Origin of the sequence: Micromonospora sp. NPDC051196 (assembly GCF_040682415.1) — a bacterium.
Lineage (GTDB): Bacteria > Actinomycetota > Actinomycetes > Mycobacteriales > Micromonosporaceae > Micromonospora.
In genome coordinates this window covers 172,657-229,352 of sequence record NZ_JBFBAY010000008.1, presented here as the reverse complement: position 1 = coordinate 229,352, position 56,696 = coordinate 172,657, and the positions used below count along the sequence as shown (strand labels likewise).

The 56,696-nt window shown below is 71.0% G+C and carries 51 protein-coding genes, 1 tRNA gene and 1 pseudogene; 19 read left to right on the top strand and 34 right to left on the bottom strand.

Features of this window, described 5'->3' with window-relative positions:
* Positions 1 to 214: 214 nt before the first annotated feature.
* Complete coding sequence (locus tag AB0M35_RS17945) at positions 215 to 1,450, bottom strand: helix-turn-helix transcriptional regulator (RefSeq protein WP_363746554.1); 1,236 nt, start codon at positions 1,448 to 1,450, stop codon at positions 215 to 217.
* A gap of 161 nt (positions 1,451 to 1,611) precedes the next feature.
* On the opposite strand from AB0M35_RS17945, the gene AB0M35_RS17940 reads away from it, so the two are divergent.
* Positions 1,612 to 2,016: a winged helix-turn-helix domain-containing protein gene (locus tag AB0M35_RS17940; protein WP_363746553.1), complete on the top strand. Its 405-nt coding sequence runs from the start codon at positions 1,612 to 1,614 to the stop codon at positions 2,014 to 2,016.
* A gap of 145 nt (positions 2,017 to 2,161) precedes the next feature.
* On the opposite strand, the gene AB0M35_RS17935 is transcribed toward AB0M35_RS17940, so the two are convergent.
* The 3 genes from AB0M35_RS17935 to AB0M35_RS17925 all read right to left on the bottom strand — a co-directional run bounded on the left by AB0M35_RS17935 (position 2,162) and on the right by AB0M35_RS17925 (position 3,925).
* Positions 2,162 to 2,494 (bottom strand): hypothetical protein, encoded by a 333-nt coding sequence (locus AB0M35_RS17935; RefSeq protein WP_363746551.1) that lies wholly within the window; start codon positions 2,492 to 2,494, stop codon positions 2,162 to 2,164.
* A gap of 211 nt (positions 2,495 to 2,705) precedes the next feature.
* Positions 2,706 to 3,719: a tyrosine-type recombinase/integrase gene (locus AB0M35_RS17930; protein ID WP_363746549.1), complete on the bottom strand. Its 1,014-nt coding sequence runs from the start codon at positions 3,717 to 3,719 to the stop codon at positions 2,706 to 2,708.
* Between the two features lie 132 nt (positions 3,720 to 3,851).
* Positions 3,852 to 3,925, bottom strand: a tRNA-Thr gene (locus AB0M35_RS17925).
* A gap of 322 nt (positions 3,926 to 4,247) precedes the next feature.
* Between AB0M35_RS17925 and ugpC the strand changes: the two genes are divergently transcribed.
* Positions 4,248 to 5,339 (top strand): sn-glycerol-3-phosphate ABC transporter ATP-binding protein UgpC, encoded by a 1,092-nt coding sequence (gene ugpC / locus AB0M35_RS17920; RefSeq protein ID WP_363746547.1) that lies wholly within the window; start codon positions 4,248 to 4,250, stop codon positions 5,337 to 5,339.
* Between the two features lie 117 nt (positions 5,340 to 5,456).
* On the opposite strand, the gene rlmB is transcribed toward ugpC, so the two are convergent.
* Positions 5,457 to 6,578 (bottom strand): 23S rRNA (guanosine(2251)-2'-O)-methyltransferase RlmB, encoded by a 1,122-nt coding sequence (gene rlmB, locus AB0M35_RS17915; protein ID WP_363746545.1) that lies wholly within the window; start codon positions 6,576 to 6,578, stop codon positions 5,457 to 5,459.
* Entirely contained in the window at positions 6,578 to 7,993 is a 1,416-nt protein-coding gene (cysS, locus tag AB0M35_RS17910) for a cysteine--tRNA ligase (RefSeq protein WP_363746543.1), read from the bottom strand. The genes rlmB and cysS overlap by 1 nt, the downstream gene beginning before the upstream one ends.
* 192 nt (positions 7,994 to 8,185) lie before the next feature.
* On the opposite strand from cysS, the gene AB0M35_RS17905 reads away from it, so the two are divergent.
* On the top strand, positions 8,186 to 8,854 hold the full coding sequence (locus AB0M35_RS17905) for a helix-turn-helix domain-containing protein (RefSeq protein WP_363746726.1): 669 nt from the start codon (positions 8,186 to 8,188) through the stop codon (positions 8,852 to 8,854).
* A gap of 301 nt (positions 8,855 to 9,155) precedes the next feature.
* Positions 9,156 to 10,433 (top strand): hypothetical protein, encoded by a 1,278-nt coding sequence (locus tag AB0M35_RS17900; protein ID WP_363746541.1) that lies wholly within the window; start codon positions 9,156 to 9,158, stop codon positions 10,431 to 10,433.
* A 170-nt stretch (positions 10,434 to 10,603) separates the two neighbouring features.
* Here the strand turns inward: AB0M35_RS17900 and AB0M35_RS17895 are convergent, their stop codons facing one another.
* Positions 10,604 to 12,280, bottom strand: coding sequence for a S8 family serine peptidase (locus AB0M35_RS17895; RefSeq protein WP_363746540.1), 1,677 nt, complete (start codon positions 12,278 to 12,280; stop codon positions 10,604 to 10,606).
* Positions 12,281 to 12,403: 123 nt separating this feature from the next.
* A complete protein-coding gene (locus AB0M35_RS17890; protein ID WP_363746539.1) occupies positions 12,404 to 13,363 on the bottom strand; it encodes an EamA family transporter in 960 nt (319 codons plus the stop codon).
* 84 nt (positions 13,364 to 13,447) lie between these two features.
* Here AB0M35_RS17890 and AB0M35_RS17885 point away from each other — a divergent pair, with 84 nt between their 5' ends.
* Complete coding sequence (locus tag AB0M35_RS17885; RefSeq protein WP_363746537.1) at positions 13,448 to 13,993, top strand: CGNR zinc finger domain-containing protein; 546 nt, start codon at positions 13,448 to 13,450, stop codon at positions 13,991 to 13,993.
* Between the two features lie 84 nt (positions 13,994 to 14,077).
* On the opposite strand, the gene AB0M35_RS17880 is transcribed toward AB0M35_RS17885, so the two are convergent.
* From AB0M35_RS17880 to AB0M35_RS17870, 3 genes are read right to left on the bottom strand one after another with little or no spacing between them, the layout of a single operon-like run.
* The gene (locus tag AB0M35_RS17880; protein ID WP_363746535.1) at positions 14,078 to 14,473 is read right to left on the bottom strand and encodes a TIGR03618 family F420-dependent PPOX class oxidoreductase; all 396 of its coding nucleotides are present in this window, start codon (positions 14,471 to 14,473) and stop codon (positions 14,078 to 14,080) included.
* 1 nt (position 14,474) lies between these two features.
* On the bottom strand, positions 14,475 to 14,657 hold the full coding sequence (locus tag AB0M35_RS17875; RefSeq protein WP_363746534.1) for a DUF397 domain-containing protein: 183 nt from the start codon (positions 14,655 to 14,657) through the stop codon (positions 14,475 to 14,477).
* Positions 14,648 to 15,460 (bottom strand): helix-turn-helix transcriptional regulator, encoded by an 813-nt coding sequence (locus tag AB0M35_RS17870; RefSeq protein ID WP_363746532.1) that lies wholly within the window; start codon positions 15,458 to 15,460, stop codon positions 14,648 to 14,650. The genes AB0M35_RS17875 and AB0M35_RS17870 overlap by 10 nt, the downstream gene beginning before the upstream one ends.
* Before the next feature lie 677 nt (positions 15,461 to 16,137).
* Between AB0M35_RS17870 and AB0M35_RS17865 the strand changes: the two genes are divergently transcribed.
* The gene (locus tag AB0M35_RS17865) at positions 16,138 to 16,401 is read left to right on the top strand and encodes a hypothetical protein (protein ID WP_363746530.1); all 264 of its coding nucleotides are present in this window, start codon (positions 16,138 to 16,140) and stop codon (positions 16,399 to 16,401) included.
* Between the two features lie 100 nt (positions 16,402 to 16,501).
* On the opposite strand, the gene AB0M35_RS17860 is transcribed toward AB0M35_RS17865, so the two are convergent.
* Complete coding sequence (locus AB0M35_RS17860; protein ID WP_363746528.1) at positions 16,502 to 17,911, bottom strand: class II fumarate hydratase; 1,410 nt, start codon at positions 17,909 to 17,911, stop codon at positions 16,502 to 16,504.
* Between the two features lie 164 nt (positions 17,912 to 18,075).
* Between AB0M35_RS17860 and AB0M35_RS17855 the strand changes: the two genes are divergently transcribed.
* Positions 18,076 to 20,496, top strand: coding sequence for a hypothetical protein (locus tag AB0M35_RS17855; RefSeq protein ID WP_363746526.1), 2,421 nt, complete (start codon positions 18,076 to 18,078; stop codon positions 20,494 to 20,496).
* A 59-nt stretch (positions 20,497 to 20,555) separates the two neighbouring features.
* Here AB0M35_RS17855 and AB0M35_RS17850 read toward each other — a convergent pair whose 3' ends face one another.
* The 3 genes from AB0M35_RS17850 to AB0M35_RS17840 form a co-directional block, all read right to left on the bottom strand.
* Positions 20,556 to 22,217 (bottom strand): fumarate hydratase, encoded by a 1,662-nt coding sequence (locus AB0M35_RS17850; RefSeq protein WP_363746524.1) that lies wholly within the window; start codon positions 22,215 to 22,217, stop codon positions 20,556 to 20,558.
* Between the two features lie 168 nt (positions 22,218 to 22,385).
* Positions 22,386 to 23,852, bottom strand: coding sequence for a PQQ-binding-like beta-propeller repeat protein (locus AB0M35_RS17845; protein WP_363746522.1), 1,467 nt, complete (start codon positions 23,850 to 23,852; stop codon positions 22,386 to 22,388).
* A 103-nt stretch (positions 23,853 to 23,955) separates the two neighbouring features.
* Positions 23,956 to 25,287 (bottom strand): MFS transporter, encoded by a 1,332-nt coding sequence (locus AB0M35_RS17840; RefSeq protein ID WP_363746520.1) that lies wholly within the window; start codon positions 25,285 to 25,287, stop codon positions 23,956 to 23,958.
* A gap of 66 nt (positions 25,288 to 25,353) precedes the next feature.
* Between AB0M35_RS17840 and AB0M35_RS17835 the strand changes: the two genes are divergently transcribed.
* Positions 25,354 to 26,340, top strand: a complete 987-nt coding sequence (locus AB0M35_RS17835; RefSeq protein WP_363746518.1) for a winged helix-turn-helix domain-containing protein — start codon at positions 25,354 to 25,356, stop codon at positions 26,338 to 26,340.
* 70 nt (positions 26,341 to 26,410) lie between these two features.
* Here AB0M35_RS17835 and AB0M35_RS17830 read toward each other — a convergent pair whose 3' ends face one another.
* Entirely contained in the window at positions 26,411 to 26,914 is a 504-nt protein-coding gene (locus AB0M35_RS17830; RefSeq protein WP_363746516.1) for an Lrp/AsnC family transcriptional regulator, read from the bottom strand.
* Between the two features lie 138 nt (positions 26,915 to 27,052).
* Between AB0M35_RS17830 and hppD the strand changes: the two genes are divergently transcribed.
* From hppD to hisC, 4 genes are all read left to right on the top strand, one after another.
* Entirely contained in the window at positions 27,053 to 28,258 is a 1,206-nt protein-coding gene (hppD, locus tag AB0M35_RS17825) for a 4-hydroxyphenylpyruvate dioxygenase (RefSeq protein ID WP_363746514.1), read from the top strand.
* A 281-nt stretch (positions 28,259 to 28,539) separates the two neighbouring features.
* Positions 28,540 to 29,064 (top strand): RDD family protein, encoded by a 525-nt coding sequence (locus AB0M35_RS17820; protein ID WP_363746512.1) that lies wholly within the window; start codon positions 28,540 to 28,542, stop codon positions 29,062 to 29,064.
* A gap of 22 nt (positions 29,065 to 29,086) precedes the next feature.
* Positions 29,087 to 29,980, top strand: a complete 894-nt coding sequence (locus AB0M35_RS17815; protein ID WP_363746510.1) for an RDD family protein — start codon at positions 29,087 to 29,089, stop codon at positions 29,978 to 29,980.
* On the top strand, positions 29,977 to 31,077 hold the full coding sequence (gene hisC, locus AB0M35_RS17810) for a histidinol-phosphate transaminase (protein ID WP_363746508.1): 1,101 nt from the start codon (positions 29,977 to 29,979) through the stop codon (positions 31,075 to 31,077). The genes AB0M35_RS17815 and hisC overlap by 4 nt, the downstream gene beginning before the upstream one ends.
* Before the next feature lie 169 nt (positions 31,078 to 31,246).
* On the opposite strand, the gene AB0M35_RS17805 is transcribed toward hisC, so the two are convergent.
* The 5 genes from AB0M35_RS17805 to AB0M35_RS17785 form a co-directional block, all read right to left on the bottom strand.
* On the bottom strand, positions 31,247 to 32,491 hold the full coding sequence (locus tag AB0M35_RS17805; protein ID WP_363746506.1) for a PQQ-binding-like beta-propeller repeat protein: 1,245 nt from the start codon (positions 32,489 to 32,491) through the stop codon (positions 31,247 to 31,249).
* A 69-nt stretch (positions 32,492 to 32,560) separates the two neighbouring features.
* Positions 32,561 to 33,025: an SRPBCC family protein gene (locus AB0M35_RS17800; RefSeq protein WP_363746505.1), complete on the bottom strand. Its 465-nt coding sequence runs from the start codon at positions 33,023 to 33,025 to the stop codon at positions 32,561 to 32,563.
* Positions 33,026 to 33,110: 85 nt separating this feature from the next.
* Positions 33,111 to 33,320 (bottom strand): DUF397 domain-containing protein, encoded by a 210-nt coding sequence (locus AB0M35_RS17795; protein WP_363746503.1) that lies wholly within the window; start codon positions 33,318 to 33,320, stop codon positions 33,111 to 33,113.
* A 172-nt stretch (positions 33,321 to 33,492) separates the two neighbouring features.
* On the bottom strand, positions 33,493 to 34,701 hold the full coding sequence (fahA, locus tag AB0M35_RS17790) for a fumarylacetoacetase (protein ID WP_363746502.1): 1,209 nt from the start codon (positions 34,699 to 34,701) through the stop codon (positions 33,493 to 33,495).
* On the bottom strand, positions 34,698 to 35,564 hold the full coding sequence (locus AB0M35_RS17785; protein WP_363746501.1) for a hypothetical protein: 867 nt from the start codon (positions 35,562 to 35,564) through the stop codon (positions 34,698 to 34,700). Before AB0M35_RS17785 ends, fahA begins: the two co-directional genes overlap by 4 nt.
* An 81-nt stretch (positions 35,565 to 35,645) precedes the next feature.
* Here AB0M35_RS17785 and AB0M35_RS17780 point away from each other — a divergent pair, with 81 nt between their 5' ends.
* Positions 35,646 to 36,839 (top strand): homogentisate 1,2-dioxygenase domain-containing protein, encoded by a 1,194-nt coding sequence (locus AB0M35_RS17780; protein ID WP_363746499.1) that lies wholly within the window; start codon positions 35,646 to 35,648, stop codon positions 36,837 to 36,839.
* A 941-nt stretch (positions 36,840 to 37,780) separates the two neighbouring features.
* Here AB0M35_RS17780 and AB0M35_RS17775 read toward each other — a convergent pair.
* From AB0M35_RS17775 to AB0M35_RS17760, 4 genes and pseudogenes are all read right to left on the bottom strand, one after another.
* Positions 37,781 to 38,407, bottom strand: a pseudogene (locus AB0M35_RS17775) (tetratricopeptide repeat protein); the annotation flags it as partial.
* A 9-nt stretch (positions 38,408 to 38,416) separates the two neighbouring features.
* A complete protein-coding gene (gene ispF / locus AB0M35_RS17770) occupies positions 38,417 to 38,899 on the bottom strand; it encodes a 2-C-methyl-D-erythritol 2,4-cyclodiphosphate synthase (protein WP_363746497.1) in 483 nt (160 codons plus the stop codon).
* Positions 38,900 to 38,915: 16 nt separating this feature from the next.
* Positions 38,916 to 39,611, bottom strand: coding sequence for a 2-C-methyl-D-erythritol 4-phosphate cytidylyltransferase (ispD, locus tag AB0M35_RS17765; RefSeq protein ID WP_363746495.1), 696 nt, complete (start codon positions 39,609 to 39,611; stop codon positions 38,916 to 38,918).
* Positions 39,612 to 39,667: 56 nt separating this feature from the next.
* Positions 39,668 to 40,153 carry a CarD family transcriptional regulator gene (locus tag AB0M35_RS17760; RefSeq protein ID WP_007073334.1) on the bottom strand — a complete coding sequence of 162 codons (486 nt, stop codon included), beginning with the start codon at positions 40,151 to 40,153 and terminating at the stop codon, positions 39,668 to 39,670.
* A 467-nt stretch (positions 40,154 to 40,620) separates the two neighbouring features.
* Here AB0M35_RS17760 and AB0M35_RS17755 point away from each other — a divergent pair, with 467 nt between their 5' ends.
* Entirely contained in the window at positions 40,621 to 41,301 is a 681-nt protein-coding gene (locus tag AB0M35_RS17755) for a hypothetical protein (protein WP_363746493.1), read from the top strand.
* Positions 41,302 to 41,312: 11 nt separating this feature from the next.
* Here the strand turns inward: AB0M35_RS17755 and AB0M35_RS17750 are convergent, their stop codons facing one another.
* The 4 genes from AB0M35_RS17750 to AB0M35_RS17735 all read right to left on the bottom strand — a co-directional run bounded on the left by AB0M35_RS17750 (position 41,313) and on the right by AB0M35_RS17735 (position 45,064).
* On the bottom strand, positions 41,313 to 41,939 hold the full coding sequence (locus AB0M35_RS17750) for a hypothetical protein (RefSeq protein ID WP_363746491.1): 627 nt from the start codon (positions 41,937 to 41,939) through the stop codon (positions 41,313 to 41,315).
* Positions 41,940 to 41,964: 25 nt separating this feature from the next.
* Positions 41,965 to 43,014 (bottom strand): 3-oxoacyl-[acyl-carrier-protein] synthase III C-terminal domain-containing protein, encoded by a 1,050-nt coding sequence (locus tag AB0M35_RS17745; RefSeq protein WP_363746724.1) that lies wholly within the window; start codon positions 43,012 to 43,014, stop codon positions 41,965 to 41,967.
* Between the two features lie 34 nt (positions 43,015 to 43,048).
* Positions 43,049 to 44,215, bottom strand: coding sequence for an acyl-CoA dehydrogenase family protein (locus AB0M35_RS17740; protein WP_363746489.1), 1,167 nt, complete (start codon positions 44,213 to 44,215; stop codon positions 43,049 to 43,051).
* A gap of 111 nt (positions 44,216 to 44,326) precedes the next feature.
* Positions 44,327 to 45,064, bottom strand: a complete 738-nt coding sequence (locus AB0M35_RS17735; protein ID WP_363746487.1) for a methyltransferase domain-containing protein — start codon at positions 45,062 to 45,064, stop codon at positions 44,327 to 44,329.
* A gap of 46 nt (positions 45,065 to 45,110) precedes the next feature.
* Here AB0M35_RS17735 and AB0M35_RS17730 point away from each other — a divergent pair, with 46 nt between their 5' ends.
* From AB0M35_RS17730 to disA, 4 genes are all read left to right on the top strand, one after another.
* The gene (locus AB0M35_RS17730; RefSeq protein ID WP_363746485.1) at positions 45,111 to 45,950 is read left to right on the top strand and encodes a UbiA family prenyltransferase; all 840 of its coding nucleotides are present in this window, start codon (positions 45,111 to 45,113) and stop codon (positions 45,948 to 45,950) included.
* A gap of 139 nt (positions 45,951 to 46,089) precedes the next feature.
* Positions 46,090 to 46,800, top strand: coding sequence for a hypothetical protein (locus AB0M35_RS17725; protein WP_363746483.1), 711 nt, complete (start codon positions 46,090 to 46,092; stop codon positions 46,798 to 46,800).
* A 103-nt stretch (positions 46,801 to 46,903) separates the two neighbouring features.
* Positions 46,904 to 48,370, top strand: coding sequence for a DNA repair protein RadA (gene radA / locus AB0M35_RS17720; RefSeq protein WP_363746481.1), 1,467 nt, complete (start codon positions 46,904 to 46,906; stop codon positions 48,368 to 48,370).
* Positions 48,371 to 48,477: 107 nt separating this feature from the next.
* Positions 48,478 to 49,656 carry a DNA integrity scanning diadenylate cyclase DisA gene (gene disA, locus AB0M35_RS17715; protein ID WP_363746480.1) on the top strand — a complete coding sequence of 393 codons (1,179 nt, stop codon included), beginning with the start codon at positions 48,478 to 48,480 and terminating at the stop codon, positions 49,654 to 49,656.
* 11 nt (positions 49,657 to 49,667) lie between these two features.
* Here disA and AB0M35_RS17710 read toward each other — a convergent pair whose 3' ends face one another.
* From AB0M35_RS17710 to AB0M35_RS17700, 3 genes are all read right to left on the bottom strand, one after another.
* Positions 49,668 to 50,390, bottom strand: a complete 723-nt coding sequence (locus AB0M35_RS17710; RefSeq protein ID WP_363746478.1) for a hypothetical protein — start codon at positions 50,388 to 50,390, stop codon at positions 49,668 to 49,670.
* A 135-nt stretch (positions 50,391 to 50,525) separates the two neighbouring features.
* Positions 50,526 to 51,119, bottom strand: coding sequence for a peptide deformylase (locus tag AB0M35_RS17705; RefSeq protein ID WP_363746476.1), 594 nt, complete (start codon positions 51,117 to 51,119; stop codon positions 50,526 to 50,528).
* Entirely contained in the window at positions 51,116 to 51,628 is a 513-nt protein-coding gene (locus AB0M35_RS17700; protein WP_363746474.1) for an ACT domain-containing protein, read from the bottom strand. The genes AB0M35_RS17705 and AB0M35_RS17700 overlap by 4 nt, the downstream gene beginning before the upstream one ends.
* 97 nt (positions 51,629 to 51,725) lie before the next feature.
* Here AB0M35_RS17700 and AB0M35_RS17695 point away from each other — a divergent pair, with 97 nt between their 5' ends.
* Positions 51,726 to 52,628: an A/G-specific adenine glycosylase gene (locus tag AB0M35_RS17695; protein WP_363746472.1), complete on the top strand. Its 903-nt coding sequence runs from the start codon at positions 51,726 to 51,728 to the stop codon at positions 52,626 to 52,628.
* Between the two features lie 94 nt (positions 52,629 to 52,722).
* On the opposite strand, the gene AB0M35_RS17690 is transcribed toward AB0M35_RS17695, so the two are convergent.
* Positions 52,723 to 53,373: a C39 family peptidase gene (locus AB0M35_RS17690; RefSeq protein ID WP_363746470.1), complete on the bottom strand. Its 651-nt coding sequence runs from the start codon at positions 53,371 to 53,373 to the stop codon at positions 52,723 to 52,725.
* A 394-nt stretch (positions 53,374 to 53,767) separates the two neighbouring features.
* The gene (locus tag AB0M35_RS17685) at positions 53,768 to 56,308 is read right to left on the bottom strand and encodes an ATP-dependent Clp protease ATP-binding subunit (RefSeq protein ID WP_363746722.1); all 2,541 of its coding nucleotides are present in this window, start codon (positions 56,306 to 56,308) and stop codon (positions 53,768 to 53,770) included.
* Between the last annotated feature and the right edge of the window lie 388 nt (positions 56,309 to 56,696).

Below are 56,696 nucleotides of genomic sequence, written 5' to 3'. Positions count from 1 at the left end.
GCACCGACCGCCGGTCTCACCGTTCGCGGCGGCCGGGCCCACCTCGTGCCATGGATGGTGTGCCGCCGCGGTGAGGCCGGGCCGCGCACCGCGGGGACGGCGCACGGTAACCGGCGACTCACACTCTGAGGCTCCGTTGTAGATCGGCGATCAACCAGGGGCCGCAGCGACCAGCCAGCGACTACCCCCCGGTATCTGGTACGTGACGTACCACCTACGGCGTGCAGCCCACCAGTGCGGCCAGTCCCGCCAGCTCGGTGGACATCGCCCGCCGGCGGCCCTCGGCGATCTGTCGGACGACGTCTCGCGCGTACCGCTGGTGCCTCAGCCACGCCGGAGCACGGTCCTGCAGGTCCAGCAGCACCGCGGTGGCATCGGCGTACTGGCGCTGCTCGGCGTACGCCCACGCGACGTCCAGGCGGTGCCGCTGCCAGCTGGACCCGACCGGGGTAGGACCCGGTGGCACTGCCTCGGCCAGGGTCAGCACGGTGGCGGGGTCGCCGGCCACCGCGGCGTTCTCGACGCGCTGCATCTGCACTCGGCCGACGTCGAAGCCGCCGACCATCATCAGGTGGTCTGGCCCCGGCGCCCGGGTGCCGATCCGGACCGCCGCCGCGGCCGCCGCGTCGACCAGCTCCGCCGCGACGTCCGGGCGATTGTCGCGGGCGTGCGCGGCGGCGGCTCCCATGGCCAGCCAGCCCCATGCGGCGAACTCGGCTGGCGTCGCCCGGGAGAAGCGCGGCTCGATCTGGTCGGCCGTGCGTGTGGCCAGCTCGGCCGCCTCGGCGAGCCGGCCCTGACGCATCAGCAGCCAGCACATGCCCTGCATGACGGTGGCGGCCACGACCTGGTCTCCGGCGGTCTCGGCGGCGTCGAGGGCGTCGGAGAGCGCGGTCTGAGCGAGGTCGCCGGCCCTGAGCTGAATCAAGAGGTTCCCGGTCAGATGGAGGGTGCGGGCCTGGAGCAACAGCGCGGCCGGCCGAGCGTCGTCGGCAGCCAGCCCGGCGGCGGCCCGGACGTCGAGCAGCAGCGGCGGCAGTGTGCTGAGCGTGGTCGCGTAGTCGTTGGCCTGGTACGCCCGGTCGGCGACGTGAAGCCGTCGGCGGAGGACGTCGACGGGCTGCGGCTCACCGGCCGGCGCGGCGAGAGTAGCTCCGCCGAGGCCGCGGACCGGGGCGACGGCACGGCGGATCTCCGCGAGGGAGAGCGGCCGGTGGTCGGGTTCGGCTCGGGCTGCTGCCTCGGCCTGGTCGCCGATCAGCGCGCTGGTCGGGAGGCCGAGGGCCCGGGCGAGAGCGTGGTAGGTGTCCATCCGGGCGGAGCGGCGGACACCCTGCTCCAGTTTGCGGATGGTCTCGACGGAGATCCCGGACCGTTCGGCGAGCTGCTCCTGGGTGAGGCTGGCGCGCTGCCGGTGGTCGCGGATGATGTCGCCGGTCTGTCGGATCATGGCGGGACTCCCCAGGTAGCGGTCTGGGCGGCGGCCCGCCGACCGCTACAACCGGCGAGGCCGCCACTTCCGACGGTACCGCCTGTCAGGTGCTCGGGTGAGGAACCGGGGGCCCGAGGATCCCAGGTACCTATGTGGTGGCCACTTCGTACCGTTCGAGGGTGATCGACTTCAGCGCGGAACGAGCTGTCTACCAGCAGCTCGCTGACCTGCTGCGCGCGTCGATTGAGGCTGGCGAGATCGCGCCAGGAGGGCTACTGCCGTCGAGTAAGCAGCTGGAACAGACGCACGGCGTGTCCAGAGAGACGGTGCGTCGTGCCCTGGCCGTGCTCCGCGCAGAGGGCCTTGTGGTGACGGAGCCCAGCTACGGTACGCGAGTGCGTGAGGCAGCGGAGCGTCGCCGGATCTCGGTGCCGCGCGGTGCGTCGATCGTTAGCGCGCCGGCGTCGCACGCACAGCGGCAGGCTCTCGGCGTCCCCGTTGGCGACCACGTTCTGGTGGTGATGATGGGCGGCCGGGTCGTCGGCGAGTACCCGGCATCAACGACTGAGTTGACGTGCCGGTAACGGGCAAGGGCGAGAGTTTCATCTATGAGTACGGCACCTTGACGACCGGGGGAACTCGCGTCAAGATCGGCGATCTCCGGCGTGCGCGCTGGAGAACCGTCGTCGGGCAAGGCTCTCACCCAGCCTGCCCGACGGCGGCCCCGATCTACTGGGCTGTGCGTCGCATCGGCACCACCCGGCCATCGCTTCCACCGCCGGCGCCGTCGACGAATCCGGCGGCGTAGTCCTTATCGCGGATCTGCTTCATCTCCTGGCGCAGCACCTCGATGCGCGCGACCGCCCGAGTCTCCGCCCTGGTTACGTAGTACAGGTTCCAGGCCCCGGCCACGACGACCGCGAGCACGGGGGACAGCGGGCCGTCGAGGGTGCCTGCCATCAGATGCGCCGTGACCGCCGCGGCGGTCACGGCGGTGGCCACGAGAAGCCAGACCTGGTCGGGACGGAGGGAGCTGGAGAGGCGGGTCTCCTGGTCGTCCATATGGGGTGAGCCTCCTGGGTTGCTGGCGGGTCGGCAGTGGAGGCAACGTCTCACCCTCGCGCCCCCACCGCGTGACAGCACGGTAACGGCACAAATTCACAAGGTCATCCCCTGTCCGCCCCCCAAGGGCAACCTTTGACGAATCAAGAATTGCCCGGGTGGCTGACAGGACATCGCCCTTAGTACTGGTTAAGTCGCCCTTACTAATTGATCAGATCCCGCCCATTACGTCGACGCGGTCATAGGCTCGCCGGGCTCGGGCGTTGCGTGCGGATCGGCCATAGTGGCGCAGCATCTGCGGCGAGTCCCAGCCAGCCAGAGCCATGAGGTCACCCTCGGCGCCGCCGGCGTCGAGCCACCGGTGCGCCCAGGTATGCCGGAGCAGGTGCGGGTGGATGGGGATTCCGAGGCGCTTCCCCCGCCGGACGATCGCCTGGTAAATGCCGTTGGGCGTCATGGCCTGCCGGCGCCGTACACCGAGCCACAGCGCGGATGTGAGCGCTGCGGCGGGGTGTTTGGCGCGCATTCTGAGGTACCGGTCGAGAGCCAGGGCAGCGCGCTGGTCGAACGGGACAACCCTCTGCCGGCTCCCCTTGCCGGTGACCACCGCCGTGCGGCCGTGCGGGCTGACGTCGTCGACCTGGAGCAGTGCCAGCTCGGCGAGGCGCACGCCGGCGGCGGCGAACAGGCGCAGGATCGCGGCATCGCGGCGAGACTCGAAGTCCCGCCCGCGCTCCGCGTCGGCGATCAGCGCCTGCAGCTGCTCAGGCGTGAGTACCGGCGGCGGGTTCTCGTCTGCTTTCGGCGGTGACGGCACCTCGATCTTGTCGAACAGATTCGGCTGGTCTTCCTCCTTGGCGTACCAGGCGAAGAACTGTTGGAGGCCTCGCGCGACGTGGTTGACGTACCCCTTGCCGTACCCCCGGCAGGTGGCCGGAGCGGCGGCCGTGCGGTCCAGGGCGTGAGGGCAGGGCTTCCGGTCCGACGCCGGTTCGGCGAGCCAGGCGAAGAATCCCCGGACGTGGTCACGGTCGACCTGATCCCAATCGGTCAGGTGGGGGTGTTTGGCCAGCAGCCAGCTGGCCAGGAACGCGGCCGCGTCGACATAGCCGGCGACAGTCCGTGGACTGCGGCGGGCCGCTTGGAGGCTGAGCGTCCAGGAGGCGATCCACGGCCGATAGTGACCGGGGTCTCCTCGCCGGACCTTGGGGTGTTGGCGGGTCATGCCTCACACCCTCGTCCGCGCTCCCACCTGCACGGATCCACCGCGAAGTGCATAAGCGGGTAGTCCCTAAGCATCGTACGGTTTGCCTCTCAGGAAGGCTCACCGACGTTTGTGCAGGTCAGGGATATATTGAGCCCCCGGCCGGGATCGAACCGGCGACATCCCGCTTACAAGGCGGGTGCTCTGGCCAGCTGAGCTACAGGGGCAGTGTCCGTGGTCAGCATAGCGACCGGCGTCCGCTTTTCCCGCCCGGCAGGGGTCCCGAGCACGGGAAACGTCGACATCCCGACCTGCGAACGTCGATTCGTGTCCGACCGTGCCCGACTGACCGGAATGCGTATGCCGTCCGTCCCATCCACTGTTCCGCACCTTGGCAGCGTGGCAAAAGCCGTTTACCGTGCAGTGGCACGGACGACATGGGTGATCGTGATCTCATGACGGCCGTGGCACCGGTGCGGCCCCCGCACCGGTCGCACCTTCACTCGGATCGTCCGGCACGTTCCTGCCGGTGAAAGGATGCACCCCCTCATGGCTACGGTCACCTACGCGAAGGCGTCCCGGATCTACCCGGGCACCGAACGCCCCGCGGTCAACCAGCTCGACCTCCAGATCGGCGACGGCGAGTTCCTCGTCCTGGTCGGCCCGTCGGGCTGCGGTAAGTCCACCAGCCTGCGCATGCTGGCCGGCCTGGAGGACGTCGACGACGGCGCGATCTACATCGACGACCGGGACGTCACCCACCTGCCGCCGAAGGCCCGCGACATCGCCATGGTCTTCCAGAACTACGCGCTCTACCCGCACATGACGGTGTACGAGAACATGGCGTTCGCCCTCAAGCTGCGCAAGACCTCGAAGTCGGAGATCGACCGGCGGGTCAAGGAGGCGGCGGCGCTGCTCCAGCTGGAGGAGTACCTCAGCCGTAAGCCCAAGGCGCTCTCCGGCGGTCAGCGCCAGCGGGTCGCGATGGGCCGGGCCATCGTCCGGGAGCCCCAGGTCTTCCTGATGGACGAGCCGCTGTCGAACCTCGACGCCAAGCTGCGGGTGCAGACCCGTACCCAGATCGCCTCGTTGCAGGCCAAGCTCGGCATCACCACCGTCTACGTGACCCACGACCAGGTCGAGGCCATGACGATGGGTCACCGGGTGGCGGTCATGCTCGACGGTGTGCTCCAGCAGGTCGACACGCCGCGTGCGCTCTACGACACCCCGGCCAACGTCTTCGTCGCCGGCTTCATCGGTTCGCCGGCCATGAACATCAAGACGGTCCCGCTGACCGAGCAGGGTGCCGCCTTCGCCGAGATGTTCATCCCGCTGACCCGGGAGCAGGTCGAGGCGGCCAACGCCGAGGGCGGTGCCGGCAAGGTGACCGTCGGCTTCCGGCCGGAGGACTGCGACATCGTCAGCCCGACCGAGGGCGGCATGCCGGTCGTGGTCGAGCTGGTCGAGGACCTCGGTTCGGACGCCAACGTCTACGGTCACGCCGCGCTGGACGGCGCCTCCGAGCGGTTCGTGGTCCGGACCGACCGGCGGAACATGCCGAACATGGGCGAGACGATCTTCGTCAAGCCGCGTGCCGGCCAGAACCACGCCTTCCACGCCACCACCGGCAAGCGCATCTGACGTAGCAACCGCGAAAGGGCGGCCCGCCTACCCGGCGGGCCGCCCTTTGTCGTTCGCCTTCCCTGCTGCGGCAGGACCGCAGTCGGCAGCGACAGGACCGCAGTCGTCGTCCCGGCGTCAGCCCTCGGCAGCCCGGCGACGAGCCACCTCGGCGAGGGTGACCGCGGCGGCCACACTCGCGTTGAGCGACTCCACCTCGGAGATCATCGGGATGCTGACGGTCAGGTCGCAGGTCTGTCCGACCAGCCGGGACAGCCCTCGCCCCTCCGAGCCGACCACCACGACCAGCGGGCCGACCGCGGCCTCCAGGTCGTACAGGTCGGTTTCGCCGTCGGCGTCCAGGCCGACCACCATGAAGCCGGCGTCCCGGCACGCCTTCAACGACCGGGTCAGGTTGGTGACCTGGGCCACCGGCACCCGAGCCGCCGCACCGGCGCTGGTCCGCCAGGCGGTCGCGGTGATCCCGGCCGCCCGCCGTTCCGGTACGAAGACACCCTGCGCGCCGAACGCGGCGGCCGACCGGATCACCGCGCCGAGGTTGCGCGGATCGGTCACTCCGTCCAGCGCCACCAGCAGCGGCGCCGACTGCTCCAGCGCGGCGGCGACCAGATCCTCGAACGGCTCGTACGCGAACGGCGGCACCTGGAGGCCGACGCCCTGGTGCAGCACGCCCCCGGTCATCCGGTCCAGTTCGGCGCGGCTGACCTCAAGGATGGCGATGCCCCGGTCGGCGGCGGTACGGATGATTTCGTTGACCCGGTCGTCCATCTCGATGCCCTGCGCGGTGTAGAGCGCCGTGGCCGGCACCTGGGCGCGCAGCGCCTCCAGCACCGGGTTACGACCGACCAGCAGCTCCGGTGTGTCCTTGGCCGGGTTCGACTTGCGCCCTGGCGCGACCCGGGGACCACCACGTCCGGCGGGCTGCTTGCCGCGAGCCGGTTTCGGAGTGGCTGTACCCCGGCCGCCGCCCCGACCCCAGGTGGTGTCCTTGGAGCCCGGCATGCCGATCTTCGGGGCGCGCCCCTCCTCGGCCGCCGCGCGGCGCTCCTTCTCCTGCTTCCAGGCGGTGCGCTGGGGCAGTTTCTCCGTACCGGAGTACGCCTTGTGCCAGGGCCGCTCGTCAGCGGGCAGGGTACGGCCCCGACCGGCGAGGGAGTCCTTGTTCTTGCCGCCGGAGCCCTTGGGTGCGCTCGCCTTCGACGCCACCCGCCGACCACGGCGCTGCGAATTGCCGGCCATCAGTCATGCTCTCCAATTGTCCAACGCGGGCCTGCGGGGGTGTCCTCGACCACCACTCCGGCCCGCTTGAGTTGGTCCCGCAGCGCGTCGGCGGCGGCCCAGTCCTTGCGGACGCGGGCCTGCGCGCGCTGTTCCAGAGCGAGGGCGACCAGGGAGTCGACCACACCACGGAGGTCGCTCGCCCCGGCGCCACCGGTCCACGCCGGGTCGAGGGGGTCGACGCCGAGGATATCCAGCATCGCGCGGATACTGGCGAGCGCCGTGCGGACGGTCACATCGTCCCCGCCGGCCAGCGCGTTGTTGCCGTCGCGCAGCACGTCGTGCAGCACCGCCAACGCTGCCGAGGTGTTCAGGTCGTCGTCCATCGCTGCGGCGAACGCGGCCGGCAACTCGCCGAGTTGACCGACGCCCAACCGCTCGACGGCCCGCTGCACGAAACCCTCGATCCGCCGGTACGCGACGGCCGCCTCGCGCAGGGCGTCCTCCGAGTAGTCGATCCGGGAACGGTAGTGCGCGGCGACGTAGTAGTAGCGCAGCTCGACCGGCCGTACCCCGAGCCCGGCGACGTACGCCAGGTCGAGCGTGTTGCCCAGCGACTTACCCATCTTGGTGCCACCGATGCCGAGCAGGCCGTGGTGCACCCAGTAGCGGGCGAAGGGCAGGTCGGCGGCCTGGGACTGGGCCAGTTCGTTCTCGTGGTGCGGGAAGATCAGGTCGAGCCCACCACCGTGGATGTCGAACTCCGCACCCAGGTAACGCCGGCACATCGCCGAGCACTCGATGTGCCAACCGGGTCGACCCCGCCCCCACGGTGACGGCCAGTAGGCGTCCGCCGGCTCGTCCGGCTTGACGCCCTTCCAGAGCGCGAAGTCGCGCGGATCGCGTTTGCCCCGCTCGGGGGCGTCGCAGGCGGACTGCATCTCGTCCGGTGACTGGTTGGACAACGCGCCGTACGCCGGCCACGAGCGCACGTCGAAGTACACGTCGCCGGAGTCGTCGGTGGCCGGGTAGGCGTGCCCCCGCTCGATCAACTGCGCGATCAGTTGGTGCATCTCGGGGATGTGCCCGGTGGCTCGCGGCTCGTAGGTCGGCGGCAACACGTTCAACGCCCGGTACGCCTCGGCGAGCTTCAACTCGTTGGCGTACGCGATCGACCAGAACGGTCGCCCCTGCTCCTGCGCCTTGACCAGGATCTTGTCGTCGATGTCGGTCACGTTCCGGATGAAGGTGACCTGGAATCCTGCGGCCAGCAGCCAACGACGCAGCACGTCGTAGTTGACGCCGGAGCGAAGATGGCCGATGTGTGGCGGCGCCTGAAGAGTGAGCCCACACAGGTAGACCCCCACCTTGCCGGCTTCCCGCGGAACGAAGTCCCGCACCGATCGGGTGGCGGTGTCATACAAGCGAAGCGTCACCGTACAAGGGTAGCCGTCCGTCGTTTTCCCGGTCGGCCGGAGCCGGGTCGTACGCTGCTGATCGTGACTTCCCCCGCGGCACCCGGCACCGACCCGCCCACGCCCGCCACGCCCGGCCCCGAACGCCCCACCGCCCCGGTCGGCGGCACGGCGGCCGGCGGTGTGGGCGGCGGCGTTGTGGCGGCCGGCGGTGTGGGCGGCGGCGGCGCTGTGGCGGCCGGCGGCGCCGTGGGCGGGGAGACCTCGCAGACATTGGACCGAGGGCTGCGACTGCTGCACCTGGTAGCGGACGCGCCCGGTGGGCTCACCGTCACGGAGGCGGCGAACCGGCTGGGCATCGGGCGGGCTGCGGTCTACCGGCTGGTCGCACCGTTGGCCGGGCACGGGATGCTGCGCCGTGACGCCGACGGTCGGCTACGCCTGGGGGCCGGGGTGCTGCATCTGGCCCGGCGCGCCCAGCCACTGCTCGCCGAGGGCGCGCTGCCTGCCCTGCGGCGCCTCGCCGAGCAGGCGGGAGCGACCGCGCACCTCACCGTCGTCGAGGGCGGTGAGGGGGTCGCGCTGGCGGTGGTCGAGCCGAGTTGGACGTCGTTCCACGTGGCATACCGGACCGGGGCCCGGCACCCGTTGGAACGGGGCGCCGCCGGGCAGGCCATCCTCGCCGGACGATCCGGCGCCGCCGGCCCGGTGAGCACCGTCGGCGAACTGCAACCCGGCGCGTACGGGGTGGCAGCCCCGGTACTCGGGGTGCCCGGCCTGGAGGCGAGTGTCGGGGTGGTGGCACTCGCACCGCTGGATGCCGAGGCGGTCGGCGCTCAGGTGCTCGCCGCCGCCACCGCGATCGCCACCGCCCTCCGCTGACACAGGCTCACCCTCGACCAGCGATCCCACTCCCGTCCACGCACGCCCCCGACGCGCGGTTTCGGCGGAACGGCGGCATCCGTTGGCGGTGGAAACCGCTATTTCGCCGAAACGGCGTGAGCTCCTCCCACGGCAGCCGGGGCTTTGGCGTGGGAGAAGCCCGCGACAGCGGGGCTGTGGGGTGGGTCTATACCACAGGGGAACTGTGGCGCCTGGGTTATCCACAAGGGTTGCCGATCATGCGAGCGTGGCTTGTCCACAGGGGTCCCGAAGGGCCGATGCCAGGCCGCACGGTGGAGGAATGCCTCCTTCCCCGTACCGACCGGCTGCCCTCGCGTGGCAGGTGTTCCGCGGTTCCGAGGCGATCAGCGACCGCCTGATCACCCGGCACCAGCTTCGCGGTGCGTCCTGGGTCCGCCTGATGCACGACGTGTACGCCGACGCCCGCCTCGACCGCGATCACGAGTTGCTCTGCCGAGCGGCCTCGCTGCGATTACCACCCGGCGTGCTGATGGCGGGACCGTCAGCGGCCTACCTGCACGGCATCGAGCACGCCGCGACCTTCACCGACGAGGTCCACGTCCTGGCACCGATGCGGTTCCGGCTCGGCTCGCAGCGCGGCATCCGGGTCCACACCCTCGGTCCACGGCAGCCGCCGCGCACCGGCGCGGGAAACCAGCCGTGTCCCGCGTCACCCCACGACTCAGCCGGACAACCCGCACTCCGACCGCCTTCCACCGCCGCACCCAACCAACAGCCCGTCCAACCAGCCGCTATCGCCGCAGCCAGCCAGCCCAGCCACCAGCGAGCCTCGGCCGCCGCACCCGACCAGCGCAGCCTCCAGCCAACCGTCGTCACAGCCACCCAGCGCAATGCCCAACCGACGACCACGGCAGCCGACCAGCGCGGCCACCAGCCAACCACCACGGCAGCCGGCCAACACGACCACCAGCCGACCGCTATCGACGATGCGGAAAGCATCAGCCGCAGCGCGGCATCCGAGCAGCTCACCCGGCAACCAGCCACGGTCACCGTGTCGGGGCGATCGCAGCCCTTGCTCCGGTCGGATGTCATCTGCACGGCCTGGGAATGCGCGGTGTGGCTGGAGCCCGTACAGGCGGTCGGCATTATCGACGCCATGCTCCGGCAGAAGTTGGTCGACCACACCGGGCTGGACGCCGTGGCCAGGGCGAACGCGGGCCGGCCCGGGGGTCGGCGGGCCGAGTGGGTGTTCGGCCTGGCAGATGCGGGTGCGCAGTCGCCGCCCGAGTCGCAGCTACGGGTCCGGCTGATACTGGCCGGGCTACCCCGGCCGGTCACTCAGCATCCGGTGCGGCTGGCCAGCGGGCGAGTCCTGCATCCCGACCTGTGCTGGCCCGAGTACCGGGTGGCCGTCGAGTACGACGGGCACTGGCACAGCGATCCCGACCAGCTCCACCTCGACCGGCAGCGGCTCAACCAGTTGGTGGCGGCCGGCTGGCGGGTGCTGCACGTGACCAGCCGACGCCTGCACCGCGACTTCCCGGGGCTCGTGCGGGAGATCCGTACCGCCCTCGCCGCCGCCGGCTGGCGCCGATGACCCACTCCCCGCCCACCAAGCACGGGTCGTGCGGATGATCCGCTCCGTTACGGCGAAGTGGCGGTCACCCAGACACTGGGTAACCGCCACTCCGGCGAAACGGCGAACTTGCCCCGCACGGCCCGCGCGCGGCGCCCGCACGCCCACGCGCGGCGGACGCGCCGCCGCGCTTACCGGCGCAGCGGGGTGGTCACTGCGGCGTACGCGTCGATGATGCCGTGGCCGTAGAAGCCGTTGAAGTCGGGCGAGCCGGCGCAGTAGGCGTCGAACTCGACCGGACGGCCCTCGTTGGTGTAGGTCTGCAACCTCGGCTCGGGGCAGGCACGCTCGGCGGCCGTGCGGAGCAGTTGCCGCTCGACCACGTCCGGCGCCAGGCCGAAGCCACCCCGACCCTGCGGCTTGCCGTACCGGCTCACGATGAGCGCGGCCACGCCCGAGGCGTGCGGGGCGGCCATCGAGGTGCCCTGAAGGTACGTGTAGTAAGCGCACTGCCCGTTGGCCTTGCACTCCTTGAACACGAAGGTCTCGGCGCCCGGCACGATGTTGCCGTCCTCGTCCACCGTGCCCTCCTCCTGGAGGACCTTCAACGGGTACGTGGACAGGATCATGTTGGCGTCGGTACGGAACGTGTCGGTGCCGAAGCCGTCCCGGAACCAACCGCCCGGCGCGGCGACGGCGGTCTGCTCGGTGCCGTAGTTGGAGTAGTCCGCCTTCTTACCGGACGGCCCGACCGACGAGACGCTGATGACGTGCGCCCCTTCGGTGGGGAGGTTCCAGCAGCTGTTGTTGTCGATCTCGCGGGGGTACGGCGCGACGTCACCGTAGTTCGGGCTGGAGGTGTCCGTACGCGGGTCGCCCAGGTCCTCGTGGTTGTTGCCGAGCGCACCGACCAGGGTGACGCCCCGGTTGTGCGCGAAGGTCAGCGCCCGCTTCATGGCCTGGATGGTGGCCCGCTGCGCGGCCTGCGCCTCGGGCGAGTCAGCCGGGTTCGCCGTGCAGTTGTAGAGCCACGGGTCCACGTAGAAGGACATGTTGACCACGTCCAGGCCCGACTTGCCGGCGTGCAGCAGGGCGTTGACCACCGGGTTCAGGAAGAAGTAGCCGGAGTCCTGGCCGCCCTTGAGGTTGACCAGCGACACCTTCGGGGCCACGCCGGAGAGGCCGAAGCCGTTGGCGGCGGCGCCGATGGTGCCGGCGACGTGCGTACCGTGCCCGCCGTCGTCGGTGCCGGCCGGGTCGAGGCAGCTCGCCACCTCGCACGGCCCGTCGATCTCGGGGATGTCGGGGGCGAAGTTGCGCGACAGCGCCCAGTTGAAGTTCGGCGCGATGTCCGGGTGGCTGGCGTCGACGCCGGTGTCCAGCACACCGACGGTGACCCGGCGGTCGCCCGGCTCGATCTTGCGCGCCTTGTCGGCCCGGATCATCTCCAGACCCCAGAGCTTGTCGTCCAGCGGGTCCAGCTTCTTGCCGCGCTGCTTGCCCGCACCCTTGCCGGCGGCGGCGAGCAGGTGCTCCTGCTCGACCCGGTCCAGCTTCGGCTTACGGCCGATGGCCTTCTCCTCGGCGGCGCCGATCAGCGCGGCGGCAGCGGTCGCCTTCGTCGCGAAGTCGGCCCGGTCACTGGTCACCTGGTAGACACCGACCTCGTCGGTGCGGGACACCACGGTCCCGCCGGCCGACCGGATCGCGGCGATGGCCGCGTCGGCGGAGACCCCGTCCTCCGCCACCACGGTGAAGGTCCGGGCAACGCCGGACGGCTCGGCACCAGCGGGCACGCCCATGCCGGTCACCGTGAGTGCCAGTGCCGCCGCGGTCGCGATGACACCGACGGTGAAGCGCTTGCTCACCACATCGAATCCTCTCGTTGAGGGAACGTGGCGCCATCAGACATCAACGCATGGCGTTTCGCCATCCCGCCGTCGGAAATACGCGAAGAATCCCTTAAGCCGGAAGCCGCGCTAGCTGGGTCGTCAGCTCAGGGCCGGCTCGACCGCCCTCTCCTGCTCGGCCGCGACGGGCGCACGCAGCTCGTCGATGCGGACCAGTGCCACCCCGGCGACGATCAACGCTCCGCCGAACAGTTGGACCACCGTGGGCAGCTCCCCCAGCACCAGCCAGGCGATCAGCACCGCGAACATCACCTCGGTGAGCCCGACGAAGGAGGCCATCCGGGCACCCAGGACGCGGGCCGCGGCGATCCCGGCCAGATAGGAGATCACCGCCGCCACCAGCACCAGGCCGGCGATCGGCACCAACCAGCTCATCTCCTGCCCGGCGAACTGCACGGCGCCGAAACTGGCCCGCAGCGGCAACGCGCCGACCAGGCCGAGCAGCAGCAGCACTACGGCCCCGGCGGCCATTCCGCCGCTGGCCATGACCACCGAGGGCAGCGCGGAGTCGACCCGCCCGGCGAGTACGAAGTACCCGGCCAGCCCGACCGCCGCGCCCAGCCCCCAGAGCACCCCGATCGGGTCGAGCCGCCCCGCACCGGCCAGGTCGAGCACGAAGACCAGGCCGGCCAGTGCCGCCACCGAGCCGGCCACGGTCAGCCGGCGAGGGCGTTGCCCCTGCACCAACCAGGTCCACCCGACGACGAGGATGATGCCGAGGTACTCCAGCAGCAGCGCGACGCCGACCGGCAGATAGCGCACCGCGTTGAAGAAGCAGACCTGGGCGACCGCCACGCCCAGCAGCCCGAAGACACCGATCGAGGCGAGGTTGCGACGCAACACCGGCCACCGGCCGCGCATGACGAGCAACGCGGGTGTCGCCAGCACCAGGGCGGCGAGGCCGACTCGGGCGATGACCACCGACTCGGCCGACCAACCGGCGTTGATCAACGACCGGGCGAAGGTGCCCGAGGTGGCGAAGGTGACCGCGGAGAGCAGGGCCAGCGCGAGGCCGGCACCGGCAACGGGTGATTGACGCATGACTCTCCTTGGCACAAACGCCTCGACATCGGCAAACTAGGGTTACACCGATGACGCTAGAGTCAGGCCACGACAGGAGTCAAGTTGCTTTTCGCCCATGACACCGAGTGCTCCCTGATCGCCGTCGCCGCGCTGGTCAACACCGACGGCCAGGGCGACGAAGGGCTGCCCGACGTGGACGCCCTGAACACTTTCTTCACCGCCCACTCCTACACCGGACGCCACGAACACACCGAGGCCGAACTGCGAGCCGTACGCGCCCTGCGCCCCCGGCTGCGCCGGATCTGGTACGCCGACGTCGACGAGATCGTCTCGATCGTCAACGGCCTGCTCCGCGAGCACCGCGCCCTGCCGCAACTCATCACGCACGACAACGAGCCGTACCATCTGCACGCCGTGCCTCGGGACGCACCGCTGGCCACCAGGATGGCGGTCGAGGCGGCCATGGCGATCGCCGACGTGGTTCGCGGCGGTGAGCTGCGCAGGCTGCGCACCTGCGAGCACCCCGACTGCGACAACGTGCTGGTCGACCTGTCGAAGAACCGGTCGCGCCGATTCTGCGAGGCCGGCTGCGGCAACCGGGCGGCGGTCAGCGCCTACCGCGCCCGCAAGGCCGCCGCCCGCAGTTGAGCCCACCAGGCATCAATCAGCTTTGGGTACGTTTCTTGTCGCCAGGGCAGCAAGAAACGTACCCAAAGACGCCCTGGTGCGGAGTCAGTGGGCGCGTCCGGCCATCAACCAGCGGGTCACCGCGATCCGGAGCAGCACGTACCGACCGTCCGGGCTGTCCACAGTGACATCCCAACCGTCGTACCGGTGCCGCAGGCCCTCGACCACGGCGGACGGGAAGGGTTGACGGACGATGCTCGCCGAGCCTTCCGCGACGACCGGCGCGTCCCCGTCCGGTAGCGCCAGCGAGACCCGGGGATCAGCGGCGATGTTGCGGACCTTCCGGTTGCGTTCGGCGGTGCCGATCCACCACACGTCGTCGAGGTACAGGAACCAGACCGGCGTCAGATGCGGCGAGCCGTCCGGCCGCAGCGTGCAGAGCCAGACGACGCGCTCCCGGTCCAACCGCTCCAACACCTCCGCGCCAGGAACGGTGATCACGTCAGCGCGGCGGCGCAGCGACAAAAACCCGCCAGGCGTACGGGTCGAAGGTCAGCACCGGCCCCGCCGGATCCTTGCTGTCCCGCACCCCGACCACCCCAGAAACGTTCGTCGCCACCTCGACACACTGATCGCTGGAACCGCTGCGGCTGCTCTTGCGCCACTGCGCACCGCTCAGCCCCATGACTCGGCAATCTCCTTCAGCAACTCGACTGACTCCTGCGCTGGCAGGGCCGCGCCAAGGGTAGCCTCCCAAACCCGTTGCAGCATTGACAGATCCGATGGTCGATCAAGTTCTCGGCCACCGATCTGGCCGCCCAGATAAGCCACCACAGTCCCGTCTTGCAGCGTGGCGAGCATGAACGGCCCGTTGAGCCCCGGATACTCGTCAGCGGACTGCGGCACCACAAGAAGCCGAAGCGACGGATGATCAGTAGCCAGCCGGACCAGGTGTTGTGTCTGCTCAAACATGATCTTGCGGCCACCCACTCGGCGTCTCAGAGCTGATTCATCTATCACCACCACCATGCGGGGTGGATCCTCTTGGCAGACGACGCCCTGGCTCGCCAGGCGATCCGCTAGCCGTTCCTCGCGCTCCGCGCGCGTCAGCGAGTCGTCCGCCGCGAAGACCGCGCGAGCGTAGGGCTCGGTCTGGAGTAGGCCCGGCACATGCAATGGTTCAAACCACCGCAGCTCGTCCGCTCCTTCGAGGATCGCCCGCCAGCCGCGCAGCCAGACCTGGGCTTTGTCTAGGGCCACCAGGTCGGTGAGCATGCGGCCGTAGAGACCGCCGGTGTCGAGGGCCTTGTCGAACTGTTCCAGGTACTTCGGGGTGGGTGGCTGCTGCCCCAACTCCACCGCGCTGATCATGGACGGCGAGTAGTTGACGGCCTTGGCCAGGTCCTCCTGACTCCAGCCGCGCCGCACCCGCGCCCGACGTAGCTCCGCGACCAGGAACGCCGCCGCTGTCATCTGCCCACTGGCCATGTCCAGCCGCCCTCCAGGAGCCGGTTGATCGACTACAGCGCACCGCCACCGGCAACCCGGCCCGGCCACAGTGGGCCTCCGACAGCACGGCCAAACCCTTCCGACCGTAACGGTCACTTCAGCAGACTGTGAAGCGCGACGCTCGCCGCTCATCCCCCCGAGCCGCGACGTCGAGGTGGGACCGCCCGCTCCCCCGGCCGGCGGTCCCACCACCCGGGCGCAGGCACACGATCAGCTCAGCCCAACCCGGCCCGGCGCCGATCCGCCCCCAGCCCAACCCCGACCACAGCTCGAACGGAAGGCTGCGCCATGTTCCGATCCGCTTGGCGGCCCCGCTTCTTCCGGACGTTCCGGATGGCCCGCAACCAGCGCCCGATACCTCTCGCGCCCCGGCACCGCCGGATCTGGCGCGGGCTGCGTGCTTACTGCTCCTGCGGGCTGCGCTGGCGCAACTGCCCGGACCGCTATGCGACAGTGCCAACCGAACCCGCCGTGCCACCTGCACCAACCGCACGAAATTCGCCACACTGGCCCCGAACCGCCAGCCGCGAATCCCCCCGCCGACCAGGACGGGCATCCCACAAACGGCACTGGAATCAGCCGACGGTGGCGAACCCACAGGTCGGCAGGGCAGGGTGGCTGACCCTTGCGCAGGGTTGGCGGGCCAATGGAGGACGGTGGTGACCGGCCCGGTCGCGCCGGCCCGACCGCACCTGCCGCTGCGTCCACTGTGGCTCTGCCGGGTCTGCGCCGCACCCTGGCCCTGTGCCAACGCGCGGCTCGGCCTCGTCGCCGAGTACGCCCACGACCGGATCGCGCTCAGTGTGTACCTCTGCGAGGTGCTGCACGAGGCTACCGCCGACCTGTGTCGCCTCCACCCCGACGACGGCCCGGACCCGGCCGCGCTCTTCGCCCGCTTCCTCGCCTGGGTACCACGTTGATCCACACCGTTTCGGCGAAACGGCGGTGTCAACGGCGAGTGGATACCGCCATTCCGCCGGAATGCAGCCGGCAACCCACCGACACCGGATTGAGGGACGGTCAGGGGTGGGTCATCCGGAGCAGGTCGAGCGCCTCCTCCAGTTGGACCTCGGTGAGCTTGCCGGATGCGACGTGCCCACGAGCGATCACCACCTCCTTGATGGAGGTCTGCTTGGCCAGCGCCTCCTTGGCGATGGAGGCGGCCTCGTCGTACCCGAGGTAGCGGTTGAGCGGCGTGACGATCGACGGCGAACCCTCGGCGTACGACAGGCAGACCTCGGCGTCCGCGACCAGGCCGACCACGCAGCGGTCGGCGAGCAGGCGGCTCGACGCGGCCAGCAACCGGATCGATTCCAGCAGGTTGCGGCCCATCACCGGCAGCATCACGTTGAGTTCGAAGTCGCCCTGCGAGCCGGAGAAGGCCACCGTCGCGTCGTTGCCGATCACCTGCGCACAGACCTGCCGGACCGCCTCGCAGACCACCGGGTTGACCTTGCCGGGCATGATCGACGAGCCGGGCTGGGGGTCGGGAATGCGCAGCTCACGCAGGCCGGCCCGAGGGCCCGACCCCATCCAGCGGATGTCGTTGGCGATCTTGTAGAGCCCGACCGCGACGGTACGCAGTTGGCCCGAGGCCTCCACCAGCGCGTCCCGCGCACCCTGCGCCTCGAAGTGGTTGCGTGCCTCGGTCAACGGCAGCCCGGTGGAGTCGCGCAGCTTCTCGATCACGGCGGCGGCGAAGCCGAGCGGGGTGTTGATGCCGGTACCGACGGCCGTACCGCCCAACGGCAGCTCGGCCAGCCGGGGCAGCACCCCGTCCAGCCGCTCGATGCCGTAGCGGACCTGGGCGGCGTACCCGCCGAACTCCTGGCCCAGGGTCACCGGCGTGGCGTCCATCAGGTGGGTACGCCCCGCCTTGACCACGGTCTCGAACTCACCGGCCTTGGCTTCCAGCGCGTTGGCCAGATGGTCCAGCGCCGGGAGCAGGTCCCGGACGACGGCCTCGGTGGCGGCCAGGTGGATCGAGGACGGGAAGACGTCGTTGCTGGACTGCGAGGCGTTGACGTCGTCGTTGGGGTGCACGTCCCGGCCCAACTCCCGGCCGGCGAGGGTGGCGATCACCTCGTTGGTGTTCATGTTCGAGGAGGTGCCGGAGCCGGTCTGGAAGACGTCCACCGGGAACTGGTCGTCGTACCCACCGTCGGCCACGTGCGCGGCGGCTGCGGCGATCGACGCGGCCACGTTCGCGTCGATCACGCCCAGATCGCCGTTGACCTCGGCCGCCGCCCCCTTGATCTGGGCCAGCGCCCGGATCTGGGCGGGCTCGATGCCTCGACCCGAGATCGGAAAGTTCTGCACCGCCCGCTGTGTCTGGGCCCGCCACAGCGCATCGGCGGGCACCTCCACCTCGCCCATCGAGTCGCGTTCGATCCGGTAGCCCGTCGTCTCTGGAGTCGTCACGCATCCCATCCTGCCCCGCCCGGCGTGGACGTGCAGATGTTCGCCCCAGCCGCTCGATCCCAGACCAACCGGCAACCGGCCGCGAGACGCCTCCGCCTAAAATCCTGGCAGCCCAGACAGTGATCCTTTTAAAATTTTCGAAATTTCGTCACTCCGATCGAGAGGTTTACACATTGCAGAACGACGGGGGCACCACCGGCGCGCGTATCGCAAGCCAGCGGCGTGAACCGCGCCGACTCCTCATCACTGGTGCGGCCGCTCTGCTGACCGTGCCGGTCGCCGTGCTCGTCAGCAGCACGCCAGCGGTCGCCGGCACGACCAGGTTCGAACGCCCGACGAGCATCAGTTACACCGACGCCAAGCAGCCGACCGTGGCATTTCCGGTCGGCACCACCGACCGGGTGCCGGTCGGCACCTGGGCCTCCGACGAGGGCAAGCACACCTCCCGGGCGTACTTCACCTTCGACCTCACGCCCTATCAGGGCAAGGACATCATCAAGGCGTACGGGGTCACCGGCGAATCGTCGGTGACCGACTGCGCGCAGCCCCGCAAGATCGAGATCTGGCGTACTGCCACGCCGGCTCAGCCGCCGACCTGGAAGACCGCGCCCCGGGTGTACGAGCGGGGCGGTGACGTCTTCAACTCCCCCGCCTGCCCGGCCAGCTACCTCGAACTCGATCTCACCGAAACGCTGCGCCAAGCGGTTGCCGACGGTCAGGACAGCCTCACCCTGATGGCCCGGATCGCCGGGAAGCATGAGAAGAACAAGCGCCTCAGCCGGTGGATCACGCCGCTGGGCATCTCGATCGAGTCCAACGCCGCACCCGACGTGCCGAGCGCACTGACCGTCGCCGGTCTAGCCTGCGCGGAAGGCCGGCTGATCGGCACCACCGGGCCGGTGCTCAGCGCCCAGGTCACCGACCCGGACAGAGTCGACGGGTCCGCCGGAGATCAGGTCACCGCCACCTTCGCCTGGTGGCCGGCCGATCGGCCCACCGAGCGCACCGAGTGGACGTCCTACAGTACTTACGCGCCACGCCGCATCAGCTACACGGTGCCGGAGGGTGGGATGGTCCACGGCGGCACGTACGCCTTCTCGGTCCGCGCCGCCGACCAGCACGCCAGTTCCGACTGGTCCCCGGAGTGCCGGTTCACCGTCGACACGGTGCGACCGCCGGCTCCGACAGTCACCTCCACCGACTACCCGTCCGGCTGGAGCCAGCCAGGTCACGGCGGTCCGGGCATTCCCGGCACCTTCCACCTCTCCGCGCCGGGCGCGGACGACATCGCCGGCTACTACTACGGCCCAAGCGGCCCGACCTCATACGTGGCCGCCGACGAGTCGGGATTGGCCACCATCAGCCACGCGCCGACGCGCAGCCACTCCAACCGGCTGTACGTACAGGCCGCCGACCACACCGGCAATCGCTCGGCACAGACGACCTACGAGTTCACCGTGCGCGACACCGCGCCCCGGATCACCGACGGAAATCCGGACGGCGCGATCGACGAACCCCGCGAGCTGACGTTCACGCCCGGTATGGAGGACGTGGTCGAGTACACCTACCGGCTCAACGACGGCGATCCGGCCACCGTGCCGGCAGGGACGGACGGCACCGCCACGGTGACGGTCACTCCCCGCAGCTCCGGCTGGAACCGGGTCACCGTGACCAGTCGGACCTCCGGCGGGCTGCCCAGCGGCGAGGCGCAGTTGCAGTTCTACCTGGCAACCGAGCCCACCGTCTCGTCCGAGCAGTACCCGATCGGAGGCGGCGAGGGCGCCCTCGTCGGTACCCCCGGCACGTTCGTCTTCCGCCCCGGCATGCCCGGCGTGACCGAGTACGTCTGGTCGGTGGCCGGCGGACCGGAACGGACGGTCGCGGCCGAGGCGGACGGTACGGCGAGCGTGACCTTCACTACCACCTTCGGCGGATTCCACTGGATGGAGGTCTACAGCCGAACCGCCGACGGCACCGTCTCCGAGAACGCCTCGGCGTACTTCGAAGCAACGTCCTGGGCACCGACGATCGAATCGGCTGACTATCCCATCTACCAGCAGAGCGGCGGGCCGGGAGTCGCCGGTGAGTTCACCTTCCGCCCGGCCCGCGACGGCGTGACCGGGTACGTCTACACCTTCGAGGGCGAAGAGGAGCGGACGGTCACCGCAGGCGCCGATGGGGTGGCCACGATCAACTGGACGCCGCAGTCCTACCCTGCTGACCGTTCCGGCTGGGTGCGGCTGACCGTACGCGCCACGATGGGATCGATCGTCTCGGACGAAGCCGAGCACGCTCTCGTCCTCAACCGGTTGGCGCCGACGGTCAGCAGCTCGGACTACCCGCCCACCGGCGGAGGCGGCCCGAACGTCCCGGGTCAGTTCACGCTGACCGCGCAGATGCCCGGCACCACCGAGTTCGTCTACCGGTACAACAACGAGGAGCGGACGGTCGCGGCAGGTGCCGACGGCACCGCGACGATCACGCTGACCCCACAGTACGACGGCGGCCACTACCTGTACGTGTCGAGCAGGACCGCGTCGGGCATCACGTCCGGCGAGGACTACTACTACTTCTACGTCAACTACCAGGGCTGACCCCGGAACGACGAGGGGCGCCGAGCTTCCGCCCGGCGCCCCTCGTCGTGTCGGTGTGGTCAGCGGCGGCCGATGGTGAGGACCGGCTTGGTCACCTCGGCGAAGAAGTCGTTGCCCTTGTCGTCGACCACGATGAAGGCCGGGAAATCCTCCACCTCGATCTTCCAGACCGCTTCCATGCCCAGCTCCGCGTACTCCAGGACCTCGACGTGCTTGATGCAGTCCTGGGCCAGCCGGGCGGCCGGGCCGCCGATCGAGCCGAGGTAGAAGCCGCCGTGCTGCTCGCAGGAGCGGGTCACCTGAGCGGACCGGTTGCCCTTGGCGAGCATCACCATCGACCCGCCCGCGGCCTGGAACTTCTCCACGTAGGCGTCCATCCGCCCGGCCGTGGTCGGGCCGAACGAGCCGGAGGCGTAGCCCTCCGGGGTCTTCGCCGGGCCGGCGTAGTAGACCGCGTGGTCGCGGAGGTACTGCGGCATCGACTCGCCCGCGTCCAGCCGCTCGGCGATCTTCGCGTGGGCGATGTCCCGGGCGACCACCAGCGGGCCGGTCAGGGACAGCCGGGTCTTGACCGGGTACTTCGACAGCTCGGCGCGGATCTCGTCCATCGGCCGGTTCAGGTCGACGCGTACCACCTCGGTGGTGTCCAGCTGTGCCTCGGTGACCTCGGGCAGGTAGCGGGCCGGGTCGGTTTCGAGTCGCTCCAGCCACACGCCCGACGGGGTGATCTTGGCAACCGCCTGCCGGTCCGCCGAGCAGGACACCGCGATCGCCACCGGGCAGGACGCGCCGTGCCGGGGCAGCCGCACCACCCGGACGTCGTGGCAGAAGTAGCGCCCGCCGAACTGCGCGCCGATGCCGAAGTTACGGGTCAGCTCCAGCACCTCCGCCTCCAACTCCAGGTCACGGAAGCCGTGCGCGGTCATCGAACCGGAGGTGGGCAGCGCGTCGAGGTACTTCGCGGAGGCGTACTTGGCGGTCTTCAGGGCGTACTCGGCGCTGGTGCCGCCGATCACCACGGCCAGGTGGTACGGCGGGCAGGCCGAGGTGCCGATCAGGCGCAGCTTCTCCTCCAGGAACTGCATCATTCGCGTCGGGTTCAGCAGCGCCTTGGTCTCCTGGTAGAGGTACGACTTGTTGGCCGAGCCGCCGCCCTTGGCCATGAAGAGGAACTTGTACGCGTCCGGATACCCGTCCGGGTCCTCCGCGTACAGCTCCACCTGGGCGGGCAGGTTGCTGCCGGTGTTGCGTTCCTCCCACATGGTGAGCGGGGCGAGCTGGGAGTAGCGCAGGTTCAGCCGGGTGTAGGCCTGCCACACACCGCGCGAGATCGCCTCGGCGTCGCTGCCGTCGGTGAGTACGTGCCGGCCACGCTTGCCCATCACGATCGCGGTGCCGGTGTCCTGGCACATCGGCAGCACCCCGCCGGCGGCGATGTTGGCGTTGCGCAGCAGGTCCAGCGCGACGAACCGGTCGTTCGGCGAGGCCGCCGGGTCATCGATGATCGACCGCAGCTGGGCCAGATGCGCCGGCCGCAGGAAGTGGGCGATGTCGTGCATCGCCTCGGCGGTCAGCGCGGTCAACGCGGCCGGGTCCACGGTGAGGAACCGTCGGCCGCCCGGACCGTTCACCACGTCGACACCCTCGTCGGTGACCAGGCGGTACTCCGTCTGGTCCGGCCCGGTCGGCAACAGCGGAGCGTACGAGAAGTCCGTGCTCATGCCGGCACTCCGCTGCGCTCCGTGCCGCCGTGAGGCACCACCGCACTACACCCGTGATTCGCTCGCTGACGCTCGCTCATGACGGCAAAGCCTAGGGCAGAAGGTCCGATCACTCCTACCCACCGGGTGGGGTGGTGACGCTCACCCTGTTGCCGACCGGTGGGGGTGTCACTTGCCGGAATCAGGTGCGGTGCACAACTCGTTCTTCGGCCCACAACTGTCCTGTGGGCCGGGCACCCCGGCGCTGCCGGCCGGCCCCGGTACGCCCCCGTCGCCCGCCGGGTCACCGCTACGCGCCGGGCCACCGTTGCGCGCCGGGTTGCCGTTCCCCGCACCGAACCGGACGTACCCGATCTCCCGGCCCTCGCCGATCACCATGCCGGCCGGGCCGACCGCCAGCGCATTGGCGGAGGTCCGCAGCCCGACCAACTCCCGACCGGTACGCGGATCCAGGGCCACCAGCCGGTTCGGTTTCTCGTCGGCGATGACAACCGCGTACGGGGTCAGTGCCGCACCCGCCTTCTCACCGCTCGGCCGCTTCCACCGGACCTGACCGGAGCTGAGTTCGCGGCCGGAGAGCCCGTCACGACCGGCGGTACGCACCACCGCGTACCGGTCGTCCACGGCCAGCACCCGTTCGGAGTTCTCGGTGGCCAGCAGCAATCGGCCGTCGTACCCGTCGAGGACCGCCTCCCGGCCGTCCGGTGCGACCCCGACCAGCACGTTGCGGGCGCCGTACGGGTCCTCCCGCTGCACACACCCGGCGCTGTCCGCGGTACGCAGGTTGAGCCCGGCACGCTGCCACGTCTCCTGGCCGGTGGCCGCGTCCCGGCCCGAGATCGTGAAGTAGCAGTTGCCGTCCTGGGATCGGGCGACGATGCGCAGCAAACGGCCACCGATCACCGCGAGCCGCTCGTCGCGCCCCGGCTCCACGTCCTGCAACACCCGACCGGTGGCGGTGTCCACCACGTGCACCCGCCCGTCGACGGGAAAGCCGAGCAGCGCCGGAGCGGCTTCCGGGCCTGCCACCTCGCCGTCGATCCGCGCGCTGGTGAGCCGCCGGGTGTCGAGCAGGTTCGGGTTGTCGGCGAGCAGGCCGCTGCTGATGCCGGGCAGGAAGGCGGTCCACAGCGGCGCGACGCCACGCGGTTCCCATGCGCTCAGGGTGCAGTCGGTGGCCTCCACACAACGCGCGTCGAGCAACAGGTTGCGGTAGGTCCAGACGGCCACCGCATCGTTGTCGCGCCGACGGGTCACGCCGGTGGTCGGGTCGAGTACCTCGTACCCCTTGACCAGCAGGCGGCCGACCGCGACCACGGCCTCGGCGCCGCCGCCGGCCACCGCGCTCCAGTCGGCCTTGCGCTCCCAGAGTTGGGCGCCGGTCGCCAGGCTGCGTGCCTCGACCCGGGTGCGTTGTTCGACGACCACCGTCTCCCCCGCGATCGTCACGCTGCGCGGGGTGCCACCAATACGTTGCTGCCAGAGGACGTCCGGCTCGGAGATCGGCGACCGCCGGTTCACCCAGTCCCACATCCCGGGAAAAGGGTTCCAGACTCCGGTCGCGGCCAACACGACGACCGTGGTCAGGCCAAGCAGCAGCCAGCCACGCACGCCGAGGCCACTGCCCTTCGCCACCGGAACACGGTAGCCACCCGCACCCCCCGCCGCCCGCACCCCACCGCGTGTCGTGAAAGGAAGGGCACCTTATTAACGTCTCCGGTAGTAGAAGGGCCCCCTATTAACTCCCGCGAGCGGCCGGCTTCAGAACCGGCCACAGCGTCAGCGTCGCGGCGATCGACGCGGCACCGGCCACCGCCATCACGACCCCCGGCGCGAGCAGTTCACTCAGCCCGCCCGCACCCGCCGCCGCCAGCCCCTGCATCGCCATCATCCCCGTACTGACCAGCCCGAACGCCTGACCCCGACGCGCCTCGGGCACCGCGTCGAGGAAACGCCGGGCCAGTCCGAGCTGGTAGGCGAAGCCCGCGGTGGCCACCGCGAACAGCGCCGCCGCCGGCACCAGCCCGGGACCGGCCAGGAACGCCAACATCGGTACGCCGAGCAGCAGCGCGAGCCACGGCGTCCACCGCTCCCGGCGCGCCGGTGCCACGAACCGGCCCACCAGCAGGTCACCGACCAGCATCCCGCCCGCACCGGCCATCAGCAGCACGCCGGCACTCGCTCCCGGTCCCAGGTCCGCCGCGTACGGCACGGCCACCCCTTCCGCCCCGACGAGCAGCGAGCCGGGTAGCCACTGGGCGAGCAACAGGCCCCGGATCCGGCGATCGGCGAGCAGTTCCCGGTTCACCCGCAACGTCTCCCGAACGGCACCGCCCCTGCTCCCGGCGACCCGACCCACGCGGCCGGAGGCCGGTCCCACGCTGCCGGAGGCCGGTCCCACGCTGCCGGAGGCCGGTCCCACGCTGGCGGGGGCGGCAGGGGGTGGCGCGCTGCGTACCCGGGCGGGACGGCGAGTGAGGCCCAGACGCACCAGCAGCGCGGAGAGGCCGCAGGTCAGTGCGGTCAACCAGAGCGCGCCGTAGGGGCCGACCAACCCGAGCAGCAGGCCGCCGACGGCGAACCCGGCCACCTGGGTACCCCCGGCAGCCACCGAGAGCAGGGACCGGCCGAGCACGTACGCGTCGCCGTGCAGCACCTCGGGCAGCAGCGCGGTACGCGCGGCACCGCTCACCGGGCCGAACAGCGCCACGACGGCGACCAGCCCGAGCATCACCGGCGGCGACAGCAGACCGGTGGCGAGCACCGCCACCACCGCCAGCCGGAGCAGGTCGTACCCGACGATCAGGGCACGAGCCGGCCAGCGGTCCGCCAGAGCCAGCAGGAACACCCCGCCGAGCGCGTGCGGCAGGAACCCGGTCACGTACGCCAGCGCGGCCAGCAGCCCGGAGCCGGTGCGCTCGTAGACCAGCACGGAGAGGGCGAGCATCTTCACCGTCTCGCCGATCATGAAGATCCCGAAGCTGCCGAAGATCACCCGGAACTCGGCGACGGCGAAGACGTCGCCGAAGGTCGCAGGCCGGTCGAGGACGGGCGTACGCGTGTCGGTCACGGCGGCCAGCCTGCTCGAAGGTCCCGGTCCGCTCTATCCTTTCGTTGCAGGACGAAAGGTGGCGGGATGCGGATCGAGGTCACCCCGGCCGACGTGGCGGCCAGCCGGTACGCCATCTCGCCACTGGGTGAGGCGGTGTCCGCACTGCGGCTGCACGCCGGCCAACGGTCCGCCGACGGGCTGGGTCCGTGGATCGCCCGGACCAGGCCCGCGTACGAGCGGCTGCGAAGCGAGGTGCCGGCGGTCGGCGCGCTGCTGGCACTGCTGCGGCGCGGCGGCTACAACGCCGACTTCATCCAGCCGCCGCCCGACGGCACGGCACGCGACTTCGCCGGCGAACTGGCCGTGGTCCGGGCGACCCCGCTGGCCCAGGCCCGCGACGAGTTGGCCCGCAACCTTACCGGACCCCGAGCCACCCCACCGGCGTACGCCCGGCGGATCTACTCCTCGCCAAACGTGGTCGAGCAGATCGCGGACGCGATCGAGGCCGCCTGGACCGCGCTGGTCGAACCCGACTGGCCACGTTTGCGGGCGATCCTGGAACGCGATCTGGTGCGGCGGGCCGGTCGGCTGCTCGCCTACGGCTGGGGTGCGGCCGTCGCGGATCTCGATCCGCGGCTGCGCTGGATGCCCGGTGACATCGGCGTCATCGAGATCGCCGACCGCGACCCCACGACCCACTCGCTGTCCGGCCGGGGCCTGCTCTTCGTGCCCACCGTCTTCGGCACCCTGATCACGTACGTCGAGCAACCCTGGCCGTACGCGATCGTCTACCGGGCCTCCGGGGTGGCCGAGTTGCTCGGGCCGCCCGACCCGACCCGCCCCGACGAGGCGCTGGACCGGCTGGTGGGCCGGTCCCGGGCGGCGGTGCTGCGGGCGCTCGCCCTGCCCGCCACCACCAGTCAACTCGTCGCCCAACTCGGGCTCAGCCTCGGCGGCGTCGGCGATCACCTCACGGTGTTGCGGGAGGCCGGGCTGGTCAGCCGGATCCGCGCCGGTCGGTCCGTGCGCTACCGGCGCACCCCGCTCGGCGACGCTCTCGCCGCCGACTGAGCCGCGTTGAGGCCTACTGGCCGGGAGCCGGGAGCCGTGTTAAAAGGGGGCCCCTGCTCTACCGGAGGCGTTAAGAAGGTGCCCTTCCTTCCTGCACAGCGGAGCGGACGAGGGGGAGGACGCGGTACGGGATCTGTTCGGCGAGGGCGATGATCGTGGAAGCGCGGCGGATGCCCTCGTAGGCCACGATCTGGTCGATCACCCGTTGCAGGTCGGCATTGGAGCGGGCCACGATCCGGCAGAGCAGGTCGCTGGAGCCGGTGATGGTGTGCGCCTCCAGCACCTCGGGAATGCCCGCCAGGTGGCTGGCCACCGGGTCGTGACCGTGCCGTTGACTGATCTCCAGCGTGACGAAGCTGGTCACCGAGAACCCGATCGCGGCAGGTGAGACCTCCGGCCCGAAGCCGCCGATCACCTTCCGGTCGACCAGCTTGTCGAGCCGCGCCTGGACGGTGCCCCGGGCCACGCCCAGTCGCCGGGAGCACTCCAGCACGCCGATCCGGGGTGCTGCGGCGAGCAGTTCGATCAGGCTGACGTCCAGGGCGTCGAGCTGTACATCCTGTCCAGGGTTCACGGTTCGACACCCTACTTGTTGTGCAACCTGACCAGCTATAAGACCGACAGTTGCTCAGTGAGCGGGCTCACGGTGATAGTCCGGGGAACGAGCACAGCGTCGGCCGATCAGGCCGGCCGGTACGCAAGGGAGGCCACCATGACCCAGGCGATCGACCGACCCCAGTCGACCGACGAAGTCGACGTCGATGCCCTCGTCGGCGCCGTCAACCACGACATCACCCGGGACCCGTTCCCGGTCAAGGGCCTCGACCACGTGCACTTCCTGGTCGGCAACGCCAAGCAGGCCGCGCACTACTACTCCACCGCCTTCGGCATGACCTGCGTGGCGTACCGGGGCCCGGAGCAGGGTTACCGCGACCACGCCCAGTACGTGCTGACCAGTGGTTCGGCCCGGTTCGTGCTGACCGGCATGGTCCGCCCGGACGCCGAGGGCGCCGAGCACGTCGCCCGGCACAGCGACGGCGTCAGCGACATCGCGCTGGAGGTGCCGGACGTGGACGCCGCGTACGCGCACGCCACCGCGCAGGGCGCGACCGGCCTGCTGGACCCGCACGACGTCAGCGACGAGCACGGCACCGTCCGGATGGCCGCCATCGCCACGTACGGCGACACCCGGCACACCCTGGTCGACCGGTCCCGCTACACCGGCCCGTTCCTGCCGGGTTTCGTCGCCCGTGGTCCGATCGTGGACCGGCAGCCGATGATCGACGCCGGCATCCAGCCGAAGCGCTTCTTCCAGGCCGTCGACCACGTCGTCGGCAACGTGGAGCTCGGCAGGATGGACGAGTGGGTCGAGTTCTACAAGCGGGTCATGGGCTTCACCAACATGGCCGAATTCATCGGCGACGACATCGCCACCGACTACTCGGCGCTGATGAGCAAAGTGGTCGCGAACGGCACCCGCAAGGTGAAGTTCCCGCTCAACGAGCCGGCGATCGCCCGCAAGAAGTCCCAGATCGACGAGTACCTGGACTTCTACCAGGGCCCGGGTGCGCAGCACATCGCCGTGGCCACCAACGACATCCTGGCCAGCGTCGACGCGATGCGGGCCGCTGGCGTCGACTTCCTGGACACTCCCGACTCGTACTACGAGGACCCAGAGCTGCGTGCCCGCATCGGCGAGGTACGGGTGCCGATCGAGGAGCTGAAGGCCCGCAAGATCCTGGTCGACCGGGACGAGGACGGCTACCTGCTCCAGATCTTCACCAAGCCGGTGCAGGACCGCCCGACCGTCTTCTTCGAGCTGATCGAGCGGCACGGCTCGCTCGGCTTCGGCAAGGGCAACTTCAAAGCCCTCTTCGAGGCAATCGAGCGGGAGCAGGAGAAGCGCGGCAACCTGTAACACTGTCGAGCGTGACCCAGCCTTCGCCGCACCCGACATCACCGGCCGGTGGGCCGCCGCCCGGCGGCTCACCGACCGGTGGGCCGCCGCCCGCCGTTGGCCCCCCGTCGCCCACCGGCCCCCCGCCGCAGTACGCCCCACCCCCCGCGAGCTGGTCAGGCTCGCCTTTCCCGCCGGGCACGACCGCCGGCCCACCTCCGCCCGGCTGGCCGCCGGGTCAACCCCCACCGGGCTGGCCGCCGGGACAGCCGTCACCGTGGGCCGTCGGGCCACCGCCGCCGGTGCTGGGACCGGGCGGTCAGCCGCTGGCCAGTTTCGGTGACCGGCTGCTGGCGTACCTGATCGACACCGCGATGACCACCGCCGCCCTGCTGCTGTTGTTCATGCCGATCTTCCTGATCTTGATGGTCCGAATCCTTTCCGTGGAACTGGAGACCAACCCGGACGGCACGGTCGCGGACCCCGGGGCCTTGATCACGGAGATCATGCTGCCGATGCTGCTGCTCCAGGGCGCACTGCTCGTGGTCATGTTCGGGTTCTACTGGCTGTATCACGTCGAGTACCTCAAGCGGACCGGGCAGACCTTCGGCAAGAGGGTGATGAAACTGCGGGTCGTTCCGCTCGATCCGACCCGCACCCTTGATCGACGGATGGCCGGGAAGCGGTACCTCGTGGAGTTCGTGGGTGGGTCGCTGGTGCCCTTCGGCAGTTACCTCGACGGTCTATGGCAACTGTGGGACAAGCCCTGGCAGCAGTGCCTCCACGACAAGTTCGCCGAAACCGTCGTCGTTAAGGTGTCGAGGTGACCGAGCACAGTAAGGCCTCGCCGTGAGCGTGGCACCCGGCTGGTACGTCGACCCCGCCGACCCGCAAACCCGCAGATACTGGGACGGCGAGGGCTGGATCGGCGCGCCCATCCCCGTCGATGCCACCCCACCCGAGGGCCCACCCCCGCCCGAGCCCGAACCGGCACCGGAACCCGAGCCGGTGGCTCCCACCACGCCCACCCCACCGGCCGCCGGTCCACCCCCGGGGCACCCCGCACCCGGTGGCTGGCAGCAGGGGCCGCCGGTCGGCGATCCCCGGTACGGGCCACCGCCGGGTTGGCCCTACCCGACCTGGCCCGGGCGCCCGCCGGAGCCCCGGCCGCACGGTCTGCCGCTGGCCAGCTTCGGTGCCCGACTCGGCGCCAGGCTCATCGACTTCGGCATCGTGTTCGTGCTCAACGTGCTGGTCAACGGCTGGTTCGTCGCACGCCTGCTGGACGAGATCTCGGCGCCGCTCAACGAGTTCGGGCGCCGCCTGCAGAACCCGGAACGCAACACCGAACCGCTGCCGCCCGCAGGCGACCAGACCGGATCGCTGATCGTGGTGATCCTGCTGATCGCCACCCTGCTCTGGCTGGCGTACGAGGTGCCGTCCATGGCGGCCAGCGGGCAGAGCTTCGGCAAACGGCTGGTGGGCATCCGGGCTGTGCCGGTCGAGGCGGACGCCCCGCTCGGCTTCGCCCGCGCGCTGCGCCGGTGGAACACCCTCGGTCTGCCCACCCTGCTCTGGTACTGCTGCGGCCTCGGTCTGCTGCTCCAGTTGATCGACGCGCTCTCCCCGCTCTTCGACCACCCGCTGCGGCAGGCGCTGCACGACAAGCGGGCGCAGACCGTGGTGGTCAAGGTTCCCCGTACCCCCGCCGAACGCGCCAACCCACCCGGAGATGCCCCATGACCGACACCGGACGCCAGCCGACAGTGCGGCTGACCCGCGCCGACCTCGACGCGCTACCCAACTACGTGCCCGGCCGCAGCCCGGCTGACCTGGCTCGGGAGCTGGGCCTGCCGGAAGCCATCAAGCTGGCCAGCAACGAGGTGCCGTACGGCCCGCTGCCCGGCGTGGTGGAGGCGGTCGCCGAGGCCGCCGCCGGGGTGCACCGTTACCCGGACATGGGGGTCGTCGCGCTCCGCCAGGCGCTCGCCGACCGGTACGGGGTGGACGCCGACCGGGTCGCTACCGGCTGCGGCTCGGTGGCGTTGGCCGAGCACCTGGTACGGGCCACCTGCCTGCCCGGCGACGAGTTGGTCTACTCGTGGCGGTCGTTCGAGGCGTACCCGATCATCGCCGCGACCAGCGGTGCGACCAGCGTCAAGGTGCCCAACGACGCCGGGCACGGGCACGATCTGGCGGCGATGGCCGCGGCGGTGACCGACCGTACGCGGATGATCCTGGTCTGCAACCCCAACAACCCGACCGGCACCGCCGTACGCCGCGCCGAGTTGGACCGTTTCCTCGACGACGTGCCGGACGACGTGCTGGTGGTGATCGACGAGGCGTACCGGGAGTTCGTCACCGACCCGGAGGTGCCCGACGGACTGACCTACGCCGACCGGCCCAACGTGGCGGTGCTTCGCACCCTGTCCAAGGCCTGGGGGCTGGCCGGCCTACGGATCGGTTTCCTGGTCGCGCAGCCACAGGTGGCGGCGGCGGTACGCAAGGTCGTCACGCCGTTCTCCACCAGCGCGGCGGCGCAGGCCGGGGCGCTGGCCGCGCTGGCCCAGGCGGACGAGGTGCACCGGCGGTGTGCGCTGGTGGTGGCCGAGCGGGAACGGCTCACCGAGGCGCTGGGCAAGCTGGTCCCGGACGTACCCGCCAGCCAGGCGAACTTCGTCTGGCTGCCGCTGGGCGACAAGGCGCTGGAGTTCGGCAAGGCGTGCGAGGCCCGGGGCGTGATCGTCCGGCCGTTCCCCGGCGACGGGGTACGGGTCACCATCGGCACCCCGGCCGAGAACGACGCCTTCCTGGCCGCCGCCGAGTCCGCGCTGGCCTGACTCCGGCCACAACCAGTGCTGGCCTGACTCCGGCCGGCCATCGGCCCTGGCCCGACTGGGCCGTCGAGCTGAGCCGGGCCGGTCCGCCATCCCCCAGCGGACCGGCCCGGAAGCCCACGACCAGCAGCATACGTCTCTTTTGTCCACTTTGGGGCCAATTCGACGCTGGTCAGGTCGCGGCCAGGATCAACGGTTCTGCGGTGAAGTAGTAGGCGTGATCGTCCCCATCGGGGTCGATCGGGCGCCGTAGCCGCTCCACCACGACATATCCGTCGGCGGCGTACGCCGTCCCCAGCGCCCATCCCGTGCCGTCGGAGCCCGCGTTCAGCACGAACCGGGACAGCTGACGACCGGTCGTCAGCTCCAACGTGACCAGCTCATTCTTCTCGGTCAGCACATGCGCCCGGCCGGACTGGACGGCGATCAGCCGACCCGGTCCCACCGACGCCCGCCAGCGTTCGGTGCCGTTGCGCACCGCGCGGCCGGTCAGTACCCCGTTCGCCAAGGTCACGGCCGTCGCGTCGAACAGCTCCGCGTCCGGGCCGTCGAGCATCGGGGCCGGAACCGGCCCACCCGGGCCGAGCAACCAACCCCGGGTCGCCACGTCGCCCGGACCGGCGGTCCGCAACCCCGCGCAGCCCGTCGGTCCGCAGCCGATCAGGGTCGCCGTCAGCTCGTCGCCGGCCTCCGAAGGACGCCACCGGTCATCCACCGCCCCCGTCGCCGCGTCCCGGAACTCGACCACCGCCGGTCCGTCGCAGTGCTCCACGGTGAGCAGCTGACCGCTGGTGCTGCTGCCGATCGGCTCCCGGCAATCGAGCTCCACCTCGGCCCGCCACAGCTGCGCGCCGCCGGCCAGGTCCACGGCCCGCATCTCGCCCGCGCCGGAACTCACCACCGCGTCCCGACCGTCGGCCGTGCGGACCACGGAGAGGCCACGCGGCGCCCAGACGACGGCCGTCCCGGTCCGGCGGGCGGCCCGCTTCCGGGCCGGCTCCGGGCCGGTGGCACGCCAGGTGACCTGCCCGGTACGCGCGTCGAGGGCCACCAGGTCACCGTCGGACCACCGGCTCACCACTGTTGTACCGCTCGCCACCACCGCGTCCAGCGTCGCCGGCCAACGACGGTACGACCAGTACGGTGTGCTCCGGTGCCGGCCGTCGGCCGGTTGGTCGGCATAGACCTGGCGCTGTGCCGCGTACACCCGCAGCCGGCCGTCGACGATCAACGGGGCGACCGGCAGACGCCCCACCACCCCGGGTGCCGGCCGGCTGAGCGCGGGATAGTCGCCTCGGGCGGTGGTGCTGACCTCGGCCGGGGCCAGGACGCGGTACGCGACGAGCGCCAGCGCCGCGGCGACCCCCGTCGCCGTCGCCGCTGCCACGATCCGCCGCTGACCCGTCGTCCACCCCATGCCGTACCTCCCCGCCCGGCACCCTACCCACCGGTCGGCGCAGGCCCCGGGGGAGGCCCGAGGCAGCGGTCAGGCCGCCCTGCGGCGGTCGGCGGCGGCGGCCAACGCGGCAATGTCCCGCCGTAACACCTGCTCCGCGGTCCGTACGGCCAATCCGCCGAGCAGCAGTGCGGCGGCCCGGCCGGCGGGCGCGGCGGGAAGGGCACGCACCGTCACCCGCACCGCGGCGAACCGGCGTCGGCGTCGCCGTACCTCGCGCAGCGTCCAGGTGATCCGGTAGTCGGCTCCGGCGCCGGGCGAGCCGAGCACCAGCCGCCGGGGTGGCTCGGCCACCAGCACGACGAACTCTTCGATCAGTTTGCTGCCGTCCGGCCCGGTGCGGGTCTCGCGCCAGGCGGTGCCCGGTCCGAACGGCCCCGGCGTCAGCACCTCGACCGGTTCCTCGATGTGAAAGGAGCGGGGCAGTGAGGTCAGCAGGCACCACAGGTCGGCTGCGGGCGCCGCGACCAACCCCTTGACCGCCACCGTCGACATGCCACCTCCGTGGTGTCGACGGTACGCGCGGTGAGCACGTTGCGTGGCCCCCGGGGCAGATCGTCCGCCCCGGAGACCCTGGGTATCAGCGGACGAAGCCACCATCGCGGATCGCGCCGACGAACGCGCTCCAGCCCTGCGGGCCGACCACCAGCACCGGCCCAGTCTGGTCCTTGGAGTCGCGTATGCCCACCACACCGTGGCGGCGGGCCAGGTTGTCGGCCACCTCCACGCAGAGACCCTGGTCATTGGAGCGGCTGCTGGTACGCCAGACCGCGCCCACGAGATCGTGCATCGTCGTATCTCCCTCGGGTTCGACATGCCGCCCGCCGTGACCGGGCCGACCGGAACGGAGGCCCGGTCGGCCCGGCGCGGCGTGGCGACGGAATTCCGAGGCGATCAACGAAGCGGGTGACGGGCCTTGATCGCACAGCCGGTGCGACAGCGACAGACCTGTCGGAAAGGGGTCAGCAGGCCGGCACGATCGTCCCCGTAACCTCGGCCAACGTGATGGTGGCGCCGTCCGGTCCGGGTGCGGTGGCGGTGATGGTGACGGTGTCCCCGTCGAGCAGGAAGGTGCGTTCCGCCCCGCCCACCGTCAACGGCTCGGCGCCACCCCAGGTGAGTTCCAGGAACGAGCCGACCTGGTCGCGTCGGTCACCGGAGACGGTGCCGGAGGCATAGAGGTCACCGGTACGCAGCGAGGCGCCGTTGACGGTCAGGTGGGCCAACTGCTGGGCCGGCGTCCAGTACATCCCGGCGAACGGCGGCTCGCTGACCGTCTCGCCGTTCCAACGCACGGTCAACCGCAGGTCCAGCCCGACGTGCGGATCGTCGCGCAGGTAGTCGAGGACCGACGGGTCCTGCTCCGGCGCGGCGACGTACGCGTTCCGCAGCGCGTCCAGCGGGGTCACCCAGGCGGCGATCGAGGTGGCGAACGACTTGCCCAGGAACGGGCCCAGGGGCTGGTACTCCCACGCCTGGATGTCCCGGGCCGACCAGTCGTTGACCAGCACCACACCGAAGACGTGCTCGGCGAAGTCGGCGGCGGCCACCCGAGAGCCGAGCGGACTGGGTACGCCGACCACGAACCCGACCTCGGCTTCGATGTCCAGGCGCGCCGACGGGCCGAAGACGGGCCCGTCCTTGCTCGGCCGCTGGCCCTGCGGGCGTACCACCGGGGTGCCGGAGACCACCACGGTGCCGGCCCGACCGTGATAGCCGATCGGCAGGTGCTTCCAGTTGGGCAGCAGCGCCGGCTGGCCGGGGCGGAAGATCTGGCCGACGTTCGAGGCGTGCTGCTCCGAGGAGTAGAAGTCCACGTAGTCGGCGACCTCGATGGGCAGCTCCATCCGTACCTGGTCCAGCGGCACCAGCAGTGGCTCCACGGCGACCCGGTGGGCCGGATCGGTGAGCAGTTCGGTGATCCGCTGCCGTACCGCCATCCACTGCGGACGACCCAGCGCCAGGAACGTGTTGAGCGTCGGTCGGCGCAGCGCCCCGCCGGCCAGCACCAGGCCGGCGGCTTCCGCAGCGGCCAGGTCCAGGACGGTGTCGGCGATGCGTACGCCGATGCGCGGCTCGCCGTCACCGACCCGGAACACCCCGTACGGCAGGTGGTGGATGCCGAACCCGGAACCCTCCGCGCCCGCCACCCAGCTGACTCGCTCGCTCATGCCTGATATCCCCCGTTCACCAGCCCCAGCCGGATCAGATCGGTCAGTGGTTCCACGATGCTGCACGAGCCGAAGCCCACCCACAGCGGACGCGCCAGGTCGTGTCGGCCTTCGATCTGCTGCACCAACGGTCGCTCGTCGCGCACGGTGAGCAGTTCCGTCACCGCGTCCACCCCGGCCCCCTCGGCGGCGGTTAGCGTCGCGGCGAGCACGTTGGCGAAGCCGTGCTGGGTGATGCCGGTTTCCGGGTCGAGGTGCCGCACCGCGTGGTGCAGCCCGGCGGTCAGCTTGAACGGCAACTGCCGGTCCCGGCAGGCGCAGATGACCGCCGCCAGCTCGGCAGGGCTGGGGAACAGCTCGGCGGCCAGCCCGCCGGTGCGGAACTTGGCCGCGACCGACAGACCTCGGGATCTCGCCTCGGCGAGGGCGTCCAGAGCAGCCGTCAGCCCGAAGGTCAACGGGATCTCCGCGAACACGGCGACGTCGTCCAGCCGTTCGGTGAGCTTGATCAGCTCGGCCAGGCCGGGCTGCGGGTCCTCGCCGCGCTTGGCGACCGGGGCCTCGATCTGCCGGACGGCGACTCCGAGCGGCGGCAGGAACGACAGCGCAAAGGGCAGCCGGTCCAGGCCGGTGTCGCCGATCAGCCCGATCACGAAGCCCTCAGCCGGGTCGACCAACCCGCTCAGTTCGCCCGCCGCGACCTTCGAGGCGGGCAGCAACAGCGGGCCGACGAGGTCGGCGTACCAGGCGGCACGGTGTCGCCGGTGGGCGGCAACGGCGTCGGGCAGCGACGCGCTGCCCGGCGGAAAGACGGCGGCATCGTCGACCAGGCCGGCGACAAGTGCGGGCAGCTGCGTTGACACGAGACAAGAATGTACGGGACGCTACAAGGAGCGGACAACAGCGTCCGATAATCGGACGCAGCTGGTGGCCGGGAGGGCGACATGCCGTACTACCGCAGCGTCGGTGAACTGCCGCGTAAGCGCCACACCCAGTTCCGGCAGCCCGATGGCAGCCTCTACACCGAGGAACTGGTGGGCCAGGAGGGCTTCTCGTCCGACTCGTCCCTGCTCTACCACCGGTACGCCCCCACCGCGATCGTCGCCGCCGAGGAGTTCACCCCGCCCGCCGTGACCCGGGTGCCCAACCTGCCGCTCAAGCCCCGGCACCTGCGCACCCACAAGCTCGACGGCACCGGAGCCGACCCCGTCCTCGGCCGGCGTTACCTGCTCGCCAACGACGACGTACGGATCGCCTACGTGCTCGCCGACCGGCCCTCCCCGCTGTTCCGCGACGCCACCGGCGACCACTGCCTGTACGTCGAGGCGGGCACCCTGCGGGTCGAGTCGACCTTCGGCGTCCTGGACGCGGTGGCCGGCGACTACGTGATCATTCCGACCTCGACGGTGCACCGGCTGGTGCCCACCGGAGACACGCCGACCCGACTGTTGGCCGTCGAGGCCTCCGGCCACATCGGTCCGCCCAAGCGCTACCTGTCGGTACGCGGCCAGTTCCTGGAACACTCGCCGTACTGCGAGCGTGACGTCCGGGGACCGGACGCGCCCCTGCTGGTCGACGGCACCGATGTCGAGGTGCTGGTACGCCACCGGTCCCGGGCGGCACGCCCGGGTGGTGACGGCACAGTCTGGACGCGTCATGTTTTTGCCAACCACCCGTTCGACGTGGTCGGTTGGGACGGGCACATGTACCCGTGGGCCTTCTCCATCCACGACTTCGAGCCGATCACCGGCCGGATCCACCAGCCGCCGCCGGTGCACCAGACCTTCCAGGGCCCGAACTTCGTGATCTGCTCGTTCGTCCCCCGCAAGGTCGACTACCACCCGGACGCCATCCCGGTCCCGTACCACCATCACAACGTCGACTCCGACGAGATGCTCTTCTACACCGGCGGCAACTACGAGGCGCGGCGCGGTTCCGGCATCGAGCAGGGTTCCATCTCGCTGCACCCGTCCGGCTTCACCCACGGCCCCCAGCCCGGCGCCGCCGAACGCTCGATCGGTGTCGACTTCTTCGACGAGTTGGCCGTCATGGTCGACACCTTCCGCCCGCTCGACCTGTGCGACGCGGCAGCTGACTGCGAGGACGACGCCTACGCCTGGACCTGGTCCCGCCGTTGACGAAGGAAGGGCCCCTTGTTAACGCCTAACGAGGTAAAGGGGCCCCCTATTAACGCCAGGCTGCCCGCCGCGACGGCAGCGACGGCAGCGACGGCAGCGACGGCTCAGGCTGTCGGGCGGGAGACGATCGTCAGCTGGGCGACGGTGGCGATGCCGATGGCCAGGACCAGTGGCCAGGGCGTGCCGACCAGCGCATAGAGCAGGATCAGCGCGGGTGCGGCGACTGCCGCGTACACGGCCAGGACGAGCGGACGATCGGTTCGCCGCAGTACGGGCAGGACGGTCCGGGTCAGACCGGGCAGCCGGGATGCGTGCCGCCGCAGCACGATGGCCGCACCGACGGCCGCCACCACCGCCATCAACCGGGAGAGCCCGGAGCCGGTCGTGGCCGAACAGGCGATCACGATGGCAGCGACCATCGACCAGCCGGCTCCCCAGAGCACGAACTGCCGCAGCGCCGCCGGCACCGGACGACGCGCGACGAACGGGCCGGTGTCGGAGCGGCCGGCGGCTACCGGACCGCCGCCGAGCTGGCTCGATCCGGGGAAGTCGGTCGCACCCTGATCCGGCTGCCGTCCACCGGCGTCCGGGCCGGATTCTGGCCGGCGCTCGCCGGTGGGCCTCTCCCACCCGTCGGCCGGCCCGCCTGGCCAGGCATGGCCTTCGGCCGGCACGCCGGGCCTGGTCTGCTCCTCCGCCGATCCGCCGCCCGAGCGCCCGCTCAGCCCTTCAGCGGGCCAGCCCGGCCGGGTGGACTCCCCCGCCGGCCAGCCGGGCCCGGTGGGCTCGCCCGTCGGCCAGCCCGGCTGCTGGCCTGCGCCCGGGCCCGTGGGCCGGTTCGGATCATGCCTGGTCTCGTCCAGTCGACTCGGATCGTCCGGGGCCCGATCCGACCGCCCTCCGTCGGGCCGGCGGGGATCGGTCGGGGGCAGGGTCGGCACGGCCGCCTCGGCCAGCCGCTCCAGGGTCGCGCTCCAGCGTCGTTGTTCCAGCCGCAGCACACCGACGTCCTCGCCCACCTCGGCCAGCCGCGGGTCCAGCCGTAACGCTTCCCGGTAGGCCCGCTCGGCGAGATCGAACATCTGCATGTTCGCCGCCACCAGGCCGAGCACCAGATGGCCCTGCGGCTCCTCAGGCGTCAACTCCACGGCGTGCCACGCGGCGTTCAGCGCGGGCTGGCCGTTACGGGAGCCGGCCAGGATCGCTGCCGCGCTGCGCTGGGCGTACGCGTCCTCCGGGCCCAGGGCCAGGATCTCGTCGGCGGTACGCGCAGCCTCGCCGTACCGTTCCAGATCGCCGAGGGCCAAACCACGCAGGACGAGCGGGGCGACCTGCCCCGGTGCGGCGGCAACGGCGGAGTCGGCGGCGGCCAACGCTTCGACGGGCCGGCCGGCGGCCAGGTGCACCCGGGCGAGCATGACCAGGGTTTCCGCGTGGGCGGGGTCGAGAGCGAGCGCGAAACCGAGTTCACCGGCGGCTTCGTCGTAGCGGCCCAGCTCGGCGAGGAGGGTGGCGCGCTGGAGGTAGCCGTCGGCGGCGGGCGGGTCAGCGGGGACGTCGGCGGACATCGCGCGAGCCTAGGCGCTCGGCTGCTCGTACACCAAGGCCACCGCGATGCCGGCGAGTCCCTCGCCACGCCCGGTGAAGCCCAGCCCGTCGGTGGTGGCGGCCGACACGGTGACCGGAGCACCGACCGCCTCCGACAGCACCCGTTGGGCCTCGTCCCGACGCGGGCCGATCTTGGGTCGTACCCCCACCACCTGCACGGACACGTTGCCGATGGCGAAGCCGGCGGCGCGGACCCGGCGCGCGGTCTCGGCCAGCAGGCGTACCCCGCTCGCCCCGGCCCACTCCGGCTGCCCCACCCCGAAGTTGGCGCCGAGGTCACCCAACCCTGCGGCGGAGAGCAGCGCGTTGCAGGCGGCGTGCGCCGCCACGTCGGCGTCGGAGTGCCCGGCCAGACCATCCTGGTCCGGCCAGTGCAGGCCCGCCACCCAACAGGGCCGCCCGGCCTCGAAGGCGTGCACGTCCGTGCCGATGGCCACCCGAGGAACGATCATGAATCGAGGGTACGCGTCACAGCCCGGTCGCCAGCAAATGCTCGGCCAGGGCGAGATCGAAGGGCCGGGTGATCTTCAGGGCGTGGTCTGAGCCGGGAACGCAGAACACCGGAATGCCCTGCTTCTCCACCAGCCCGGCGTCGTCGGTCAACGCGTCACCGGCGGCGGCATGCGCGGCGGTCAGCACCGACCGGCGGAAACCCTGCGGGGTCTGCACCGCCCGCAGGGCACGACGGTCGACGGTGCCGAGTACCACCTCACCCGCGTCGACCTCCTTGATCGTGTCGACCACCGGCAGTACCGGGATCACCGCGTCGTGCCCGGCCCGCACCGCAGCTGCCACCGACTCCACCAGGGTGGGCGGGGTCAACGCACGCGCCGCGTCGTGCACCAGGATGATGTCGGGTCCGGCGGGCACGGCCGCGAGGGCGGCGGCCACGGACTCCTGCCGTTCGGCCCCGCCTGGCACCACCGTGACCGGGGCGATCGGGGCGAGCAGGTCACGTACGGCCGCGACCTCGGCGATCGGGGCGGCCACCACGATGGTGTGCACCGACGCGGCGGCGGCCAGCCGGCGGACCGCGTGCACCAGCAGCGGCTCCCCGGCCAGCAGCCGCAGCGCCTTGGGTCGGCCGGGGCCGAGCCGTACGCCGGCACCGGCCGCAGGCACGAGGACCGCGACGTCACCGCGCGGATTCAGCTGCGCGGTCACGTCGCGGTCCTCGATGGTTTCTTCGCTACGAAGTGGGTACGACGATGCTGTGCGGACTAGGCCTCGGTCAGCACCTTGTCGAGCAGCGTCTCCGCCTCGTCCTTGGTGCTCTTCTCGGCCAACGCGACCTCGCCGACAAGAATGTCGCGGGCCTTGGCGAGCATGCGCTTCTCGCCTGCGGAAAGGCCCCGCTCCCGCTCCCGGCGCCACAGGTCGCGGACGACCTCGGCCACCTTCAGCGGGTTTCCGGAGGCCAACTTCTCCAGATTCGCCTTGTAACGCCGCGACCAGTTGGTCGGCTCCTCGGTGTGCGGAGCCCGGAGAACGTCGAAGACCTTGCCGAGACCCTCTTCGCCGACCACCTCGCGCACACCCACGATCTCGGCGTTCTCGGCGGGTACCCGGACCGTCAGGTCACCCTGCGCGACCCTCAGGACGAGGTACTGCTTGGGCTCGCCCTTGATGACCCGAGTCTCGATTGCCTCGATGAGTGCGGCCCCGTGGTGGGGGTAAACAACGGTCTCGCCGACACTGAAAACCATAGGTTCGAAACCCCTTTCGCTGTGTCTAGGGTAACACGCTCAGGCACCGATGTCTCACCGCTGCTCTGACCGTTGGCGCAGCTCAGAGGCCCTGTGAGAGGTATTTCTTCGGCTTGACAGATGACCGAGCCGATGATTCGAACACGCTCTGTAATCTGAAGATGACCCCTCGACACGGACGGCGAAAACGTTGTGATCGCCGGCGTGTCCATCAATGATCAACCCACCAATGATCAATACGTCTACGGACCAATACCCCGACGGCAGCGATTACGCCTACGTCAGAGATCAAGTACCTCAGTGATCAAGCAGCTCAGAGATCGAGCACCCAGAGATCAAGGGCTACGCACCCACCCCATGGTATCTCGCCGTGCCCGAGTGCGGGCAGCGGTAGCGAGACCGCGCGCAGTGCGGGACGCTGGAGAAGCGCCACTGTCCGCGCACCCGCGACGCTTCAGGGGGTCGTAATGGGCAAGGCTGACGCCGATGGTCCCGGGCTGCCCGACCTGCCTCCCGAGTGGGGGCGGGTGGTCGTACCGGACGACGCCTCCGCGCTGGCCGAGGAGGCCGAGCAGATCCGCCGCGAGTTGCGCGCAGGGGTGGCGAGCCGGCCGCGCCGGTGGCACCCGTCCACCGTGCCCGTGCTGGTGCTGCTCGTAGCGGTCATCGCCACCGTCGCAGGCCTGGTGACCGTCACCTGGCCTCGGGCGGGCCGGGGCACTCCTGAACCGGCTGCGGCCGGGCCCGATCCCACACCCGCGCAGTTCACCGGGCGAGCGCTACCCGCGTTGGATCTCGTCGACGCCGAGCAGTCGCCGGTACCGCTGCGCGGACTGTTGCCGGCAGTCGTGCTGCTGGTGGACGGGTGCGCCTGCCCACACCAGGTCACCGAGGCAGCCGCAGCGGCACCGGCCGGCGTCAACATCGTCACCGTAGCCGCGGAGAGCCCGCAGGCGGCACCGGACGGCGTCGGCGTACGCGCCCTCGGCGACCCGGCCGGCGGACTGCGCGCCTTCCTGCATCTGCCGGCCCGCTCGGACGCCGTGACCGCCCTACTCGCCGACCGCACCGGCCGGATCGTCCTGGTGGTCGCCGAGGTCGGTTCGATCGCCGACTACCAGGCCGAACTGGCCACCCTCGCCGGCTGAATCCCGCCTGGTCAGGACGAGTCGATCAGACGGGCCACCAGTAGCAGCGACGCCGCACCGGCGGTGGAGAACGACACGGTCACGTTGGCGCCGGTGCCCGTCATCTCCGTCGTGATCACCGTACCGTCGCAGCCCACCGTCAGCGGGTCGGCCGCCTTGGCGCCGATGACCGTGACCAGCAGCTCTCCGGGGCCGGTGCAACTGAAGATCAGCAGATTCCGTTCGCCGCGTTCGAGCCGGGCCTCCCGGACCAGCGCCGCACCCGCGCTGAGCGAGGCACGCTCGGTCCACAACACCACGCGGCGGTCGCCGTCGCGTCCCGCACCCCGGCCGGGGTTGCTCTCGGTGGCGTACCCCACCACCCTCCCCGTACGCGGGTCCACCATCACCGCGCCGGTGGCCGGTTCGATCTCGATCAACGAGGAGGTGCCCGGCTCCTGCCAGTACCTGGCCCGGTCGACTGTTTCCTCCTGCCAGTCGGCGGCCAGGAGGGAGTCCACCGACGTGATCCCGAGACGGTCCCCCGAAGAAGGAACCGGAGCCTGCGCCCGCCACCAGCCGCCACCGAGGGCCAACGCGACGACGCCGACCCCGGCAAGCAAGGCCCCCCGCAAGCGGTAACCGGAATCGACGTCCACGATTAAAGAGTAACCGTCTCAGCACTCAGGTGTGACGTTCCAACAACACCGCGTAAAGGGTCAATCCGGGTCCGAAGGCGAGCATCACCACGCGACGCGGCGACGGCGCGGACCGCAACAGCCGGTCGAGTATCAGCAGCACCGTGGGAGACGAGCAGTTGCCGTGCTCCGCCAGAGTCTGCCGCGACGCGGCCAACCCGGCCGGGGGCAGGGCCAACTCCCGCTCCACCACGTTGAGGATGCGCGGCCCGCCCGGGTGCACAGCCCAGCCGTCCACCTCGGACAACGTCGTGCCGTGGCTGGTCAACATCTCGTCGACCAGGCCCCGGACATGAGCCGAGAGCACTTGCGGCACCTTGGGGGACAACCCCATCCGGAAACCGGTGTCGGTCACGTCCCAGGTCATGTGGTCGGCGGTGGACGAGTCGGTCACCGAGGTGACGGCACGCACCGCGTACCCACGGCCGCCGGGAACCACCACCGCGGCGACGGCGGCGTCCGAGAAGAGCGCGTGCGAGACGATCTGCTGGGTGTCCACCCGAGCCGACGACGGCTGTAGGTGCAGGCTGGTCAGTTCGGCGCAGAGCAGCAACGCCGGCCGACCCCGCGCGGTCACGAAGTCACTCACCGCGCCCAGCCCGGGCAGCGCCGCGTAGCAACCCATGTGCCCCACGAACATCCGCTGGGTCGACGGGGCCATGCCCAGATCCCGGGCGAGCAGGATGTCCAGTCCGGGCGTCGCGTACCCGGTGCAGGAACAGACGACGAACAACCCGACGTCACCGGCGGCCAGGCCGGCTGCGGTCAACGCCCGGCCCACCGCCTCCTTGCCCAGCGGCAGCGCCTCGACCTGGTAACGGCGCATCCGCCGCTCGGTCGGCCAGTCGGAGACGTCCTCGATGAGCGGATTGACCGCGGCCTGCCGCCGATCGACCCCCGAGTTCGCGAAGATCCGCTCAGCGAGCGTACGGGTGGTGCCGGAGTAGTGCCGGGAGAAGAACCGCTCCCACAACTCGTCCTGCGCGGCGGACGGCGGCGAAGCCGTGCCCAGGCCCGCGATCACCGGCACCGCCACGGCTCCACCCTCCTCCTGCTCGGACTTACCACCCTCACCAACGAGGGGCCGATCCCTCACGGTCCGGGTCACCGCCGAGGACGGCGACGCCAAGCCAGTCCGCGCAGACGTCGGAGGTGGCCGGATGCAGCGAGCCACACCGGGCATCCCGGTAGAGGCGTTCCAGCGGGTGGCCACGTCGGGTGGCGGAGGTGCCCGCCGCCTCCAGCATGGATGCCGCCACGTCGGCGGCGGTCGTACCGGCCAGCAGCTTGGCCCGCCACACCCACCGGTTGGTCTCCGCGTCGCCGGGAGCCTCGTCGACCCGGCGGGCCGCCTCGGCCACCGTCAACTGTGCTGCCGCCACGGCGGCGTCGGCGCGACCGAGGCGGGCGCGTACCGCCGGCAGACCGGCGAGGTTGCGGGCATTCAGGTGTTCCGCCGCCGCATCTATCGCGGCCCGGGCCACCCCGACGTAGACCGCGGCGTAGCTGGCCACCAGCCAGTGCGGCATGAGCTGGGCGACCACCAGGGCCAGCCCCTCCACCCCACCGAGCAGCCGATCGGCCGGCACCGTGACATCCAGGTGCAGGTCGTGCGAGGCGGTCGCCCGCATGCCCAGCGAGTCCCAGGTCGGCTCGACGGTCAGGCCGTCCCCTGCCGGGACCAGGAACTGCGAGACGATCGACGGGTCGGCAGCGCTGCGGGCGGCCACCAGGTAGCCGTCGGCGTGACCGGCGCCGGAGCAGAACGTCTTGCTGCCCTTGATCCGCCAGCCGCCGTCGACCGGCTCGTACACCGTGCTGAGCTGGGAAAGCCGGGCGCCGGCGCCGCGTTCGCTCATCGCCACGGCATACCACGCCCCGTCGGCCGCCGCCCGCAACAAACGGTCCCGGGCGGCAAGTGCCTCCTGCGGTACGCCGAGCGCCTCAGCCAGTTCCTCGGTTACCGCGCCCAGCGCGCCGGTGACCGAGGCGTGCATGTTGAACACCAGTGCCGTCGCACCGTTGCCCCGGGCCAGTTCCGTGGCGACGGCCGCGTACTCGGCGAACGTCGCGCCCGTTCCGCCCAGCTCGCCGGGGACCATCAGCCCGAACAACCCGGCCGAGCGCAGGTCGGCGAAGTCGTCGGCCGGGAATGAGCCGTCCCGGTCATGCGCGGCGGCCCGAGCCGCCAACCGGGGTGCCAACCTCCGGGCTGCGGCCAACCCCGCTTCACCCATGTCGCCGCTCCGCACCGGCCCGAGGCACCACCGCGCCCAGCCGACGGCGCACTCGCTGACGCTCGCTCATGGAACCCTCCTCCCCATCCCCATACCCCCCGTCTGGTTCCGCTACCCGTCGCGTACCCCGCGCCCCTGGTAGAGCACCGCAGCCGAGGCGGCCGGCACGATGCGCGGCGCCTGGCCGGGCGGGGTCCCGATGCCGCGAGCCCGGCGAAGCATCCAGCGCAGCAGGCCGGGCACGCCTGGGCGGACGCCACGGATGCGCAGGTCCACCCCGTGCCGTGCGCACTCGGCCACCAGCTCACGATCGTCCACGAACAACCGTGGATCGTGGATGCCACGCGGCACGGTGGGCAACCGCTCGGCGATCCGGACCGCGACCAGCCGACTCAAGGCCGTGTCGTTGAGCGTGTCGAGCACCAGCAGGCCGCCCGGTCGCAGCAACCGGCACGCCTGCGCGACAACGGCACGCCAGTCCGGCACATGTTCCAGCAGTTCACCAGCGGCGACCACATCGGCGCAGCCGTCGACGAGCGGCACCGCCGTGGCGTCACCGTTGACCACGGTCACGCCGTGGCCGGCCGCCTGGGCGAGCGCCGAGCGGGTCAGGTCCACCCCGACGTGTCGATAACCCTTGCCGACCAGGTGCGGGGCAAGCAGGCCGGCACCGCAACCCAGGTCGACCAGGAGCGCGCCGGGGCGGACCGCCGGTGGCACCAGGGCCGCCCGTGCCTCGGCCAGCCAGTGCAGCATGGCGAAGGCGCCGTCCGGCCGCCACCACTCGCCGGCCAGGTCGTCGTACTGGCGCGGATCGTTGCGGGGCAGGCTCAGGCCGGCATCACGCATGGCATCGAGCGTGGCACGACTCGCGGGTAACGACCAGACTTCCGTTATGTCGTCGACGGTGTTAGGGCTGGTCAGGGCGAGCCATCCGGAGCCCACCGCGGCGGTGACCACGGTGGCCGGCCTGCTCGCCGCCGGTACCGGCCACCCACCGGGTGGCATCGCCACGGTGGCACTCACCGTCGCGGCCAGCCAGTTCGCGGTCGGCTGGACCAACGACCTGGTCGACGCCGACCGGGACGCCCTGGTCGGCCGGGCCGACAAGCCGGTCGCGGCCGGGCTGGTCAGCCGACGCCTGGTGGCGGTGGCCGCGGTGCTGGCCGTCACCACCACCGTGGCGCTGGCCCTGACCACGAATCCGATGGCCGCGCTCTGGGCGACCATCGGGCTGGTCTCGGCGCTGCTCTACGACTGGCCACTGAAATCGACAGCGATCTCGGTGCTGCCGTACACGATCTCCTTCGGTGCGCTGCCCGCCTTCGTGGTGCTGGCGCTGCCCGGCGCACCGGCACCACCGGTCTGGTTGGTCGTCGCAGCCGCCCTGCTGGGCGCGGGTGCGCACTTCGCCAACGTGCTGCCCGACCTCGCCGACGACGCCCGGACCGGGGTACGCGGGCTGCCGCACCGGCTGGGTCCGGCGGGCAGCCGGTGGGCCGCCGTCGGGCTACTGGTAACGGCGACCGGCACGCTGGTGTTCGGGCCGCCCGGGCCGCCGTCGGGCGCGGGTCTCGCGGCGATCGCCGCCGCCGTGCTGATCACCATCAGCGCCTGGTACGCCGGCCGCGCCGCCGAACGAGCCGGCGCCCGCCCGGTGGCCGCCTTCCGGGCGATGATGCTGGTGGCCGTGATCGATGTCGTGCTGCTGGTCACGAGCGGTCGGCTGGTCTGAGCCTCACCCTGGCAGGTGGCAGCACCGGGTCGGCGTGCGGGCCACGATCAGCTCCAACTACCCTGGAGCGCGGTCTGCGCGGGCATGGCCAGCGGGTCCGGCGGCGTAGCCGGGTGTGATCGTGACGAGGAGGACCGACGTGACGCGCTCGATCAGGGGTTCCCGGCGAGCTGCCGTACTGCTGCCCGGGATCGCGGCGGCAGCGGCGCTGCTGCTGTCCGGGTGCGGCGCCGGCCAGATCTCCGAGACGGCCAACAAGGTGCCGTCGGTCCAGGGCGTCAACCTCAAGGCCGCCGAGGGCAAGTACGGCGTCCTGGGTGTCCTGGTCGCGTACCCCGGCGTCGAGGGCTACCAGGCGGGCGACAACGCGGTGCTGAACGCGGTCTTCTACAACGACTCGCACAACCCGGTCACCGTGACGGTCACCTCGCCGGACGCCCGCGAGGTGGTGCTCACCACCGTCCGTGCGGCGACCAGCCCGTCACCGACCGCCTCCGCCTCGCCGACCGGCTCCCCGTCGCCGGACGGCTCCCCCTCCCCGGACGACTCCGCTTCCCCGGACGACTCGCCGTCGCCGAGCCCGACCGAGTCGCCGGCCGGCCAGCCGGCCCGGATCGAGATTCCGCCGCTGAGCTACGTGCAGCTGAACACCGAGGGTGACCGGGTGCTCCAGCTCATCGGACTGAACGCGGCCGTGCTCGCGGGCCAGAACATCACCCTGAACTTCGACTTCGGCGGCGGCGACCGGATCACCAGCCCGGCACCGGTCGCCGTGCCGCTCACCCCGGCACCGCCGCCCTCGCCCATCATCGAGCGCCACACGGAGTTCGAGGGCGAAGGCGGCCACTGAGCCCCGGGCGGCAACTGCCCGCCTGACAGAATTCCGGCGCCGCCGGCGTGGCTGACCCATGCCGGCGGCGCCGTCGTCGTACCCGGGGGTTAGCGTCGCTCAGGTGAGCATCTCCCGATCGACTCCGGCCCGAGGCCCGGCTGGTGGACGCGCGGCTGGTGGACGCGGCAAGGCCGCCGGCCGCGAGCCACGGCCCGCGTACGAGTGCGACGCCTGCGGTCACCAGCCACCGAAGTGGGTGGGGCGCTGTCCCGAATGCGGCGAGTGGGGTTCGGTGGTCGAATGCACCATCACCGGTCCCACCGTTTCCGGCCGGGTGGTCAGCTCCCGGATGCCCGCCGAGCCGGCCCGGCCGATCGCCACCATCAGCGCGGCACCGGCCCGGGCCCGGCCCACCGGCGTCAGCGAACTCGACCGGGTACTCGGTGGCGGGCTGGTGCCGGGGGCGGTGGTGCTGCTCGCCGGTGAGCCGGGCGTCGGCAAGTCCACGCTGCTGCTCGACGTCGCCCAGCAGTGGGCGGCCGGTGCCGGCAGCCCGTCGCTGGTGGTCAGCGGCGAGGAGTCGGTCAGCCAGGTGCGGCTGCGCGCCGAGCGCATGGGCACCCTGCACGACCAGCTCTACCTGGCCGCCGAGAGTGATCTCGCGGCGGTGCTCGGTCATCTCGACGCGGTCAAGCCCGGCCTGCTGGTGCTCGACTCGGTGCAGACCATCTCGACCACCGGCACCGAGGGGGTGCCCGGCGGGGTGACCCAGGTCCGGGCGGTCACCGCCGCGCTGGTCTCGGTCGCCAAGGAGCGCGGCATCGCCACGGTGCTGGTCGGCCACGTCACCAAGGACGGCCAGGTGGCCGGGCCCCGGGTGCTGGAGCACCTGGTCGACGTGGTGCTGCACTTCGAGGGCGACAAGCACTCGTCGCTGCGGATGGTGCGCGGGGTCAAGAACCGGTTCGGTGCCGCCGACGAGGTGGGCTGCTTCGAGATGCACGAGGGCGGGATCAGCAGCCTCGCCGACCCATCCGGGCTGTTCCTCACCCGCTACGCCGAGCCGGTGCCGGGCACCTGCGTGACGGTGGCGATGGAGGGGCGTCGGGCCCTGGTCACCGAGGTGCAGGCGCTGATCGGCGCCACGGTGGCCGGTTCCCCCCGGCGTACCGTCTCCGGTCTGGATTCGGCCCGCCTGGCGATGGTGCTGGCGGTGCTGCAACGCCGCACCGAACGGCTCACGCTGCACGACCGGGAGGTCTTCGCGGCCACCGTCGGGGGCATCCGGGTGGTGGAGCCGGCGGCAGACCTGGCAGTCGCGCTCGCCGTCGCCTCCGGCGGCCTCAACCTGGCGATCGCACCCCACCTCGTGGCGATCGGCGAGGTGGGTCTGACCGGCGAGGTACGCCGGGTCGGCGCGGTGCCCCGCCGGCTGGCCGAGGCGGCCCGGCTGGGCTTTCGGCTGGCCCTGGTGCCGCCCGGTTGCGGGCCGAGCAACAGCGGTACCGGGCCGGAGCAGATGCGGGTGATCGAGGTCGAGAACGTCCGTTCGGCGCTTCAGGCCGCGGCTCGGGCATCGGCGGAATGAATGCCATCTATCGGGCAAATAGCCCGGCACCGACCGGACGGGCGGATCGTGACACATCACAGTAACCGCAGGAGCACCCACCGCAGGGCAGTCCGTAGACTGTGCCCGTGCCAGTCGACCGCGATACCACCAAGCCTGCCGGCGCGACTCCCCACGCCCGCACCGGTGCCGTGGGCTCGCCCGCCCGTCCGATCAGCATCACCGTGACCGGGGGCGGCAGCGCCGGCGATCCGCTACGCGCCAACCTGGCCCTGATGGCACCCGGCACCGCACTACGCGACGGTTTGGAGCGCATTCTGCGCGGCCGCACGGGCGCCCTGATCGTCCTCGGTTACGACAAGGTGGTCGAGGGGCTGTGCACGGGCGGCTTCCCGCTCGACGTCGAGTTCTCCGCGACCCGGGTACGCGAGCTGTGCAAGATGGACGGCGCGGTGGTGCTCTCCAGCGACGGCACCCGGATCGTCCGCGCGGCGGTGCACCTGATGCCCGACCCGACCATTCCGACGGAGGAGTCGGGCACCCGGCACCGCACCGCCGAGCGGGTCGCCCGGCAGACCGGCTACCCGGTGATCTCGGTCAGCCAGTCGATGCGGATCATCAGCCTCTACGTCAACGGGCAACGGCACGTGTTGGACGACTCGGCGGCGATCCTGTCCCGGGCCAACCAGGCGCTGGCCACCCTGGAGCGCTACAAGCTCCGGCTGGACGAGGTCTCCGGCACGCTCTCCGCGCTGGAGATCGAGGATCTGGTCACCGTACGTGACGCCGTGGCGGTGGTGCAGCGGTTGGAGATGGTCCGCCGGATCGCCGACGAGATCGCCGGTTACGTGGTCGAGCTCGGCACCGACGGCCGGCTGCTCGCCCTCCAGCTGGACGAGTTGATGGCCGGGGTGGACGCCGACCGCACCCTGGTCATCCGGGACTACCTCCCCACCGGCCGGAAGTCCCGCACGCTCGACGAGGCCCTGGTCGAGCTGGACCTGCTCAGTGCCACCGAGCTGATCGATCTGGTCTCGGTCGCCAAGGCCATCGGCTACCCGGCCGCCTCCGACGCGCTGGACGCGGCGGTCAGCCCTCGGGGCTTCCGCCTGCTGGCCAAGGTACCCCGACTTCCGGTGGCCGTGGTGGACCGGCTGGTGGTGCACTTCGGCAGCCTCCAGCGGCTGCTCGGCGCCACCGTGGAGGACCTCCAGGCCGTCGAGGGTGTCGGCGACGCCCGAGCCCGAGGCGTACGGGAGGGGCTGTCCCGGCTCGCCGAGGCGTCCATCCTGGAACGGTACGTCTGAGCGTACGGTCGTCAGTCGTCGGTGAGCACGAGCTTGGCCGGCTGGCTCAGCTTGGTACCCACCCGGGCGAAGACCTCGTACGTCCCGGCCGGCGGGGTGCCGCCGCTCGCCAGCCCGTTGGCACACCGGCTGCTGTCCTTGCCGTTCCAGCCGACCTGGTACGAACGCTCGAAGCCCGAGGTGAAGGACTGCACGTCCGACCCGGAAGCGGTGCCGCAGGTGTCCGACGACCAGACCACGTCGGCGCCGGACTTGATGTAGATCTCCTGCGCGGTCGCACCAACATCCCGGCTGCACGTCCGGTCGGCCCGGTTGCGGACCTTCAGGTGCAGGTCCACCGAGGCACCCCGAACCACCCTCGCCGGCTGAGCCACGGCGGTCACCGCAAGCTCCGCGTCCGTGCAGGTGCCCTCGTCCGCCACCGGAGCGACGGCCGGCGGGTTGTTGGTGAGGCTGGATCCGGGCGCCGGGGTGGCGGTCGGTGTCTCCGGGCCGGCACCGGCGTCGCCCGACGGCGGCGGTGAGCCGGTCTGCGGGGTCAGCACCGAACCGGTGGGCTCCGGTGTGCCGGAGACGCCCGGATCGGGCTGGCCGTTGCCGGTCGCGTCGTTGCCGCCACGCGGCCCGTTGCACGAGTAGAGCAGGACAATCAGGAAAAGCAGGACCGCGCCGAGCACGACGGCGCGACGCCGCCAGTACACGGCGGGAGGCAGGGGGCCGACCGTCAGACGCATGATGCCCCCACCGTAGCGGCGTCGTGCGCGACGGACGGTAACGACGCGCCGAGGCATACCGGAGCCATCGGAACCCATCCTCCATTGTCGACAGACACAACCGGCACGGTCACTCTTCGTGCTGCCAGGGCCAGCTCAGAGGTAGACCTTGCGCTGGTAGATCGCGTGCGCGCCGGCCACCCGGTCCAGGAACAGCAGGCCGGCGCAATGATCGATCTCGTGTTGCAGGGCGCGTGCCTCGAAACCGTCCGTCACCAGGCGGACATGCTTGCCGCTGCCCGGCAACGCCCCTTCGACCACGAGCCGGCTGGCGCGCTTGACGTCACCGGTGAGGTCGGGAACGGACATACATCCCTCCCGACCCGCCTTCCAGCGGGTCGCCTCGACCACCCGGGCGTTGCAGAGCACGAACGTGCCGTGCACGGTGACCGCCTTGGCGTGCCCCGTGACGTCCACCGCGAACACCTGCGCACCCACGCCCACCTGCGGTGCAGCCAGGCCGACGCAGCCGGGCGACACCCGCATCGTGGCGATCAGGTCGGCCGCCAGGCGTACCGTCTCCTCGGCGGTCGGGTCGACCTCCGCACCGGCCCGGCTCAGCGCCGGGTGCGGCGCGGAGACCACGGGCAACACCTCACCCACGCCGAGCAGCTCGGGCGTCCAGTCGCCGAGGCCCGTCGATGTCTCGGTCTGCGGATCCAGCTCTGGCCCGCCCGGCTGCCCGGTCACAGCAGATCCGGATCAGCGGGACGGAGAGTGACCTCCACGCCCAGGCCTGCGGCGACCTCCGCCAACAGGCCCGGAAGCGTGTCCGACGCACCCGCCGGCAGGTCAACCTCGGCGACGACCACGTAGAGCGATCCCACCAGCCGGGTGCTCAGGTCGGTGACGTTACCGCCGGCCTCGGTGACCGCCCGCGTCATCGCGGCCACGATCCCCATCCGGTCCGCGCCGTGCACCGACATCACGTACCGCTCACCGGCCGGCGCGGCCTCCCCGTCGGGCCGCACCTCGCGTACGGTCGCCAACAACTGGCCGTCGGCGGTCAGCCGGCCCAGTGCGTCCTCGACCTCCGCAGCCGACGGACCGACGCAGATGAGGGTCATCGCGAAGTGCCCACGTAGCCGGGTCATCGTGCTGTCGGTGAGGTTGGCCCCGAGCCGAGCGAGCACCTCGGCGACGTCGGCCACGATGCCAGGCCGGTCCCGGCCGATGACGGTGATCGCAAGCTCGTTCATCCGGGCATTCTCCCCGATCGCCGGACGCCACTGGCCACGGCCCGCCCGGAGGTGTCCAATCGGCGGAACCGACGCGCGTGACATCATCAGCGGCGCGATGACGGAATCGACCTTCGCCGGACAGGTGAGCCGGTGGTACGAACGCAATGCCCGGGACCTGCCCTGGCGCAAACCCGACGTGAGCCCGTGGGCGATCCTGGTCAGCGAGGTCATGCTCCAGCAGACCCCGGTAATCCGGGTGCTGCCCGCCTGGCAGGCGTGGCTGGACCGCTGGCCGACACCGGCCGCCCTGGCCCAGGACAGCCCGGCCGAGGCGATTCGCATGTGGGGGCGGCTCGGCTATCCGCGCCGCGCCGTACGGCTGCGCGAATGCGCGGTGGCGATCGTGGAGCGGCACGGCGGTGCGGTGCCGGACCGACTGGAGCAGTTGCTCGCCCTACCCGGTGTCGGCACGTACACCGCCCGGGCGGTGGCTGCCTTCGCGTACGGTCAGCGGCACCCGGTGGTCGACACCAACGTACGCCGGGTGGTCTGCCGCGCAGTGGCCGGAGAGCCGGACGCCGGCCCGACGACCCGGCCCGACGACCTGGTCGCGACTGAGGAACTGCTGCCCGTCGAGCCGGCTGCCGCCGCGCTGGCCAGCGCGGCGATCATGGAACTTGGGGCGGTGATCTGCACCGCCCGGTCGCCGCGCTGCACGGCCTGCCCGGTGGAGGCGATCTGCGCCTGGCGCGCCTCGGGGCGGGTCGCCCCGGCCGGGCCGACCCGCCGGCCCCAGCGGTACGCGGGCACCGACCGCCAGGTCCGCGGCCTGCTGCTCGGGGTACTCCGGGAGGCGACCGGCCCGGTGCCGCACCAGCGCCTGGACCAGGTCTGGGCCGACGACGTGCAACGGGCTCGGGCGCTGGCCGGCCTGATCACCGACGGCCTGGTCGAGCCGGTCGGCGAGGCGTCCTTCCGCCTGATCGGCGACGGCCCACCGGCACCCGTCCCGAACTGAGCCCGGATCCGACGCGTCAGGGCCGGCCTCCGGGTGGAGGCCGGCCCTGCATGTCTGGCGGATCAGACGGCTAGCGGATCAGGCGGCTGACGGGTCAGGCGGAGTAGCCGCGGGTGGCGACCCAGTCGGCCAACGCCTCGATGCCGATCCAGTACTCGGCCTTCGCCGGGTCGGCGGAGTCAGCGATCTTCGCCTGGGCGCCGCCGTCCCGGTAGCCGGTCACCGAGACGTAATGCCCGCCCTCGAAGGAGTGCGTCCCGCCGTCGAGGTCGAGCGCCGTACCGGCGACGTTGGCTACCACACTGCGCCCCTCGTCGACCGCGCGGACGATGTCGGCCCGCAACCGATCGGTCTCGGCACCGTCAGCGGCCCGGCCGGGGATCTCCACCGTGCGGTAGACGTCCTTGCCGACCCGCTCGTTGAGCGCCTTGGTGATGTCGTACGCGGAGTCGGTGCCCCGCTCGGTGGTGCCCATCTCCCGGGCCAACTCGTCCTGCGGGACGTCCTTGTCCATGGCCGTCAGCGCGTTGCGCACTGCGGCCGGGCCACAGTAGTAGTAGTTGGGCTGCGCCTGATAGCGCACCTTGAGCTGCCGCTCACCCTTGGCGTGACCGCGGTCGGCGGCCTGCTGGCTGGCGTTCGGGGAAGCGGCGACTGCGCCGGTCGGACCGGCGACCACTCCACCAGCGACAACGGCACCGGCGACGGTCAGGGCGGCCTTGTAGATCAGAGTCGTCATGGTCATCGCCTTCCATCTCGGGGATCGACACGACACCCGGAAAAGGGGAGGGGTGCGAGGGGGTGCGAATCGCGTCGGAGGGAAGTAGCAGCATGCCTCGGCGTCATTCGGCAAGGCGGCTGTCGGACGGCAACGGCCTCACCCGGTGGGTGCCGTCGCGTACCCCTCGTACAACCGCTGCTGGTGGGCGCACATGCCCTGGCAAACCGTGACCGCCACCACAAGTTTGGCGGCTCTGACCGACGCCTCGGAACGTCTGCCCGCCCATGGGGCCAGCCTGTCAATTTGTCCGGTATGACACGGGTGCCGATCAGAATCCGGTTTCAATGCCGCGACGCAGGAAAGACGCCGGCCCGGTGGCAGATGCCACCGGGCCGGCGTCGATGTGAGCTGGTAGGACTCAGGCTGCTGTCTCGTCCGCACCGGTGGTAGCGGTACCACCGAGATCAGCCGGGACGGCGTCCGGCACGTCGACCGGCCGCTCGGAGCCCTGGAAGACGAGCTTGGACTTGTCGATGTCGTTCGGGTCGCCCTCGCAGTCCACCACCACGATCTGACCCGGGGTCAGCTCGTTGAACAGGATCCGCTCGGAGAGGTTGTCCTCGATGTCGCGCTGGATCGTGCGACGCAGCGGCCGCGCGCCCAGCACCGGGTCGAAGCCCTTGGCGGCCAGGTACTTCTTGGCGTTGTCGGTCAGTTCGAGACCCATGTCCTTGTTCCGCAGCTGAGTCTCGATGCGGGCGATCATGATGTCAACGATCGACAGGATCTCCTGCTGACGCAGCTGGTGGAAGACGATGGTGTCGTCGATCCGGTTGAGGAACTCAGGCCGGAAGTGCTGCTTGAGCTCGTCGTTGACCTTCTGCTTCATCCGGTCGTAGTTCGAGTCGGAGTCCTCCGACGCCTGGAAGCCCAGCGAGACCGCCTTGGCCACGTCCCGGGTGCCCAGGTTGGTGGTCAGGATGATGACCGTGTTCTTGAAGTCCACGATCCGACCCTGACCGTCGGTGAGCCGACCGTCCTCCAGAATCTGGAGCAGCGTGTTGAACACGTCCGGGTGGGCCTTCTCGATCTCGTCGAACAGCACCACCGAGAACGGCCGACGCCGCACCTTCTCGGTCAGCTGCCCACCCTCGTCGTAGCCGACGTAGCCGGGAGGGGCACCGACGAGCCGGGAGACCGTGTAGCGGTCGTGGAACTCGGACATGTCCAGCTGGATGAGGGCGTCCTCGCTGCCGAACAGGAACTCGGCGAGCGCCTTGGACAGCTCGGTCTTACCCACACCCGACGGGCCGGCGAAGATGAACGAGCCGGACGGACGCTTCGGGTCCTTCAGGCCGGCCCGGGTACGCCGGATGGCCTTCGAAACCGCCCTGACCGCGTCCTCCTGGCCGATGACGCGCTTGTGCAGCTCGTCCTCCATGCGCAGCAGGCGCGAGGTCTCCTCCTCGGTCAGCTTGTAGACCGGGATGCCCGTCCAGTTGCCCAACACCTCGGCGATCTGCTCGTCGTCGACCTCGCTGACGACGTCCAGGTCACCGGCCTTCCACTCCTTCTCCCGCTGCGCCTTCTGGCCCAGCAGCTGCTTCTCCTTGTCGCGCAGCTGGGCGGCGCGCTCGAAGTCCTGCGCGTCGATCGCGGACTCCTTGTCGCGGCGCACCTGGGCGATGCGCTCGTCGAAGTCACGCAGGTCCGGCGGCGCGGTCATCCGGCGGATCCGCATCCGGGCGCCCGCCTCGTCGATGAGGTCGATCGCCTTGTCCGGCAGGAACCGGTCGGAGATGTACCGGTCGGCCAGCGTCGCGGCAGCCACCAGCGCGGCGTCGGTGATGCTCACCCGGTGGTGCGCCTCGTAACGGTCGCGCAGGCCCTTGAGGATCTCGATGGTGTGCGCCAGCGACGGCTCACCCACCTGGATCGGCTGGAACCGGCGCTCCAGCGCCGCGTCCTTCTCCAGGTGCTTGCGGTACTCGTCGAGGGTGGTCGCGCCGATGGTCTGCAGCTCGCCACGGGCCAGCATCGGCTTCAGGATGCTCGCCGCGTCGATCGCGCCCTCGGCGGCACCCGCACCCACCAGGGTGTGGATCTCGTCGATGAACAGGATGATGTCACCACGGGTGCGGATCTCCTTGAGCACCTTCTTCAGGCGCTCCTCGAAGTCACCGCGGTAACGGGAGCCGGCCACCAGCGCGCCCAGGTCGAGCGTGTAGAGCTGCTTGTCCTTGAGCGTCTCGGGCACCTCGCCCTTGATGATCTTCTGGGACAGCCCCTCGACCACGGCGGTCTTGCCGACGCCGGGCTCACCGATCAGGACCGGGTTGTTCTTGGTACGGCGGGAGAGCACCTGCATCACCCGCTCGATTTCCTTCTCCCGGCCGATCACCGGGTCGAGCTTGCCCTCGCGGGCCGCCTGGGTCAGGTTCCGACCGAACTGGTCCAGCACCAAGCTGGTCGACGGCGCGGCCTCACCCGGCGCGGTGCCCGCCGCGGCCGGCTCCTTGCCCTGGTAGCCGGAGAGCAGCTGGATCACCTGCTGGCGGACCCGGTTCAGGTCGGCGCCGAGCTTGACCAGCACCTGGGCGGCGACGCCCTCACCCTCACGGATCAGGCCGAGCAGGATGTGCTCGGTGCCGATGTAGTTGTGGCCGAGCTGAAGCGCCTCGCGCAGCGACAGCTCCAGCACCTTCTTGGCCCGCGGCGTGAACGGGATGTGCCCGCTCGGTGCCTGCTGGCCCTGGCCGATGATCTCCTCCACCTGCTGGCGGACGCCCTCCAGGGAGATCCCGAGGCTCTCCAGTGCCTTGGCCGCGACGCCCTCACCCTCGTGGATCAGGCCCAACAGGATGTGTTCCGTACCGATGTAGTTGTGGTTGAGCATCCGGGCCTCTTCCTGGGCCAGGACGACAACCCGTCGCGCTCGGTCGGTGAACCGCTCGAACATGCCCTCGTGCTCCTCACGTGCCGTGCGCACTCGATCTTGGTGGTCAAGACTCTCGGCGGGGCCGGTGCGCGAGCGCCCGGGACGGGCGTACGCGCCTCATTACTCTATCGCCGCGAACCGGCTCGGCTGACCTCGTGTGTCTGGGCCGTAGGCCCGGTACGCGTCGTTTTGCACAACCCTCCGCGCTCAACGGGTGTTCCGGGCGGGGGGTCTGTACGCGCAGAGCGAAATTCGGCCGGCAGCCGCAAGCCACCGGGACGGCGCACGAAGGAGCCCCGGAGACCGGACGGCATCCCTTCCGACGCCATCCACAGGATGTGGACAACACATCCACCGGCTGTGGACAACGCCCGTCCCGTCGGGATTAGTCCCGACGACGACCACAGAC

Bases quoted from the DNA above. Each gene is read 5' to 3' on its own strand.
- AB0M35_RS17695 (WP_363746472.1), top strand. From the start codon at position 51,726: ATGACGGAATCGACCTTCGCCGGACAGGTGAGCCGGTGGTACGAACGC.
- AB0M35_RS17710 (WP_363746478.1), bottom strand. From the start codon at position 50,390: ATGCGTCTGACGGTCGGCCCCCTGCCTCCCGCCGTGTACTGGCGGCGT.
- hppD (WP_363746514.1), top strand. From the start codon at position 27,053: ATGACCCAGGCGATCGACCGACCCCAGTCGACCGACGAAGTCGACGTC.
- AB0M35_RS17930 (WP_363746549.1), bottom strand. From the start codon at position 3,719: ATGACCCGCCAACACCCCAAGGTCCGGCGAGGAGACCCCGGTCACTAT.
- AB0M35_RS17735 (WP_363746487.1), bottom strand. From the start codon at position 45,064: ATGCGTGATGCCGGCCTGAGCCTGCCCCGCAACGATCCGCGCCAGTAC.
- AB0M35_RS17870 (WP_363746532.1), bottom strand. From the start codon at position 15,460: ATGGCCAGTGGGCAGATGACAGCGGCGGCGTTCCTGGTCGCGGAGCTA.
- AB0M35_RS17755 (WP_363746493.1), top strand. From the start codon at position 40,621: ATGGGCAAGGCTGACGCCGATGGTCCCGGGCTGCCCGACCTGCCTCCC.
- AB0M35_RS17700 (WP_363746474.1), bottom strand. From the start codon at position 51,628: ATGAACGAGCTTGCGATCACCGTCATCGGCCGGGACCGGCCTGGCATC.
- AB0M35_RS17835 (WP_363746518.1), top strand. From the start codon at position 25,354: ATGCGGATCGAGGTCACCCCGGCCGACGTGGCGGCCAGCCGGTACGCC.
- AB0M35_RS17875 (WP_363746534.1), bottom strand. From the start codon at position 14,657: ATGGGGCTGAGCGGTGCGCAGTGGCGCAAGAGCAGCCGCAGCGGTTCC.
- AB0M35_RS17945 (WP_363746554.1), bottom strand. From the start codon at position 1,450: ATGATCCGACAGACCGGCGACATCATCCGCGACCACCGGCAGCGCGCC.
- AB0M35_RS17780 (WP_363746499.1), top strand. From the start codon at position 35,646: ATGCCGTACTACCGCAGCGTCGGTGAACTGCCGCGTAAGCGCCACACC.
- AB0M35_RS17760 (WP_007073334.1), bottom strand. From the start codon at position 40,153: ATGGTTTTCAGTGTCGGCGAGACCGTTGTTTACCCCCACCACGGGGCC.
- AB0M35_RS17805 (WP_363746506.1), bottom strand. From the start codon at position 32,491: ATGGGGTGGACGACGGGTCAGCGGCGGATCGTGGCAGCGGCGACGGCG.
- AB0M35_RS17800 (WP_363746505.1), bottom strand. From the start codon at position 33,025: ATGTCGACGGTGGCGGTCAAGGGGTTGGTCGCGGCGCCCGCAGCCGAC.
- AB0M35_RS17730 (WP_363746485.1), top strand. From the start codon at position 45,111: ATGTCGTCGACGGTGTTAGGGCTGGTCAGGGCGAGCCATCCGGAGCCC.
- fahA (WP_363746502.1), bottom strand. From the start codon at position 34,701: ATGAGCGAGCGAGTCAGCTGGGTGGCGGGCGCGGAGGGTTCCGGGTTC.
- AB0M35_RS17850 (WP_363746524.1), bottom strand. From the start codon at position 22,217: ATGAGCACGGACTTCTCGTACGCTCCGCTGTTGCCGACCGGGCCGGAC.
- ispF (WP_363746497.1), bottom strand. From the start codon at position 38,899: ATGATCGTTCCTCGGGTGGCCATCGGCACGGACGTGCACGCCTTCGAG.
- AB0M35_RS17685 (WP_363746722.1), bottom strand. From the start codon at position 56,308: ATGTTCGAGCGGTTCACCGACCGAGCGCGACGGGTTGTCGTCCTGGCC.
- AB0M35_RS17740 (WP_363746489.1), bottom strand. From the start codon at position 44,215: ATGGGTGAAGCGGGGTTGGCCGCAGCCCGGAGGTTGGCACCCCGGTTG.
- AB0M35_RS17935 (WP_363746551.1), bottom strand. From the start codon at position 2,494: ATGGACGACCAGGAGACCCGCCTCTCCAGCTCCCTCCGTCCCGACCAG.
- AB0M35_RS17900 (WP_363746541.1), top strand. From the start codon at position 9,156: ATGCCTCCTTCCCCGTACCGACCGGCTGCCCTCGCGTGGCAGGTGTTC.
- AB0M35_RS17690 (WP_363746470.1), bottom strand. From the start codon at position 53,373: ATGACCATGACGACTCTGATCTACAAGGCCGCCCTGACCGTCGCCGGT.
- hisC (WP_363746508.1), top strand. From the start codon at position 29,977: ATGACCGACACCGGACGCCAGCCGACAGTGCGGCTGACCCGCGCCGAC.
- rlmB (WP_363746545.1), bottom strand. From the start codon at position 6,578: ATGGCCGGCAATTCGCAGCGCCGTGGTCGGCGGGTGGCGTCGAAGGCG.
- AB0M35_RS17860 (WP_363746528.1), bottom strand. From the start codon at position 17,911: ATGGGATGCGTGACGACTCCAGAGACGACGGGCTACCGGATCGAACGC.
- ugpC (WP_363746547.1), top strand. From the start codon at position 4,248: ATGGCTACGGTCACCTACGCGAAGGCGTCCCGGATCTACCCGGGCACC.
- AB0M35_RS17890 (WP_363746539.1), bottom strand. From the start codon at position 13,363: ATGCGTCAATCACCCGTTGCCGGTGCCGGCCTCGCGCTGGCCCTGCTC.
- AB0M35_RS17795 (WP_363746503.1), bottom strand. From the start codon at position 33,320: ATGCACGATCTCGTGGGCGCGGTCTGGCGTACCAGCAGCCGCTCCAAT.